A 57,671-nucleotide genomic window follows, 5' to 3' on the forward strand; every position below is an offset into this window, starting at 1 on the left:
GGCGAGTTGAAATGGGTGTATGATCCGGATCCTGCGAAGGTAGATCGCTTTGTGAGTAAATTCCCTGGCGTTCGCGTGGCTAGCTCCTTGGAGGAGATCCTTCAGGACAGCGAAGTCAAGCTGGTTGCCTCAGCAGCGATCCCTAGCGATCGTGGACCGCTTGGTCTGAAGGTGATGGACAGCGGCAAAGATTATTTTACAGACAAAGCGCCGTTCACTACGCTAGAACAGTTGGAAGCGGCACGCGCGAAGGTTGCTGAGACGAATCAGAAGTATGCCGTTTACTACAGCGAACGCCTTCATTCAGAAAGCTCCAACTTTGCGGAGCAGCTTATTAAGCAGGGCGCGATCGGACGCGTGCTGCAGGTAATTGGCCTTGGTCCGCACCGGGTTAATCTGTCGAGCAGACCGGACTGGTTCTTTGAGAAAGAGAAGTTTGGCGGCATTTTGTGTGACATCGGAAGTCATCAGATTGAGCAATTCCTCCAGTTCACAGGCGCGAAGGATGCTAAGGTCGTACATAGTAAAGTAGCGAACTATCACTATCCGCAGTATCCGACATTTGAGGATTTCGGCGACGCGACATTGGTTGGAGATAATGGGGCCACAGGCTATTTCCGAGTGGACTGGTTTACGCCGGATGGCTTAAGCACGTGGGGCGATGGCCGGATGACGATCCTCGGTACGGAAGGTTATATTGAACTTCGCAAATATGTGGATATCGCCAGAGAGCAGACAAGCAATCATGTGTATCTTGTGAATGGGGATGGTGAGCAGCATTTTGCTGTGAGTGGCGAGGTTGGCTACCCTTACTTCGGACAGCTGATCCTGGATTGTTTGCACCGTACAGAGCATGCGATGACGCAGGAGCATGCTTTCAAAGCAGCGGAGCTATGCTTGATTGCGCAGCGGGATGCGATGAGAATTGCACCGGAAGGCAACTGAATAATAGCTGCTGTCACGCAGCATAGATGAATGAGCTGACCTCTGCGGAGGTCGGCTTTTTTCATGAAGGTGGCATTGTCGCTCCGCTGTAGACTATTTTATAATAGGAGAAAGGACAAGGGGGGATGAACGTGGCGGGGGACATGCAACTAGATGAGCAACTCCATTTATGGTACCAGGCTGCAGTAAAAATCCTGGATGTTCGGCATGTGAAAATGACATCCGGCGAAGCTCTGCGCGCCTACCGACTTCCATCGAACGCCTTTATCTTCGCCTTGCAAGGCGGTGCGAGCATTGCGCTCGATGATCGTGACTATGCTGTTCATAAATTTCATCTCCTGCACGGCGGGAAAGGAACCTACTTGGATATCAAGCTCACGGAGGATATTTTCGAGTATTACCTCGTCCTGTATAAGGCTAGCCTTCCGATTCCTACGATGAGAGATAAGCTTAAATATATAGATAAAAGCAATCCATTTTATATGCAGTACAGTTTCTCGCCGAAGCTGCCAATGCTGCTTTATCAGAATCTGGAGCAGCTCGAGCGGGAGTGGAACGACGCCGGTAGATTATCGAAATTGCATGCCAAAACATTGCTGTACAATTTCATCTACGAGCTGATGTGCCAGCTTCATGACCAAAACGTGCCGATGATCCAAGCGGAGCCGGTGACGCAGGCAATTCGCTTCATCCATGAGCATTATGCAGAAGCGATTACGCTGGAGCGATTAGCGGAAGTGCTGGATTGCAGCCCAAGGCAAGTGACGCGGATGTTCAAAAGTCAGATGAGCGCCAGTCCGATTGACTACCTGATTCGTTATCGCATAGAAAAAGCCAAGAAACTCCTGCTGGATACGGATGCTACGCTTCAGCAAATTGCTGCTGGGGTAGGCTATCAGGATGTTTATTTTTTCAGCCGCACATTCAAAAAGCATACAGGCATTGCTCCGGCTCATTTTAAGGAAAATCACCAAACTTCCCTTCACAGTCTCAATAATCCATTCATGATGTCTATATCTTCCATTGCATTGCGTAAGCGGGGAGGGCATACTAGTAATGAGGATAATAATCATTCTCAATACAGGAGTGAAGGGGTATTACCAATGTACAGAAGTTCCAAACCGTCTATTGCTTTAATTTTATTGCTCAGCCTAACCTTATTCGTAACGGCATGCGCCAGTTCATCAAGCCCAGCTGGGGATAACGGGCAAGCGCCGGCTTCCGCGAGCAGCACCAAAGAGCAAGCCGCAAGCGAACGGGTTTTAAAAGATGCATTAGGACATGAAGTGAAGGTTCCAGCCAATCCGCAGCGTGTTATTGCTTCATATTTAGAGGATCACTTGGTAGCTCTAGGCGTTAAGCCTGTTGCGCAATGGTCCATTAATAAAGGGACTACGTCCGTACAAAACTATTTGCAAAAAGATCTGAATGGCATTCCGACGATTCCTTTTGATCTTCCTTTTGAAGCTGTGATGAGCTTTAAACCGGATCTGATCATTATGGACAGCGCGGAAACCGTTGCAGGTGATAAATATGATCAATACTCCAAGATTGCTCCGACATACACGGTTGGCGGCGAGAAAAACAATGACTGGCGCCAAGAACTGCTGACCATCGGTGAAGTTCTGAACAAGAGCAAGGAAGCTAAGCAAGCCCTGGATACATACGACAACAAAGCCAAGGACGCTAAGGAAAAGCTGCAAAAAGCGATTGGCACGCAAAAGGCCGCGGCGCTTTGGGTAACGGCTAAGGCTGTTTATGTGGTAAGCGAGAAACTATCTAGCGGCGATGTGTTGTACAGAGATTTGGGACTTAACGTCCCAAGTGTAGTCCAAGAAGCTTCCAAAACAGGAACAGCTAACTGGCTCTCCCTCTCAATGGAGAAGCTCGCTACACTGGACGCCGACTATTTGTTCATTGTGAACAGCAAAGGCGTGAGTAAAGAAGAAATCCTCAAAGATCCCGTATGGGCAGGGATTCCTGCTGTGAAAAAAGGTCAAGTCTATGACTTTGACAATAACTCCAGCTGGCTATACACCGGCACAATTGCGAACAGCCAAATGATTGATGATGTTCTGAAAAGCGTTGTGAAATAAGCGAAGAAGGTCTTGGGACGGCAGAAGCCGGCTCGAGGCCTTCTTTTGTTTTGAAGGCACTGCGTAGACGGCGGTGTCGCGGCTGCAACAATGGAACCGCCTGCATCGCCCGTCCCGCCGATTAACGTATAAATGAGCACTTATACCGTAGGTTTGCGTATCGATTTGATCAATTTCTTTCGGGTAAGATTATAAGCGTAAGTTCTGTTGGACTAATCTAATGACGAAGGAGTGAGTTTAATGAAATTTATGAAGGTAAGAATGTGGCTGCTGGTGTCCATGGTGATGTCGATTGCATTCTCCGTTAGTATTCCTGCCGCTATTGCTGCAAACGTTTCCATTGCGAACGGCAGCCAGTTTATTGCAACGGATGGGAGTGCCGTGCAAGCTCATGGAGGCGGGATGATTAAAGTGGGCAGTTATTATTACTGGTTAGGTGAAAACCGCGATGGCACTAATTATGTATCTTTGTACCGTTCGACGGATTTGAAAAGTTGGGAATTCCGTGCGCATCTGTTGTCAAAGACGACCAATCCTGCACTCGCTTCCGTGAATATTGAGCGGCCCAAAATCATTTATAATGCTGCAACCAATAAATATGTGTTGTGGGCGCACAAGGAAAATGCGTGGGACTATACGGAAGCTCGTGTTCTAGTCGCTACTGCGTCCAATATTGAAGGTCCTTATACGTATCAGTCCGATTTCCAGCCGCTTGGCAATGAATCCAGAGATATGACGGTATTTAATGACAATGGCACCGCATACTTAATCTCTTCGGCAGCGGGCAATTCAGAGATACACATCTACAGATTGACCTCTGATTTCCTTGGCGTTCAATCTCTGGAGAAAGTATTATGGCCTGGTGAATATCGTGAAGCTCCGGCTGTCTTTAAACGGAATGGTGTGTATTTCATGGTCACATCCGGTGCTTCTTATTGGTGGCCGAATCAAGGAAAGTATGCTACGGCAACCAGCATGAATGGAACGTGGTCTGCGCTTTCTAATCTGGGAGATTCAACAACCTATGATTCGCAGTCCACCTACATTCAGCCGATTGAAGGCACTCAAACATCATACTTATACCTAGGTGACAGATGGGCTGGCGCCAACAATAAGCCTGTCAATGATTCCACGTATGTGTGGCTCCCGCTCGAATTTCCTACGAGCACGACACTTTCAATGAGCTTGTATGGGCAAATTAATGTGGATACGGCAGCAGGCACGATTACCGGCACTTCGAGTGGCACATTCGGAGACGCTTCTGCTATTTACAAAGTGATCAATCGGAATAGCGGAAAATCTCTCAGTCTGACAAACAACTCCTCCCTCAGCGGAGCAGATGCCAATCAGTGGATTGACGGCAATACAGCCGTTCAAATGTGGCGGCTTGAGGCTGTCGATGCCACTTACTTCAAAATTGTCAACGTACAGACAGGTAAGATGTTAGGCGTCGAGAATGGTTCGTCTTCGGATGGGGCCGTCATTGAACAATGGACAGACGGAGGCTGGTGGAGTCAGCACTGGAAATTCATCGGTTCCGGGAACTACTACAAAATTGAAAATCGCGCATCTGGAAAATTAATGGATGTGAACAACACATCCAGCGCTAATGGCGAAGCGGTCATTCAATGGTCAGATAATAACGGATGGAATCAGCAATGGTCTATGATCCGCACGAATTAGTGAATAGAGGGGCTTGCTTCATTGAGGCAGCTCCTTTTTTTGTGATGTGAAGGATAGATAATCTCATTTAAAAACGTTACAATTACTAATCATGTGAATCTTACTTGTGAAGAGAGGGGGAGATAGTACCTGTGAACGGGTTTCATTCCTTCCGATTTCAACTTACCGTTCTTCATCTGCTGACATTAATTGTGCCGACCATCATTATCATCTATTTTATGCCTAATTATTTCAAAGGAGTCATTATTGAAAATGCGACATCGGAAACAGAGCGTAGTGTGGCGGCCATAAGTCGAAATATCGAAACCTATTTGGATGAATTAGAGAAGCTGACGATTACACCTTATTTAAATGACGAATTTATGAAAGCGCTTACCAGTAGAGTTGGTGCCAAAGGAGCCGAACAGGAAGCTGCGACAGCTGCGGTTAATCATTATTTGGACACGAGTCTGCGCAATTATATGAAAATGGCTCGAACGGATATCTTGGGAACGACACTGATATTTAATGACGGAACCTCCTCTGTGAAATCAATGGATTTATCCGATCCCGTTAAACATTATCCATTCGACACTAGAACCTGGTACACCGGGTATCCAAGCATTGTGAAAGCAGATGGCCGAATTGTGTTTATCGGCGCTCATACGGAGGAGTACTGGATGGGGCGTTCCTCGAAAACGGTGTTTTCAGTCGCGCGTGTCATTAAAGATCTTGATAACCAGTTGAGCTTGGCGACTATGATTGCCGATGCTGATACGAGCGTATTTGAGTCTATGTTCGAAGAAACGCATTTTCAAGTAAATTCCGTGGCGGCTATTGTCGACGAAAATCTGAAACCTCTGTATGCCAGCGCCCCAATTGAAGATAGACAATTACAGAGGCTGGACGAGAAAGAATCTGTCATTAGCGGGGATTCAGGATGGCCGTATCTGTTGATTAAAAAGAAGCTTCACCGGACTGACTGGTATGTTGCCGTTTGGTTGCCTTACTCTGAGCTGCAGTCCAAATTTCGTTGGGTTTATGTCGTCGGTATTATGTTCGGAATTGGAGGGTTATTCTTAACGATTCTTGTGTTCTCGATTCAATCCAAGCGGACGATCCAGCCTTTTCAAGAGATGATAGCTGTGATGAGAAGGGTTCAGAGTGGACAATTGGATAAGTATGTGCGCGTACGAGGGAAAGATGAGATTGCTCAACTTGGTGTGGCGATGAATACGATGATCAATCGCTTAAACGAGCTGATTGAACGAGAATACCGAGCACAGCTCGGACTCCGCGAGGCGGAACTGCGTTCTCTGCAAGCGCAGATTAATCCCCATTTTCTATACAATGTGCTGAGTGGATTGCTGGGACTTAATCGTCAGGGACGCAAAAAGGAGATCGAAACGGGTATTCTTTCCTTAAGTCATATGATGCGATATGTACTATCCAAGAAGGATAACATTTGTTTAAGAGAGGAGCTTGATTGGTTAACAAGCTATTGCGAGCTGCAGAAAATGCGCCTTGGCCGAAGGGGCTTTACTTACAGGATTGCGTGCGTCCCTGAGCTGGAAACGCTGTTAATCCCCAAATTGCTGCTGCAACCCTTAGTGGAGAATGCGTTCATACATGGCATTGAGCCTGTATTCCGCCCCTGTGAGTTATCCGTGACAGCCGATGTGGAGAAAGGTGAAGACGACGAATGGACAGCGAAATTACTTGTAATCGATACTGGTGAAGGATTTGAAGAGGGGAAGTCGACTTCGGGAACTCATATTGGGTTGCAGAATGTGAGTGATCGTTTGAAGCTGACTTTTGGCGGCGCGGCGTTTCACATCCGAAGTAAACGGGGAGAAGGCACCGAAATTGAATTAACCATTCCACTCCATGGGACAAATTTTCAACGAGAGGTGAAAGCATGAGAATAGTCATTGCGGATGACGAGTATTGGGCCCAAGAATATTTAATTGATATTATTAACAATTCCGACCCTGTTTGGAACCTTGTTGGTGTGGCTTCCCATGGCAAAGAGCTTGAGAAAATGGTAACGGAGCTACAACCCGATGTGGCGATTATTGATATCCATATGCCAGAAATGAATGGTTTGCAGGTGTATCAAGCTTGTAAAGCAAGGTCACCAGAAACTCACTGGATTATACTTACTGGATATGAAGAGTTTCAATATGCCTTAGAAGCAATAAAACTCGGCGTGCGTGATTATTTAACTAAGCCAGTGGAAGCAAGGAATTTAGAGCAAATCATAAAAAGGCTTGATGCGGAAAGAAAGCAAATGATGGAGGGAATTCAGGAGCAGGTAGAGCTTAGTTTGAGAAATGCTTTCTATGGAGGGCAGATCCATACAGGGACAGGTATAGGTTCGCAGGCGAGCAACTATTGCTATCAAACCACAGTAATTTACGCGGATAGCTACTTGGAAGTGCAAACTCAAGAGCATCTGATGCAGCAATTTGTTGCAAAATTACAGGGGCTTCTCCCAAGCAGGGAGGAGGGTGTCGAATGGCACTGGATGTGCATGCTGCCCAGCGGTGATCTTTGTTCGGTCATGGTTGTTAAAAAAGGAAGCAAGGAAAACGGTCGGTTTCAAAGCTATCCTTGCGAATTGGATAGGGTAATTCGTCAGGCATCCAGAACGGATTGGGCCATCACGGCTATTACCCACGAGCAACCGCTCGAGTATTGTGAGCTTGGGCAGTGGATGTACGAGGCTAAGTTTCACTCTCCGGTGCGAATGCTGCACGGGATTGGCCGGGTTTGGAGGTTGCCTGAGCTGGTCGCTGCTTATCTACCTGGTTATGTCCATTTATTTGAGGTCGTTAATCATATTGTGAACAATTATAAACATCATAAATTATCTGCCTACGTTGCAGAGTGCAACAGACTCCTAGATCTTCTAATTGAAACAAAGATGGATAGGGATCCAAGTTTGCAGTCAATAAAGCAAGGCCTTTACGCCTATTTACTGTTGCATATTCCCGTTCAGCTTCGTGTACATACCCCAATCTTGACGATGATAAGTTCGCTCATTCAGCAAGGTTATATGACAATTGCTGCTGCGGAAGGGGAGGAAAAAAGGGATTTGATTGAGCAAGTGAGACAATATATTGAGCATAATTATATGAACAATCTTAGCATTTCGGGAATTGCTCAGGAGTTTTATATTTCCCCGAACTATCTGAGTACCCTGTTTCATCGCAAGGTCGGAACCCCATTTCTCAAATATGTAACCCATATTCGTATTCAAAAAGCGCAAAGGCTGTTAACAGAAACCGATAAACAAATTCAAGAGGTTGCCTTCTTGGTAGGTTATTATAGCCAGAGCCATTTCATCAAAACATTTCGTGAATATACAGGGTTCTATCCATCCGACTATCCGGGGAGAAGCAGCAAGCGGAGTTTGAAAAGAGAATATCATCGATAGTGATAGGGAGTCATTTCTAACGAATGCGATACTTTCTCGAATGAATAACGAATGACGTATGCAACAATGAGCATTAAAATGAAAGCGCACTCATTTAATTTATATTCGGATTTGTTGAAGAAAGGGGTTCTGATTCATTGGAAAACTTAGAAAATACGATCCGTATTCAGATGGACTCTCGCCATTCCAGACCTTGGGAAGGGTGGGGTACATCCTTGGTTTGATTCGCGCATATCATCGGCGGTTGGTCCGAATTCAATCGACAAAGGATTGCTGATCTTATATTTTGCCCAGAAATTGGTCTAGGACTGAATATTGTCAGGTACAACATTGGCGGCGGGGATCATCGAGCGCATTGGCACATGCGTCCGGGAGGAGACATTCCTGGCTTTCTGTCCGCTGAGGGCGAATGGGATTGGTCGGCAGATGCTAATCAACGCTGGATGCTGCAAGCCGCTAAAGACAGAGGAGCGAATCTGTTTGAAGCCTTTTCGAATTCGCCGCCTTATTGGATGACGAAGAGTGGATGTACGGCTGGCATGCCTGATGGTGCTGATAATTTGAAGGACGGATGCGATGAGATGTTCGCCGATTACCTGACAGAAGTGATACGCGTGGCGGGTGAAGAGTGGGGCATCGTCTTCCAGACGTTGAATCCCCTGAACGAGCCTAGTGAAACTTGGTGGAAGGAAGGAAATATCCAGGAGGGCTGCCGCTTCAGCAACGAAAGGCAGCAAGAAATCATCAGGTTGGTGCACCGCAAGCTGCAAGAGAAAGGCTTAATCCATACAAGGATTAGCGCCTCAGATGAAAACTCAATCGATCAGGCGGTTGAGACCTATTCCTCGTATGAGGATGAAACACGGGCGCTGATTTATCAACTGAACACGCATAGCTATGAAGGAGATCGGCGAGCCGAGCTCAGGGAAGCGGCCCAGCGGGATGGCAAGCGATTATGGATGTCCGAGTACTGCTCAGACGGCGGCGTGCCGCATGATCATGCAGCCATAGAGCCTGCGTTGATCCTTTCCGCTCAAATCCTAGCCGATTCCCTGGGACTATCATGTACGGCGTGGATCTATTGGCAGGCTGTCGAGGATGAGGGGAATGCGGTTCAGGCAGATGGCAACTGGGGATTCATTCATGCCGACTTCTCAGGGGCAACGGAAGACTTTCACTTAACTAAGAAATTTTATGTGATGGCGCAATATAGCAGGTTTTTCAGACCTGGATGCATGGTGCTGGACACAGGGAATTCCAACTTGTTGGCAGCGTGGGATCCGGGCAGGCAAGCAGTTATTGTGCTAGTTCATAACGCGACTCCGCAAGCTGCTGCCTATACGTTCGATTTCGCCTCATTTCCAATTGGCGGAGCCAGCGTTCAATCCTATCGCACCTCTGCATCCGAAAACTTAGCTGCACTGGATACTTTCCAGGCGGATAACAACGTATTGGTCATTACAGCGCCTGCTAAATCCGTCACCACATCTGTTGTTTATTGTTAGCAGTGAGAGTTGAGGACATTATCCTCAACTCATTTTTTTTTGAATCCCCAAAATGATCATTGGAAAAAGCTCAATTTCTATTTACTATCAAAATAAACCTATACATTCTCCATTGTCTGGGTAAGGATTCATGTTTTGCTAGAAGGAGGTAGAGGTATTGAATTGGATGAAAGGGCTTTCTCGAACCGTTCGATTGGGCTTTTCCCGTGTTCGTGTCCAAATCTTAGTAGGAACACTTGTAACGATATGTACCATATTAATCTCTACAGGGATGCTGTCCTATCATTCTATCTCTGATTTAATCCGAGAAAATACAGACCGGTATGTGCAGAATGTGGTCGACCAATCCGTCAATAGTCTGGACGCTCTGTTGAGTCAAGTAGATACGCTATCTTTTCAAATCACGATTGACGGGCGTATTCAAAACACGCTTCTGCAAAGGAAAAAAGACGGTCAAACTTCTATAGAGTCCCGCATGCTGGTCAGACAAATCCTTGATGAATTTATGCTCAACAACACCTCCATCGCAGGCCTGGAGTTATATGCCGAAGATGAGGCGATTTTTCCCGTTTCTGGCCTCTCCTTGCAACTCAGAATAGGTAAAGAGTGGGTAGATCGGGTTAATAACGATAGAGCGAGACTCATTTGGTCCGGGATGAACCCTAACAATTCCAGGCAAATCCTAGTCATTCGAAAAATTTTGCTTGAACAGGATGGCTACGAGCGTGGTGGATATTTGGTCGTGCTTGTCGAGAGGGAGGTACTGAACATCCTGAATTTAACCTTGTCGGGTATTGAGGGAGGATCGGCCTATTTATTTAATCAGTCGGGACAGGTCATTGGAACCGGAGGTCAGATGGATGCTTTGGATCCCAAACGCATCTATGACGCGCAAGGCGTCATCATGTTGGACAAAGGGCGATTTCTTCCGGTTAGGCAGCGATCCAAGGCAACGGATTGGACGATCGTCCTGCTGGTGCCGCTTAACAAAATTTCGGAAGGGCTGCACATCTTGAAGAGAGCTCTGCTATGGTCTGGCATGTTAGGAATTCTGATGGCTGCCCTACTTACACAGGCGCTCTCTTCTATGATCACCCATCCTGTCCGAAAGCTCATGAAGGTGATGCGAAGCAAACAACAGGATATTCCTGTTAAGAATAGCGAGGTCTATTACACGTTTGAAATGAACGAGTTAAATCGAACCTATAACCGAATGGTCGATCGCATCGAAGTTCTGGTGGAAACCGTTTATGAGAAGGAACTGATGAAAAGCCAGGCCGAACTGCGCGCGCTGCAAGCACAAATTAATCCTCATTTTCTATATAACACGCTGGAAGCCTTTTATTGGAACATTCTAGAGAAAGAGGAAGTGTTGGCGGAGAAAGTGATCGCCTTGTCTAATATCTTCCGCTACACCGTAAAAGGCAGCACAAACGGGGAACTTGTTACAGTGGCAGAGGAAGTTAATCACGTAAACCAATACATGCTTCTGATGCTTATGCGGATCGGGCACCGAGTGACGTGGACAATGAACGTTGATGATGAGGCATTAAGCGTTAATATGCCCAAATTAATCTTGCAGCCACTCATAGAGAATGCTATTCATCATGGCATTGATGGCGGTGAAGGAACGGGCTGTGTCATTTTAACCATTGTGTATACACAGCAAGGAGAAGTTCACATCTCCGTTCAAGACGATGGGAAGGGGATGGATCCCCTTTATATCGATCGTGGAGATTCGGCACATGCAAGGAACGGGATCGCTCTTGTTAATATAAATCGGCGATTACAGATCATGTACGGGCAGGAGTACGGCTTGCAAATTGTAAGCGCACCATCCAGAGGGACCAGCATTCTATTCCGTATACCCACAGGAGGGGCATGATGAAGGATTATAAAATATTAGTTGTCGATGACGAAATGCCGACGCTTAAAGGCATTCATCGTATCCTTAACAAATGGAGTCAGGGGCGCTTTCATATTCTAACAGCTGAAAATGGAGAAGAAGCAATGGAGCTCCTCATCATGCATGGTGATTCCATTGTGTTAATGATATCCGATATTCAAATGCCTAAGAAAGATGGACTTTCTCTATTGAAATGGATGAATCGAAGTGGCAGCACGACTTCCACTATTCTTTTAACCGGATATGCGGAGTTTGAATATGCGAGGGAAGCCTTGAGAAGCGGAGCGTCCAACTACTTACTCAAGCCTATCTCGGAGACCATGCTTCTTTCAGAAGTTGAACTGACCTTAGGACGCGTAGAGCAAAAACGGAATGAACGTTTGAAAATCCAAATGGCGGATCAGCATCCTGAATTATTTAAGGAAGAGTTTATCGTCAATAACTCGTTCATTCAGGAGGCAATCAACTATGTTAAGGAGCATTTAAGCACCCCGTTGACAGCTCAGAAGATGGCCGAGACGGTTCATTTGAACAGCAGTTATTTCAGTGTTTTGTTCAAAGAGGAAACGGGTCTTACCTTTACGGATTTCATAACGAAAGAGCGCCTTCGTAAAGCGAAGGAGCTTCTACTGTGTTCGGATATGAAAATGTACGAAATAACCGAACAAATCGGCTACCAAACCTCTAGCCACTTCGTAAAAGTGTTCCAAGAACAAGAGGGCATGACCCCGAAGAAGTTCAGGGAGTGTTATCGATAGGAAAGAGTCTAATGATCGCGACATTTTTCCTAACGAGGGAAGAATGAGATGAAGCTTTAATCGATCTATAATGAAAGCGTAACCAATAGAAATATGAAAGATTGATCGGAGGGTCTTTACATGAAATTTCAACGATTACTTATCAGCTTTGTGCTCGGTTTGACACTGGTCGCCACCGGCTGTTCAAGTAACCCCTCAGCAACATCATCAGTACCGGGCATGAATGACACAGGCAAGACGGATGAACAGAAAAAAGATCATACTTCCATCACAATGAGCTTCTGGGGTTCGGATTTTGATAAAGCTAGAAATGAGAAGATTAAGGCCGAATTTGTCAAAGTGCACCCTGAAATTGACGTTCAGTTGGTTCAAATTAGCAACAGCGCTTATAGTCAAAAAATGTTGGCTACAATGGCAAGCGGAGAACCTTACGATGTCATCCAACTGGCAGAAGCCTTCTATGGTTTTGCGTCAAAAGGAACGTTGGAGGATCTTTCCCCTTATATTCAACGGGATAAAATGGATTTGAACCAGTACTACAAAGCTGCTGTTGACGCTTACAGTTACAAGGGTAAAGTGATGGGAATGCCAATTCGTATGGGTTCCATGATCATGTTCTACAATAAAACGCTTTTTGATAAAGCGGGAGTTGCTTATCCAAACGATAATTGGACCTTTAATGACATGCTGCAAGCAGCTAAAAAAATTAATAATCCAGCGAGCGGTGTTTTCGGTCTTAATGCCCCAAGCAGTTGGGATGCCCACTACGGTTCCTTTATCAAGCCTCGCGGCGGAAGCCTTTTAACTCCGGATCGGTCCGCATTTGCTCTGGATTCGAAGGAGTCTATGGAAGGACTTACGTTCATGCAAGACTTGATCTGGAAAGATCATGTGGCGCCACAACCCAAAGAGGTTCCGCAAGGCGTAAACTTGTGGACCAGCGGCAAACTAGGCATGTTTCTGGATGGACCATGGTGGGTGCTAGACAGTCAGTCGCAGATTAAAGATTTTCAGTGGGACATTGCATTGCCGCCAAAAGATAAGGTGTCTGCCGTCCCGCTTTTCTCCAGCGGGCTTCATATTACAAAAGGGTCAAAACATAAGGATGCCGCTTGGGAAGTTATCAAATTTTGGACAGGCAAGACAGGTCAAAGTATTCTCGCCCAAGAGCATGGAGATGTTCCGCCACTCAAGGAGGTTGCGAACTCTCCCGAATACCTGGATTTGGGCGGTAAGGCCCCGGATAACTTCAAGGCATTGATTGCCGGAGCCGAGCACGCTTATTCTCCAGAGTCTGTTGTCAAATATGAAGAGATTAATAATGCGGTAGGAGTAGGTCTGGATGCGGCGTTTAACCTGAATGAACCTTTGCAGACCGTGATCCCGAAAATCAAAGGGGAAGTTGATAAACTGCTCCAAGAAGGAAAGAAACTGGAGAAATAGAAAGCCAGATCGAATTTCGACGGGGATGACTTTGTACCACGTTATCTCCTTCCTTTCCCAAGGAGGATTGGCCTATGGCACTAACAGGACATTCGCGCAAGACGGTGAGTTCCAAACAGGAAGCTCGTAACTTCTGGTTGTATACCTCTCCATGGATAATCGGATTTATAGGATTAATGGCCATTCCATTCTTTACCTCGCTCCTGCTCAGCTTTACCCAGTGGGACATTCTGACACCATCAGAGTGGGTGGGATTAGCCAATTACAAAACACTGTTTCAGGATGCAGAATTCTGGGCTGTGCTTCGAAATACACTCTATTATACGTTGATTGGGGTTCCTCTCCAACTTACATTCGGCTTGACGATTTCCGTTGTTTTGCTGAAGAGTATTCGGGGTATTTCTTTCTTTCGCACTGCCTTTTATCTCCCTTCTATATTTGGCGGAGTTGCTGTCTTATTGTTATGGAGTTTCATGTTTGCACCGGGTAACGGAGGGACCAATATGGGCTTCATTAATGGCTTCCTCCATTTTCTTGGCATACAAGGGCCAGGATGGTCCCAAGATATACACTGGGCTAAACCTGCCGTTATTATCATTACTCTTTGGAATGTTGTTGGAAAGAGCATGGTGATCTTCATCCCCGCCTTGTCCGGTGTCCCTCAAGACATGTTAGAGGCTGCGGAAATAGATGGAGCCAGTCGGATACGACGGTTTTTCAAGATCGTTTTGCCTTTAATTACGCCGGCAATCTTTTTCCAAATGACTATTGCCATGATCGAAGCCTTCAAAATATTTCTAGAACCGTTAATGATCCCAGGAGCCATGAAGATATGGACGGACAGTATGATGGTATTCCTGTTTAATAATGGTTTTAGATTTTTTAAGATGGGTTATGCTTCATCGATTGCGTGGATCCTATTTGTATTTGTTATGGTTTTTACTTTAATTAATTTTTATGTTTCTAAAAAGTGGGTGCACTATGAATCGAAATAGTTCCCTGTCTTCGGTTTCTTCCATATCTTCCCCAAAAAATCAACGGATGAACTTCCTGCACTATGTGCCTCAAGTGGTAAAGTATGCGGTGCTTATCTGTTGTTCGATGATATTCCTAATGCCTTTGTTTTGGACGTTTTTAAGTTCTTTTAAGCCCGCAGGTGAGCTCTTTACGGTTCCGATCAGGTTCCTGCCCAGTGAATGGCACGTAAAAGGATATATCAAACTGTTAAATGTTATTCCATTTTTGAGATATGTTGCGAATACAACATTCGTCGTTGCACTAAACGTTATTGGTCAAATCTTCATCTCAACGATAGTTGCCTATGGTTTTGCACGCTTTCGTCATCCGCTTAGTCCTGTTTTCTTCATGGTCATGATGGCAACCATGATGATTCCGGAGCAAGTCATGCTGATTCCGCAGTTTTTATTTTTCAAACAATTAGGATGGGTAGACACATATATCCCCTTGGTTATCGCGTCTTTTTTTGGAGGAGCATATCATATCTTTCTGCTTAGGCAGTTTATATGGACACTTTCGAAGGAGTTGGATGAGTCTGCGATGATGGACGGATGCTCTAGCTTCGGTATTCTCGTCCGCATTATCGCTCCACTCTGCAAGCCAATTATTATTACAGTTGCAATTTTGACCTTCAATTATCATTGGAATGATTTCTTAAGTCCATTAATTTATTTAAGCAGTCCTGAGAAATACACCATGCAGGTTGGAATTTATGCCCTGTACGGCGGACCGAAATCAGCGCAAAACGATTTTAATATGTTATTTGCTGCTACGATTTTGGCGCTGTTGCCGACTGTGCTGATTTTTGCGGTGGGACAGAAATATATCATGGCTGGAATTAAAGTATCAGGAGCTTTGAAAGGTTAAGCTGAGTGCAGCATGAAGGATCAGGACGTTATCGTTGGAAGCGCGGATCTTTCATCTTGTATAAAACCAAACGAAAACAGGAAGGGTGAAACATATTATGAAAAATAAAAGTAGAAAGATGGCTATATCCCTTACGGTTCTGGGGCTTCTCTCCAGTGGATGGATTTCCGGAGTATCGTATGGAGCTACTACTGTAGCGGTTGATCCAAATACGCAGTATCAGACTTGGGATGGATGGGGAACGTCATTAGCTTGGTGGAGCAATGTGGTGGGTGGATGGAACAACGCGATGGAGGATGAAATCGTAGACAAGATTTTCGATCCTTCAACTGGAATTGGGTTTAATATGGTCAGATATAACATTGGCGGGGGGGAGAACCCGACACATACCCATATGGACGCTCGCCCTGGTGCGGAGATGCCTGGTTTCAAAGCAACGGAAGCTTCTTCTTATAACTGGTCTGCCGATGAGAATCAAATTAGCGTGCTAAGGGCAGCCAAGGCCAAAGGTGTAAATATCTTTGAGGCATTTGCCAATTCTGCGCCGTATTGGATGACCTATAATTACTGTGCGTCAGGCAATTTCTTTGGCGGAAATAATTTACGGCCAGAGTACTACGACGACTTCGCTACTTACTTGGTGGATACACTTACACATTTTAGAACGACAGAGAATATCACTTTCCAGACAGTAACCCCCTTAAATGAGCCAATTTCCACATGGTGGAACGGAGTTGGGCTTGATGGAACGGGCGGGAACAACCAGGAGGGGATGCACTTTGATCTTGTGAATCAGCAGAAAATTGTGGGCCAACTGTACGATAAACTGGGAACAAGCGGTGAGCTGTCGCATACCAAAATCAGCGGTCCTGAAGAGTACAACATCGATAATACCTACGATACTTTTAACCAATATGATATCCCGACGAAAGCGAAAATATCCCAAATCAACTCGCATAGCTACGGGACGAGGGCGAACGAATTCAAACTGAAAAATCTGGCGGCCCAGCAAGGAAAAAAAGTGTGGATATCCGAGCTAGGAAACGATGGAGCGGGAGACCGTTTTAATATTGATGCCAGCATGAATTTATCCAATACCATTTTGAAAGATATGAAGGATCTGAAAGTAACCGGCTGGCATTACTGGCAAGCCGTCGAAGATGCCTCCGGAGATAATAATTATGGACTAATTAAAGCGAATTTCACAGGAACAAACGGTTACTTCGTGACAAAGAAATATTATGGCATGGGGAATTACAGCAAATACATCAAGCAGGGCTACAAGATTATACAGATTGATAACGGCAAATCCGTGGCTGCCTATGATGCGGCTAGTCAGAAATTGGTCATCGTCACAACGAATGATACGACATCGGCTCAAGATTTTACGTATGATTTGAGTGCTTTTGCGACGGTGGGAACAGGGCAAGCATTCCGGACATCGCAGACAGAAGACCTTGCTTCAGTGGGCATAACAGTAGCGAATAAGCAGTTTACTCACACTGCAGCAGCTAGATCAGTGACAACCTATGTCATTAGCGGCGTAACTTATAATGCTTCTTCCCAAGTATCCTTCAACCCAGCTTCTGACTATAAAATCGTTAATCGTAACAGCGGCAAAGCGCTGACCATTTCAGGGACTGATAAAAATGCTGACGGGGCATTGATTCAGCAATTTGCCGATACGGGAGCGGCTTATCAGAGATGGCAAATTGCTGGTTTAGGCGGCGGCCAGTTTATTATTACAAATCGTCAAAGCACGGATTTCATGGATATCACTAGCGCTTCAAGTGCTGACGGAGCGAGCAACATTCAATGGTCCAATAACGGCGGGACAAACCAACAATGGAAGATCGTAGACCTGGGAACAGGCTATTACAACATTATTAATCAGAATAGCGGTAAATATTTGGATATCTCAGGAGCATCCACGGCAGACGGCGCTCAAAGCCTCCAATGGGCGTCCAATGGCGGGTTGAACCAGCAATGGCAAATTGTTCAATCGGCTGCGACGGACGCCCAAGCTCCTACGACGCCATCTAGCCTTGCGGCAACAGTCGTATCGGATACTCAAATTAACTTAAGCTGGACAGCGTCCACAGATAATATTGGCGTTACGGGTTATAAAATCTATAGGAATGGCGTCGAGATCGGTCAAACAACAACAACGTCCTTCAATGACATGATGTTGAATATGTCCACGGGCTACAGCTACACCGTAAAAGCTTACGATTATGTGCAAAATTTATCATCCGCAAGCAACTCGGCTAGTGGAACCACGTTAGCGGGTGTAATCAGCGGAACCTCTTATAAATTGGTGGCCAGCCATAGTGGCAAGGTAGCCGGCGTGTCGGGGAATTCGACAGCTAATGGTGCGGATATTCTGCAGTTAACGAGCAACGGACAGAGCAGCCAGAAATGGACGATATCCGATTTGGGCAATGGCTATTTCAAAATTATCAATTTGAATAGCGGCAAATCCCTTGACATTAACGGGGCTTCGACGGCTGACGGCGTCAAATCCATACAGTGGGATTTCTCAGGCGGAAACAATCAACAATGGCAAATCAGGGATACGGGAGGAGGCAGCTTCATAATCACAGCGCGTCATAGCTCGAAGGTGCTTGAGGTGAGCGGTCAGTCGCAGTCCGACAATGCACAAATTGGGCAATGGGGAGACAACGGGGGAACTAATCAGCGTTGGCAGCTGGTTCCGTAATTCATAGAGGGGAAAGAGCAGTCACAGGAGGTGTTTAAAACCTTTTGTGATTGTTCTTTTTTTTTGTAGTTTTAAAATGTAATGATTATGTTAACTTTTATTACATTATTTGGGTGTTTCATAAGATTTCTTGATTAAAACTTTATAATAATGTGTCATAATGTGATGTTTTATGACATTTAATCGTTGACACAGGATAAGTCCCATCATATAATTTGAGCATAAAAACAGGATAAAGCAACTTTATTTTATTTAACATAGTTGTTTTTAATTGTTTTGTTGAGCATTAGATGGGGGGATCTTTGATAAAAGTCAACCAATATTATTGTAAACGAAGCTTGTTTAATCCGTTTAATCTCCAAATGCGCCTCTGTACAATCAGCCCATCATATTTACAAAATCACAATATGAAATTAACATTCTACGAACAAAAGACCAATAGAATACAATTAAACACAATATAAAAACAACTAAATAAAATGTTTTGATGTGTTTATTTATTGTTTTTATGTAAAAGGAGGCTAGTTTTCACCAGGTCAGTCAGACGATTTCTTTGAACACATCTAGTGGCAAATCGAAGATATTATAAGGAGGACTCATCATGTTAAATACCAAGAAAATGGTATCCGCATTTATGGCCTGTACGATCGCTTGCTCCGTTGTGTATTCAGCGGGAGCGGGCTTTATCCCAGTGTCCTTTGCGTCGACAGTTGACAGACCAGCACCTTCCGTACCGGCAGGCCGATATGAACACCCTGTTAGCGTGATGCTAACTTCAGCAACTCCGGGGGCAGACATCTATTACACGTTGGACGGCATGATGCCAGACGAAACCAGCCTTAAATTCAATGGGACGCCGATTGACCTCACAGAGTCAGCGAATATTTCCGTTATTGCCTTGAAAGACGGCGTCTGGAGTAAAGCGGGAACGTATGGCTACATAATCAAGACAACCGAACAACCACTGCTGAAATTCGCAGCTATGTCTGACCTCCATATCGGTACAAACGATGCAGATGTTAAAGCTAGTACGAGGGCAAGGTATACGAGTAACTTTGATGTCATGTCTTCCATTTTTAAACCAGATGCCATTGTGATCGGAGGCGATTTGATCAATGACAACGGCGACGGGAAGGGGCCAGATCATACTTTTGTTCGCGACGTTCTTCAGGAGCAAATGGCACGAAAAGGCTGGAACGACATGCCCGTACAGATTGCCATCGGTAACCATGACGCTAGTGTTGCTGACGTGAAAAATGGTTATCCTGCTGAATGGTTCACGGACCAGTCAAACGGATATTATGAAAAGGCGATCAAAGGCTATTCCTTCTTCTTTCTGAACGGGAACAACTACAACGGTGATACGGGCCAAAGAAACTGGTTAAAGGGAAGGCTTGCAGAACTGACAGCCGATCCGGCAAACCTTAACAAGCCGATTTTTATTACGTTGCATCATCCGATTAGTGGTACGGTTATGGACGGGCAGCAATCCACCAATGCGAATTTGTACACGGATTTACAGAATTTCCCGCAAGTCGTTGTTTTATCCGGTCACTCACATCTGAACATTAACGATGATCGTGCCATTTATCAGAAAGACTTTACAGCGGTCAACCTGGGATCTATGTCTTATGTGGAAACAGAGGGCGGCTATGCAGCTGTCACGCATGAAGGTCTAATGGAAGGCCGTGACCAATTCCCGGATAATCAATCCGAATTTATTGAGGTGTACAGCGATCGCATTGAGATTGAGCGAGTGGAGTATAACGGCGATCCAGGCTCCATCATTAATGGAGGTTTATGGCAAGGGATAGGGAAAGAAGGAGCAGGTACCCCGCCTCCTTACTCCAGCGCTGGCGCTTTAGCGGGTAAGAAATGGGTTGTGAAACTACAAGGAAACTCCAACGCAGAAATTAAAAGCAACTTCACCTACACAACAAGCAACCGCAACAAGATTGCTCCCCAATTTCCAGTCAACAATGCTCTTCAGGTATTACCCGTAGCAAATAGTGTACCGCTACTTTCTTTCAGACAAGCCAAAGACGATCAGTCCATGCATCACTACGAAATTAAATTGTATGACCAAAGAACGGCTGATGTCGTGAAATCATACAATGTTTTATCGGATTATTACTTTTCGCCGATTCCGAACAAAATGAATATTCCGTTGGCTGGCTTGGCTCCAGCAACCTCCTACGTCATTTCGGTAACAGCGGTGGATTCTTACGGCAATAAAAGCGCTCCTATCCAGACATCCTACCGGACGGCTGGAACGGCACCTGGATCGACGCCGATTGACCCGGCAACGATGTGGAACCAGCTCGTCGCGGATATGGAATTTAACGGCAATCTGAACGAGGATGCTTCCGGCGCAACCGGTTTGGCTTCTCAAACCGGTACTGTCACCTTCGTCGAAGGTAAGTCCGGACAAGCTGTTAATATTGCAGCAGGTAGTGGCAACTATGTCGATCTTGGCGCCAGAGACGACTTAAAGTTCGGAAGTGGCGATTTCACACTTTCGTTCTGGCATAAGGGCAATCTGGCAGCAGATCAGACGATTCTCTCTAATAAAAACTGGACTTCCGGCGGAAATCCAGGCTGGTATGTCGGCCCTGCTACTGCGAATAACATGACGCTTAACATGGCTGCTGATGGCAAACGAGTTGATTATTCAGCATCAAACGTTGGTCAGGAGTGGCACTACTTTACGATATCCGTAGATCGGGCACATAATTCAGCTGCAACCTATGTGGATGGCGTTGTGAAAATGACCAAAGACATCTCGGTGCTAGGTGCTCTCAGTATGGATACTTCTTTTAACATTATTCTCGGGGCAGACGGCAATAAAGGCAATGGCGGAGCGAACGTTACGCTAGACGATTTGAAAATATGGAAACGCGCTTTGTCCGCAACAGAAGCCAAGGCGTTATCCGACTCCTATAAGGAAGGGTCATCAGACTCTCTATACAATTTCAGTCAGTTGGCCTCAAAAATTCAAGAGTCCGAGCAATTCATTGCCCATGTTACGGGAACAAAGGGATTATCGCTTCCTGTGCAGGTGCAAAATGCGCTCGCAGCCCAGATTTCGGCAGCAAAATCCCTAACTTCTGGCTCTGGAGCAACGGTAATTGATCAGGCGTATCTAGATTTGATTTGGGCTTTGCGAGCAGCCCAGAACGGCATTACTTACACATTCATTCCGAAAACCAATTTCTCGATTGATTCTTACAGCTCTTACGCAGACAATGAGGGTGCTCTTCCGGAAAATATTCTGGACGGTCAGGAAACATCCATTTGGCATTCCAGATGGCAATCACCAGTTGCTCCTTTCCCGCATTGGGTCGTTATCGATATGAAGAGCACATATGAACTGAGCGGCATTCAGAGAAAGAGCCGTCCAAATCAAAGTAAGATGGAATTCCCTAAGACATTTGAATTGTACGCTTCGGATAATGCGGCCGATTTAAATGATCCAACATTCTTGGCGAATGCGGCTAATAAGGCTACCGGTACATTTGGCCAAACCTGGACGGGTACCGTTTATACTGATTTTGTTTCATTGGACAAAATTGTGCAGGGACGGTATGTGAAATTCGTCGTTACTGGAACTTATGACTCCGGCGCAGCTTATACCAGTATGAGTGAAATTGATTTTACGGGTGAAAAAGTTTCAAGCGTCAATGCGAGTTATTTGACGGATTTGAAAGTGAATGGCACTTCATTAAACGGTTTCGTCCCGAGTCATCTCGACTATACGTATTCGGTATCTTATGGGACAACCGTGGCAACTGTGACCTATGAGAAAGCGAATCCAACTGCAACCGTAGTGGTTAATGGCGGTGAGAATTTGGTCGTTGGTGCTAATCCGGTCACCGTTACGGTAACGGCGCAAGGCGCGACTAGTGTTTATAACATTGTGGTAACCCGGCAACCGGAGTCGCAGGCATCTATTCCGATAGCCACTATGACGGGGACATCTCCTGTTCTCGCAGGGCAAAGCTTTAGTGTAAATTATGGATTAAGCAACGTATCAAGCAGTGTATATGGAGCTGTATATGCCCAGGACTTGACGTTCCAGTTTGATCCGAATTTGTTGGAGTTTGTTTCTGTAACATCTTTGAAGAATGGCTTAGTACAGGTGTCTGTTGATATGAGTACTGCGGGCCAAGTTCGACTTATGTTTATAAGCCAAGGAGCTGGCAGCGGCATTTCTACTGATGGAGATTTGTTGAAGTTAGATTGGAAAGCCAAAGCCATTGGTCAGGCTGCAAACGCGAGTATTACACTCTCCCAAGGTTTGCTTAGTAATGCAATAGGGCAGTTGACTTCTTTGGCTCCTGTTACGAATAACGTGCAAATTACCGTTTTGAACAAATCGGCGTTAATCTCACTCATCGCGCAAGCACAGGCTGCGTTGAATGCGGCGGTGGAAGGCAATGCGGTTGGGCAATATCCAAACGGTTCCAAAGCGGCATTGCAGACAGCGATAAATGCGGCTAGTACGGCGGCTGCGAACGCAGAGAATCAGCAGGTCATAGATCTTGCAGTAAGCAGCTTAAATCAATCCTTGCTAGCATTTAGTCAATCGGTCATTGTTTCGATACCTGAGGATGTATCTGGAGATGGGAAAGTCAACGTGGGCGATCTTGGTATCGTAGCTTTTAACTATGGTAAAAGTTCAACCAGTCCGGATTGGAATTCGATCTCAAAAGCAGATATCAATCACGACGGTGTCATTGATATTATTGACCTCGTTGCAATTGCTAATGCAATATTGCATTAATTAATGAAGTATTCGGGAGAAAAGCTGAATGCTTTTCTCCCTATAAAGGAGAGATCCTCATGTTAAATACGAAGAAATTCATATCCACATTCCTGGCATGCACTATCGCTTGTTCGGCTGTTTATTCGGGAGTAGCGAGCTTGGTCCCAACAGCATTTGCCGCCGAGACGGTTGAAAAGCCGATGTCCTCAGTACCAGCAGGCCGATATGAGCATTCCGTTAGTGTTACGCTTACGACCGCAACGCCCGGTGCGGACATCTATTATACGCTCGACGGCACATTGCCTGATGAAACTAGCCTCAAGTTTACTGGCACGCCGATCGCTGTGACGGAATCGACGAATATTTCTGTTATTGCTTTGAAGAGCGGCGTCTGGAGCAAACCTGCGACGTACGGCTATATAATTAAGACGGCTGAACAACCGCTGCTGAAATTCGTTGCCATGTCGGACGTTCATCTTAGCCCTGGTTTTGAAGATGAATCGGTAGCTCAAATTAAAGCAAGGTATGCCAGCAATTTTGATGTCATTTCATCTATCTTTTCAAAACCGGACGCCATTGTTATTGCAGGCGATCTGATTAACGATAATTTCGATGGTAAAGGACCTGATCATGCGTTTGTAAGCGAAGTCTTCCAAGAACAGATGACTCGCAAAAACTGGTCGGATATGCCTGTTCAGATTGCCATCGGTAATCATGACGCCTCCGCCACCTATGTTAAAAATGGTTATCCTGCCGGATGGTTTACGGATCAGGCGAACGGCTATTACGAGAAAACGATTGGCGGCTACTCTTTCTTTTTCTTGAACGGGAACAGCTACAAAAACGATACGACACAAAGAAACTGGTTGAAAGGACGGCTCGCAGCAATAACAGGAAACCCGGCGAATCGCAACAAGCCGATCTTCATAACGCTGCACCATCCGATTACCGGTACAGTCATGGACGGCATGCAAGCAGATAATGCGAACCTGTATACAGATTTACAGGATTATCCGCAAGTCATGGTTTTGTCAGGGCATTCGCATTTGAACATTAACGATGATCGGGCCATTTACCAGAAAGATTTCACCGAGGTTAATGTCGGATCGATGTCTTACGTTGAGAACGAGTGGGGATATTCTGCTGCAGGGAAAGACGGGTTGTCGGACGATGCGTTCGGTCACAAGCGGATAAATCAATCCCAATTTATTGAAGTATATCAGGATCGCATCGAGATTGAGCGAGTGGAGTATAACGGCGATCCGAATTATTTGTTCGTTGGAGGAGCCTGGCAAGAAATTAATAAAGATGGACGGGCTGCATTCAACAGCGCTGGCGCATTAGCGGGCAAGAAATGGGTTGTGAGATTAAATGGCAATACCAATGAAGAAATCAAAAGCAATTTCACGTACACGCCAAGCAATCGTAACAAAACGGCACCTCAGTTCCCAGCTAACCACGAAATGAAAGTGGTCAAGGGTGCAGATAACGTACCGGTGCTCTCATTCAGACAGGCCAAAGATGATCAGTCCATGCATCATTATGAAGTTAAATTATATGATCAGAGGACGGTGAAAGTAGCAAAATCATACAACGTTTTGTCGGACTTTTACTATTCACCGATTCCGAACAGAATGAATATCCCAATGGTTGGACTCGATCCAGCGACGAACTACATTCTTACCCTTCAGGCCGTGGATGCTTATGGCAACAAAAGCGCTGCTTTGCAGACCACCTACAGGACTGAAGGAACCAAGCCTGAATTAACGCCGATTGACCCTGCAACGATGTGGAATCAACTTGTTTCCGATATGAAATTCGACGGCAATCTGAACGAGGATGCTTCCGGTGCAGCCGGTTTTGCTGGCCAAACGGGTACTGTCACCTTCGTCGAGGGCAAATCGGGACAAGCTGTTAATATTGCAGCAGGTAATGGCAACTATGTCGATCTTGGCGATAGATCCGACTTAAAGTTCGGAAGTGGCGACTTCACAGTTTCGTTCTGGCACAAGGGCGATTTGGCAGGCGATCAGACGGTTCTCTCTAATAAAAACTGGACCTCAGGTGCAAATGCTGGTTGGTACATCGGACCTGTAGCTACAGAGTATATGTCACTTAACATGGCAACCTCCGGATCCAATCGAATTGATTACTCAGCGACAAACGTAGGAACGGATTGGCACTACTTTACGATTTCAGTAGACCGGATCAACAAGACGGCCTCCACGTATGTGGACGGCATCATGAAAGCAACGAAGGACATCTCCTTGTTAGGCACAGCCAACCTGGATACGTCTTATCACGTTATTCTCGGGGCAGATGGGAATAAAGGTAATGGCGGGGCGAATGTCACTTTGGACGATTTGAAAATATGGAAACGCGCCTTGTCCGCAACAGAAGCGAAGGCACTCTCCGACTCATATCACATGGAAGATCCAACGGAAGGTTTATACAACTTCGCTCAGTTGACAGTTAAGATTCAGGAAGCTGATCAATTCACTGCGTATTTGGATGGAACTGTTGGATTGTCTATTCCTGAAGAATTGAAGCATGAATTGACAGATAAGCTTGCTGCCGCAAAGGTCTTGACGGCGGGTTCAGATGAGTTGGCAATCGATCAAGCATTTATGGATTTGAACTGGGCTTTGCAAAATGCTCAGAACAATCTCATTTACACCTTTATCCCGAAAAAGGATTTTGTGATCAATTCCTACAGTTCTTATGCAGACAATGAGAATGCTGTAGCAAGCAATATCCTGGATGGCGAAGAAGCAACCATATGGCATTCCCGATGGGAACCCCCGGCTGCCCCATTCCCTCATTGGGTCATCATGGATATGAAAGATACTTATAAACTGAGCGGTATACAGAGAAAGAGCCGTACGAATTCAGGTAAAATGGAGTTTCCAAAAGCATTTGAACTATACGCTTCCGATAATCTGGCGGATTTAAAGGATTCTGCCTACTTGGGCAATCCGGCAAACAAGGTTACCGGAACGTTTGGCAAGACCTGGACAGGGTCGGTTTATAAGGACTTCGTCTCTTTCAATAGAGCGATAGAGGGCCGGTATGTGAAATTCGTCGTTACTGGAACGTATGACCCTGCCGCAACATACACCAGCATGAGTGAGATTGATTTTACGGGTAAAAAAGCCTCCAGCGGCGATGCAACTTTGACAGACTTGAAAGTCAATGGTGCTTCGTTGAGCGGTTTTGCAACGGATAAATTAAGTTATACGCTGACTGTTCCGAATGAAGTTACGGTTGCAACCGTAACCTACACGACAGCAGATCCTACTGCTTCAGTAGTAGTGACTGGAGTCCAGAATTTAAACGTTGGTGCTAATACTGTCGATGTAAAGGTTACAGCGCTAGATGGCACGGCAAATGTTTATACCATTGTGGTAACACGGCAACCGGGTTCGCAGACAGGGCTTCCAATTGCAACGATAACAGGGTTGCCTTCGATTCTCGCCGGGCAAAGTTTCAGCATAAAATATGGATTAAGCAACGTATTGAGCCGTGTAGACGGAGCTGTATTTGCCCAGGATTTGACATTCCAGTTTGATCCAGATGTATTGGATTTTGTTTCAGCAACATCCTTGAAGTCTGGCCTGGAAAAGTTGCAAGTTAAAACAGATATTGCAGGCCAAGTTAGAATTTTGCTTGCAAGCCTAGGAACAGATAACAGTATTACTTCCGACGGAGAGTTGTTGGAACTTCAATGGAAGTCCAAAGAAATTAGTAAGGCGACAAGCGCAAGTGTAACGCTCTCTCAAGTGCAGCTTGGGCATGCATCAGGGGAGTCGACTTCGCTGGATGCTGTTACATTTAACGTACAAATTAACGTATTGGATAAATCAACATTGATTTCACTCATCGCTAAAGGACAGGATGCGGTAAATACCGCAGTAGAAGGTTCCGAGGATGGGCAATATCCAATCGGCTCCATTTCTAACTTGCAAAGAGCAATCAATGAGGCCAATACAGTGGTTGCAAATGCAGTGAGTCAGCAAGGAATAGACGAGGCGGAAATCGCCTTGACGCAAGCTTTGAACAAATTTAAAAGCTTAGTTATCCATATTGATCCTAATCCTGAAGATCCTAATCCAGAAGATTCAAATCCAAATGGAACACCATCAACAACGACGGACCAAGAAATAACACAAACAACTAGTATTAACGGGGTTCAACTGGTTAATTCATCGCCAGAAGTTGTGAAAGATGAAAACGGACAAACAACGTCCAGATGGAATGTGGATGCAGCAACGATCCAAAAAGCCATCAATGCTCTGAGCTCATCAGAAAATAAAAATGAAATTCAATTGGAAGTAAAAGGTACTACAGATGCGGCGCAAGTCCAACTTCCGGCAGAGGTAGTCAAAGATACCCAGTCGAAGGTTCCAAATGCTGTCATCTCCGTAAAATTTGATAACGTGACATATGATTTGCCAGTCAAAGCGATTGACGTGCAAGGTTTGGCGAACGCACTTGGCACCGATGTGAAAAATGTAAAAATCAGCGTCACTCTCGAGAAATTGAACGGAACGGTCGCCAGTCAACTGGATGCAAAGATTCAACAATCCGGTTACAAATCTTTGTCCCAAGCCGTAGATTTTACTGTAACTGCTGAAGCGAACGGCAAGTCTGTTACAGTAAATGATTTTGGCAAAACGTATGTGCATAGAACACTTGCTCTTACTAAGGTAATTAATGCAGCAAACGTAACAGCCATCATGTACAATCCAACTACCGGTGAAATGGACTTTGTACCGGCAATCTTTACAACATCAGACGGTAGCATGCAAGCAACGATCAAACGTCTGGGCAACAGCATTTATACCGTTGTAGAATCGTCAAAGTCGTTTAATGATTTGAACGGTCATTGGGCTAAGGCGGATATTGAGCTTCTGGCTTCCAAGCTAGTGATCAAGGGAATGACAGAGACGAACTTTATCCCAGAAAATCAAATTACGCGTGCGGAATTTGCAGCACTTTTGGTACGTGGACTTGGATTGACTGAGGCGAAACTTGGAAAGTTTACGGATGTGAAGGAATCCGATTGGTATTCCGGAGCGGTAGGGGCAGCTGTTAAAGCTGGTCTGGTAGAAGGTTTTGAAGATGGGACGTTCAGCCCTAATGCCAATATTACACGTGAACAAATGGCGGTAATGATTACGCGAGCGATGGCGCTCGCAGGTAACAGTGCTGAAGCGAATACCAAGGCACTTCAGACATTTGAAGATGAGAAATCAATAAATGGATGGGCCAAAGACGCGGTTGCCCGAACAATTAACGCTGGCATTATGAACGGAGTAAGCAATTCCAGTTTCATGCCAGGAGATAAGGCAACACGTGCTCAAGCAGCGGTCATTATGAAACGACTGCTACAATTTGAGACATTCATGAATTAATTGAGCGGAATTAGGCAAAAGCAGAGAGATTTTTCTCTGCTTTTGTTTATTTTTTTACAGGCGAGGCAGGTTGAAATATTCCAAGTCAAGCTGAATGTAAAGACGAGTGTAAAAAACAGCCCGCACAAGTGTGCGGGCTGTTTCTCTAACTTCCAAAGTAGGGATTTTGATAGACATAAGGGCTTGAGGGTGCATCTTGGGTGTCCACTGTTTTTGCAACGATTACTAATACGTCTTTACCGTCAAATTGACGTTTCTCAATGGTGCCGAGAGCGACTGCATACATATCGGTTTTCCATTGTTCCGGGGAATCGGTTTCCACCAGGATAGCAAGCGGGACAGAGTCTGCGACACAGCACCTCATGGAGAATCTTCCTAAGGCAAATTGATTTTTGTTCATGCTATCTAAGCGGTAAATATAACCGCTAATCTGTACCTTTTTACCTACAAATTGATCTTGATACAAGTCCAGCGACGTCAGCGATTCGATATAGAAATCATCGTTAATTACAATGAGAGGCTCCTTGTACATGTCCACAGCCCGCTTGGCGTAAGGCTTGGTGTATTCATTAAACGGAAAGGCCTGTCCCGTATCTACTTGCAGTTTATCATTCGGAATTAAGTTCGGACTTGCATCGCCGTAATTGTTATTAACTAGGATGCCCGATGGGGTGAAATTTAATCCTTTTTTGGCTGCCATCTGACTGCCTAATACCGCACTAGGGAATGAGAAAGCAAGAACAAGTGGGATAATTAAAGCTACATACATGATAATAACGCCGGGTTTCCAGTGATCGTGGCTATGCGCTGAACATGAACAGGTGGTCGCCGCTGTTTTATTCTTGGCGCGGATGTCACGAACCGCCAAATAAAGCTGATGCATGGCCAACACATACATGCCAACGGCAAGGCTTTTCACCCAGATATCCATTGTCGGAGCGACATAATATATCAAAGCATCGGAGCGGCTAATCTGTACAATGAAAATAACGAATGCTAGTAAGACGGCGGTTCGAATCATTCGATGCGCAAACGTGGACCATTTTTGCATAATTACCTTGCCTCCATTTTATTAGTAAGAATACAGTTGATCGAATGCGACGGACCCTAATAGAACAACTACAGCTGAAATGAGCATAACCGTCACGACGGTTTTGACTCGAAACACTTTAAGCAGCATCATCGTGCTTTTGATATCGAGCATAGCGCCAAAAACGAGAAAGGCGAGTACGGAGCCAAGGCTGAAACCCGGAATGAACGTTGCGCCGACGAAAGCGTCTGCGGTGGAGCAGATGGAAAGGATGTAGGAGAGCCCCATCATAAACAAATGCGGAGTGAAGTCTCCATCGCTTAATGTAAGAAGCCATTTCTTGCTTACAACCGTTTGCAGTAAAGCAGTTACAGTGGCGCCTAATACTAGAAATTTACCTACATCAAACATTTCGATGGCGGCGTGTTCCAGTGTTTCGTGCCATTTATTTTTCAATTCAACTGCTTTTGGTTTTTGAGTCGGGAGAGGTCGTTTGAGGCTTTTTTTGATCGGAGTAACATGCTCAATCGTATTGTTCACTGGCGTGCGAAGCGCTGAATCGCGTACGCCTCGTGCAGCCCACAGCCCAATAATAGCCGCTGTGACAAACGCAAGCACCATGCGGGCAATCGCCATCTCCGGATGAGCGCGAAATGCAACGAAAGTGGACGTAAACACGACAGGATTAATAATCGGTCCGGCCATCATAAAGACAAGGCCGATATAAGGCGGCATGCCTTTGCGGATCAGCCGGTGTACAACAGGGATAATTCCGCATTCGCAAAGCGGGAAGACGATGCCCAGCAAGCATCCAAAAAGGATGCCGGGAATTGTTTTTTTCGGTATCCATCGCTGTAGTGTTTGATCGCTAATGAATGTTTGCAGCAATGCAGAAATCACGACGCCTAGCAGAATAAACGGAAACGACTCTAGTAAAATACCGAGAACCATGGTGCGAAAATCACTTAGAAAACTCATTGAGCCGCTGCCTCCCTAACAAATAATGGATAAAAGAAGTAACTGATAACAACAATTAAAATGTGTTTTTAATTTGTTTATTGTGTGTTTTGTATTGATTTTAACAGGCAACTATTATTTCTACAACATTATTTCGTTAAGAAATTGTTAAAGAACGGGGGGGTGGTGGTCAATTCTTCATGTTCCCACAAAAATGAAAGACACCTAACATCAAAAGGATGTCAGGTGTCTTGATTTTATTAGGCCATGAGCTCATTAAACATTGCTGCTGGTACCAAAATACTCGCGAGTAGCTTTGCGGGATTGAGGGGTTAATATGCGATCAAGCTCCTCATTAAGCCAAGTAAGCGACTTGTTACGCAGAACATTGCGCATACTATCTTCAGCCTCGAGCATAGTCATGTTAATCAGACAAGGAGAAGCTTTGGTGCATGCTGCAAACTCTTCGTCATTATTACATAAATAAGTATTGTCTTTGATATTTTTACATTGAAATATAGGCGTAACCCCTTCAACAGCTTCAACGACATCCCAAAAAGAAATATCCTCAGGAGACTTGGCTAATTTATAGCCACCTTTAACCCCAGGGACAGAGCTTACGATACCAGCTTTGGTTAATTTACTGAATATTTTCGAAAGATAAGTCTCGGAAATACCTTGAAAAGCGGAAAGCTCTTTAATCCCAATCGTAGAATCAGGAGGAATATCAATCAAATATACTAAGCAATGCAGTCCATATTCAACGCCAATACTATACTGCATGCAAACACCTGCTTTCAGATTAAAAAAAGTTATTATAAATCATCTTAGGTGGATTTAAGACCCTTGTCAAATAGGGGATTTGGCATTTTTAGCTAATGAGTCGTATTCGCTTTTTGTTGTTGACAGCCAGTAACGAAAGAGATATATTATAGATATATTTAATCGACGATTAATGTTGTCGATGATAAACGAGAGTTCAGCCCGAAATTGTAAGTTCAGCGCAATAAAATATGAATTTCATTAACAATAAAAAACGAAGGAGTGTGTCATACACATGCAAATCAGATTGGATTATACGAAAGTGCAGCCGGAGTCTTTACAAACACTTTTAAAATTGGAAGGGTACGTGAAAAAGAGCGGTCTTGACGGCAACTTAGTGGAGTTAATTAAAATTCGCGCTTCGCAAATTAATGGCTGTGCTTACTGCATTGATATGCATACGAAAGACGCGCGTGCAATGGGCGAGACGGAGCAACGTTTGTATTTGCTCAACGCATGGAGAGAAGCTCCATTCTATACACCATCAGAGCGTGCCGCATTAGCATTAACAGAAGCTGTGACCAGAATTTCGGATGCCGGCGTGCCAGAGGAATTATATGACCAAGTCCGTAGACATTTTGACGAGGAACAATTTGTTGATTTAATCATGGCGATTAATGCCATTAACTGCTGGAATCGCATCGCGATTTCAACGGGCATGGTGCCTGGAGATTATCAGCCTCCTGCAAGTAAGTAATCTATTTGTACAAGTGAGGCGAGATCCCCGTACATGAACTATGTAGGGGGATCTCTTTTGCGAATAAACCTTGATACATAATTCCCGTAATCTAAGATTGGGGAGTTGCTTTTACTTTTAAGGATCCTTTACGTTTCCTTATCCATCCCAAGATCAGCACTAAGAACGGTACTAGCAATGCAACGGGCAGTGCAATCGGTGGCCAATAAGATTCAAGGAATTCGAATGCGCGCATATGATCCATTACGATCCAATACCCGAACGCTGAGAGGGACAGTGTCACAGGGATAATCATCTTTCGATCGTTATTGACCCCAAAAGAATGGGCCGCTGCTCTGCATGCACAATACAGACATAATATAAGTTGGGTAAACAAAGGAATAACGAACATGGCTACCATAATCATCTCGTATCGCTGCATGAATACACCCAATCTAGCTGTTCTTGCCATTTGCATGCAAGAAACGAAATACTGAGCCGTAACCTCCGGTGAAATCACGGCTACTTCCATAATTGGCCACTGCAGTATGATGATACCGCTGAACAGGACTCCCACAACCGCAGACTTATTCCAAAGTTTATTCTTTTTTACTTGCGGCAAAATCAGAGCGGCTCCCATTGTTGCCATTGCCCAATCTGTATCTAAATAACGGCTTGCCCAGAAAGTAGGTCCTACTCCGCTCTGAAACAACGGCAGCATTTCTCGGACGTCCAGTTGTTGGACAGTGCCCATAATCATTAAGATATTTAGGTTCACCATTGTCAGAATTCCAATAAAAGCCGTTCGGCTGATGACTTCAAGCCCGCTGAAGAGCCCGAACAAACAGACACATACTTGCGCAATTACAAAAGTATAGACAGGTGCATCAGGAAGAAAATAATCCATGATATGGTACGTGTACGTAATTAATACAGAGCTAAAAGCCCCTATGAAGAAAATAAATACGACAAACCCAAGCACCCGTTCCAACCATTTGCCTGCAAAATCTCCTGCTTGCTCCAAGAGATTCCGCTCGGGCGAGCGCCTTGCTGCCATAACGGTAACAGCCATAACCACAGCTCCCGTTATTATCGCAATTATGGTGGAAATCCAAATGTCGCCTTCGACTGCTCTCGCCATTTTCCCCTGAGTTACGCCAAGAGCCTTCGAGTACATGAGTGTCATGACGACGGCCATGAGCATACTGTTGGAAATTTGTATACGCTTCATTTGCATCCCTGCACTTCTCCCTTTATCCTATTTGTTTTCTCCAATCGGCCGGGTCGGTAAACGCAGTAATACAGGATTATTAATATGTGCCTTAACTTCTACACTCGTGCTTGCTTCAGCGAATGTTTGATTCCACTTCTTTTGGAGTTGTTTCCATTGAATGGGATATTTGTTCTGAAATACTTTGCCCATATTGAGATAGTCCACTTTGTGCTTATGCTGTGCTTTATCCAACAACTCAGAGATTCCATCTTCTAGTTGCTTTGCTGTCTGATCCTCCAAGGCACTCATCAATTCTGTCGTGCTCAAATCGGTACGAGGAGCTTCGACTAGATTCATATGAATATCGAGGTGAATATCGAAGGATACCTTCCCGTTTTCGTAACGCGGATTAACTTCAAATTTACTTTTGCGACTTTCCAAACTTACGGAATATTCCGGATAGTCTGGACTTGGCAGCGCCATTATGAAAGAAGTCTTCTTCTCAACAAACCACAGCAAGCTTCGACTCTCATGGGACGTTAACGTTCCGATCATTTTTTCCTTCTTAAAGACCGCTGTTCCTCCCAACTCAACTTGGGATACTTCACCTTGATTCGTTGGTACTTTCTCCGACAAAAGTCTGTTCTTTATGTGCACCATAGCAATAATAGGAGTTGAGGTTTCACTTAGGTATCCTGAAAGGACCGACTTCAAATCTGTTTTAGGCGCCTCGGAGATAATACGACTGTAATTGAACAAGCTATCCAAGGTGTCGGCAGGGACTACCTCTAAGCCAGTCTTTGTTGCCACATACTTGGCAGCATTTCCTTGGGTAACAACGACCCACGAGTTCATTCTGAGCTCATGATTGCGAGTAAAGAAATCAAATATCTCTGTAATACTGTCTCTTGCCAAATCTTCTCCAATTAGGATAATTTTATTGTGTGCCCAGTACACTCTACGGGAGCTAAACCGGGCAATATTGCGGATCGCTTCAAAAATTGATTTCCCTTGCGCAGTGGCGCTCCAAATTGGATCCCCTGTGCCTCCAGCCGGTGCCCCCGTCTGTCCGCGAGAGTCTGCAGGACGAACGATTTGTGCGGACACTTGAAACATGCCGGTACCCTTGTCTTTATCAATTCCTATTGCCATCACGAGTGCCATATGGTTAATATCCCTAACCCCGCAACCTGTCATCAAAAGCAAGATGAGGATAAAAGAGACCATAATCAATTTCGAAGAAGGAATGGTCATGTTTTATCCTCCTGAGGAGCCTGCTTAGGCGCGGGACGATTTGTTGTGTTTTCAGATGTAGACCCAGACGCCTGTCCTTGCAGCGGCGATATGACCTTCGAGGAATCACTAGGAGTAGGAGCTGTATTCTGTGCTTGTCTGGTTCTGTTTCCCTGGGCAGCCGTCCCGGGTCTTTTCTTCATGGCAAACCAGGGCGCACGGAACCAAATATCCTTATGTTCATTCGGACGGAACGGAGATAAGGGGGCCAAATAGGGTTCCCCGAAAGAGCGTATGCTGAGCATATGCATAACCATTATCATTAAGATGGAGCCGAAGCCTAGCAATCCAAGTGTTCCTGAAAAAATCAATAGAGGAAAACGGATCATCCGCAAAGAATAAGAGGCCGCATAATTCGGAATGGCGAAGGACGTGATGCCGGTCATGGCAACGATGATAACGGCGAAAGGGCCGACCATACCTGCCTGCACAGCAGCTTGACCGATAACAAGAGAGCCGACAATGCTGACAGCCTGTCCCATCGGTCTAGGCATTCGAAGACCTGCTTCTCGAATCAAGTCAAAAGCGAGCTCCAGAACGATGATTTCCAGCAATACAGGAAGAGGGACTACTTCTCTACCTGAGGCAATCGTTAGTGCAAGGGAAGTGGGAACCATCTCTTGATGAAAATTTTCAACCATCACGTACAAAGAAGGCAAAGTTAACGTGATTGTAACGCCAAGCAACCTTATCAGTCGCAAGAATGTAGCAACGTAGTAACTCATATAATAGTCCAAAATAAAGGATACAGAAGACTCAAGTGATCGTGATGGTTCTGCCATGAATGTGAGGCCGTGAATGGCTGACACGTTCACTTTTCAAACACAGAACCAACTTTCTGCGTAGCAAAATGGCAGTTAGGGAGCTTGGTAACAGGCCTCAACTGCCATTCATGTTTTTATTAAACGCATAAAGAATGGAGCTCGCTGCTGATATTGGTTAGGAATTATTGAAAATTCTTGCCGTTAGACATCTCCGCCGGTTTTTAAAAGTCTAACGACATGAAAATATCAATTAAGAAGCCTTGATTTATCATGGCTTCTTTCTGTTTGTGGGATTTTCTGAGAAGAATAACTAGAGTCTGAGAGGCGGAATAATGGACGGGGAAAAATGGCGAACAGGTCAAAAAGTGTTTGTTGTCTACTTATAGGACTATCTTTAATATAAAAATTATAACTGGCCCGTTTAACCTATATATCAATTCTGAAAGGAGCCCTCATTCCAGAAAATATTCAACTTTACCTAATCATTCTTCCAGTGCTGCTGCATATCTTCGTGTTCAGCTATAAATGAGCGGCCAAGAAAATGTAACGGTTGGTTTCGAAAAGCTTGATTATACAAATTTGGAGGTTTCAACGATGAAGCGTAAATTAACCTTTCGCGAGGACAGCGTCTTGACGATCACGGATGAAAGCGGAGAACCGGCTGCAGCGCTTTATTTTCTCGATAGCGGAGATTATGCTGCCCCTATCAGCCGAGTCGGAGGTTATGCTTGGATTGGGCGCGACCAGATTGATTGGTATACAAAACAGTCACGGGAGTTAAAGATGCGCAGTGGCGGCAAGCCATTGCCAGCGCTTGCTTTCTTTCATATTCCGCTGCCGGAGTATAACGAAGTGTGGGATTTCCACGTTTGCCACGGGTACCGGTATGACGGTTATAGTTCGAGTCCGCAGATGAATTCGGGCTTTTTCTCGGCGATGGTGGAAATGGGTGATGTGATGGGGACATTCGTCGGCCACGACCATGGCAATGACTTCGTTGGAGAGCTGCACGGAATCAATCTTTGTTACGGACGATCCACCCGGTATGTGAGCTTTATTGATGGGGTAAGAAACGACCGTATGCCCGTTGGTGCTCGCGTTATTCAACTGATGGCGGGCGAGCGGAAGTTCGATACTTGGATTCGCGATCATTTATTTTACTCTTTTATTATGTACTTATTCATTTATTATGTATTTTTAATTCTTCATTTAAGAATTTATAGACGGTTAATTCGTTGATAATGATTGTTACTTTTAGGATAGCATTTTATTTTTTTTCGGTACCCCTGGAATAGGATTGAAATTGCTAACCGTTTAACCTATAATCAACAATAAGTATTACTAGTAATACTAGTTATATTATTTTATTGAAGCTATGACTGATGATTATAAGGGGAAGGAGACCTGTGTGCGGGGAGTGTTGATCGTATCCAAATGCCAAAAGTATTTTGGGGGAGTGATTCGAGGTGCGTAAAGCAAGCTTTAAAGGAGTCATGTGTTTCAGCCTATGTCTTTCTTTGGTTTTAGGATGGCTGCCTATACCTGAGGTCAAAGCGGCAACATCCATTAGCGTGGTTGATTGGGATAACGAGAAGCAGGTTATGGATGGACTTGGAGGTGCTTTCGCTTTTAATAAAGCTGCCGGCATCAAACAAATTTATGATAAAGACCCAGTTGCCGGCCGTGAGCTTTTGGATCTCATATTTAGCCATGATAAAGGAATAGGTCTTAACATTGTCCGTACGAATCTTGGAGATGGCGGAATTGTAAACGCTGCCACGAAAGCGGAGTGGGGGAATCGCTTTTACGATGGCCCAACGGATACGATTTGGCCAGAGAAGAATGAAGGTTTCGTCTGGGATCAACCGGACTGGGCTTCCCGCAAGGCACACTTTGATGAGGCGCAAGTCTGGATTATGAAGGAAGCGATGTCTTACGGTGTGAAGACTTTCTATGCCGATGCATGGTCTCCTCCCTATTGGATGAAGACGAATAGCAGTGTTTTGGGTCAAAGTGGTGCCAAATTAAAAGCAGATAGCTATCAAGATTACGCAGATTACCTTGTTCAGTATGCTATTGGGTATAAGCGTGAGTTCGGTATTCCGATTACCCATATCGGACCAGCGAACGAGTCAGAAGCGGCGCATGGCTCCTACTCGGGATTTGTGATAACAGCAGCGGAGTATAAAGATTTTATGCAGAATTATTTAGGTCCAACGCTTCAAAAGGCCATTGATGAAGGGAAATTTGCCGAGCTGGGCATGAACCCTCCCCTAATCGTGGCTCCCGAAGGCACGAACTTGAACGCTTCGTTGAATCTCGGACGCCCAATGCTCGAGGATCCTGCATCTAGTACATACATCGATGTATTCTCAACGCACTTGTATGGGACATCAAGTTTCAATAATGGTCCATTAACATCTACAGGAATAACAGGTGCTTATCCTGATTTTTTGCGTAACTTCAAGTTATGGCAAACAGAGTTCATGACGCAGAATACAGCGAACTCTTCTGCTGCTGCAAATACGCAGCTTTATGCGAATCAGACGATTACGGATGGTGTCAAGTGGGCAAACCTGCTGACGAATATGTTTACGAGCGAACCTGGCTTCAACTCCTTTTTGTGGTGGTGGCCGATTGGGAATAATGGCGCTGATGGTTCTGACCTGATTCGATTAGCGACGACGGGCTCACCCCAAGGGAACGCCTCTACAGTTACTGGCTTATATCGAACATTTAAACGGTTATATACATTTGGGAATTTCTCTCGTTTTATTAACCCAGGCGATATTCGGATCGATGCTACCCGTGTCCCTGTGGAAGGCGTGAATATTTCAGCTTATAAAAATCCTGCAAACAACGAATTTAGTATCATAGCTGTCAACAGCGGAGCAGTGAATCAAGTGGTCAACTTCAAACTGGATCATTTTCCGGCAGGTGCGGCTTCGGTTGTCGGTTATCGCACATCAGCCAGTGAAAATCAAAAGCTGATTGAACCGGTAGTCATGACTGACGGATCTTTTGAGGTAAACATTCCTGCAAACTCAGTCATTACTTTTGTACCCCAAACAGATCACAATCTTCCCGGATTGACTGCGAAGCGCGACATTTTCTCTACACTTGAAGCTGAAGACAATGACGGGGCGTCCGGCCAATTAAACATCATCCAAGGTGGTGCCAATAGAGCTTTATCCGATGTGTCGAACGGCAGCTATATTAAATTTGCTAACGTAAACTTCGGCGACGGCTCAGCCAACGGCGGTATTGTCAGACGGCATATTTTAAGCATGAACGCGATAGTGGCTTCTATACAAGGCGGATTCATAGAAGTACGAATCGATGATCCTGCAACAGGTAGAGTGGTAGGCACGTTCAACATTCCGGGCAAAGGCAGCGGAGATGCCTATTCGTCCTATCCGATCCAGATCGATACGGGAGACAAGGCGGCTAATGGTTACCATGATGTATATATGGTGTTTCACGGTAATGGAAATGCGTTATTTCATATCGACCGCTTTGAGTTCGACCAATCGGTTCTTCCTTCCGGAAGTATCTTGAAAAATGGAAGTTTTGAAGATTCGCCGGCAGCTGCATGGGAAAGAGCGTATGGTGCAACAGGCACGACATTTGATCGTACCACAGGTCAGAGTTATTCCGCCCCTCCGACAGCAGCCAGCTCGACAACGGCCTATTCGGCATTGATCTCGAATCGGGAAGAAGCTGCGAACGGCATAGCCCAAGTGATTACGGATAAAGTCACGACAAACAAGAAGTACAAGGTCAATGGCTTCTTTATGCCTTCCGAAGAAGGGACAACGGGGAAAATCAACTTGATTGCTCTGGATACGGTTGGAAAGGTTGTTTATACCAAGACCATAGCGGAAAGAAGTAATCTTGAGGCCATGGTTTGGTCACAAATCGATTCCATCTTTACGTACGAATCCCCAAACATGGATTATGAGACGCTAAAGATCGTATTTACGAATACGGGGACGGATGCTCTATATGTAGACGAAGCTGCTTTGGTTCCTTATACAGAAAATGTTTGGTCTATCCGGCCTGTACAAGTATCTACAAATGTTGGAGCGGCACCTGTTCTGCCTAACGTTGTAACAGCCGTTTACAGTTCGGGTTCTGAGTCACAGTTACCAGTCATCTGGGAGCTCATCGATCCTTCCAGTTACGCGAAAGAAGGGAGTTTTACCGTAACAGGTACAGTAGAGGGAGTTTCACTGACAGCAATTGCTACTGTGACCGTTCTAACTCCATCAGGTAATCTTGACCCAAGCTATCTGACTGGACCTGAAAAGGTGTCAACAGGCGAAGTGTTTGATTTGACTTTTGGATTAAACGGGTACAGTCACGAAGCACTTGCTCAAGATATGACCGTGACCTTCAATACGTATAAGCTGGATTTTATTGCACCAGTGTCGCTCAGTAACGATTTTAAAGTGGTTGATTATAAAATGATAGAACCCGGCAAAATCCGGTTTCTTAACGTGTTTTTCGGTGATTTGCAAACAGATCCGAATGGAGCCCTGATGAAGCTGCAATTCAAAGCAAAATCGAATGCAGAACCGGGGGATGTCGATGTTACGGTTTTGGGTGTAGTGATGGCAGACCAAGATGATGTTGAACATGAAATTGCAGGATCTTCGCATCGCATTCACATTGCTGCTATTGAGAAGCAGGATTTAACCGAGCTGATTACAGAAGCAAAAGACGTATATGCGAATGCAACCGAAGGAAGGCTTATCGGACAATACCCTGCCGGGTCGAAAGCAGCACTGAATACGGCTATTAGTGCAGCAGTTCAAATTGCAAGTGATGCTTCGGCAACGCAAAGTGAAGTAGATCAAGCGAAAACTGCGTTAACCCAGTCGCTGCAATTGTTCCGAAGCTTGGTTATTGTAACTATACCTGGCGATATCAACCACGATAATCGAGTAAGTGTCGGCGATTTGTCGAAAATGGTAAAAGCCTATGGCAAGAAGTCATCTGATCCAGACTGGAATTCTGTGATGAGCTTAGATCTCAATCAAGACGGCTTCATTGATATCGTAGATTTAGCCCAAACGGCCCAAATGATTCTCAATTGGTAAAATTTCTCTTATTTAATGAATTAAAAGCAGTTCTGTTGTTGCACTAAACAGGACTGCTTTTTTTTTCGGATCTGGGATCTTATGGACAACGATGGAACGGTTTGAACTTGGGAGTGCAGCCTCTGGGGTTGTGATATATTCAATTTGATGCGCTCCAACAATCCTCTTAGCATCTTGTCGTCGGGTCAAGGAGCCTACCCCGACGACACTCTCTTTGTTTTTTTGATTGACAGCCAATATGCCCCCCCCTATAATTTAAACAAACGTTTAATTAAAATGATCGTTTGAATTTAAATAGGAGTGGTAATTTTGAAACAAGCACTAGGCGCATTTTTTAAGCAAGGCACAACGAAGGTAGGCATCATCACAGCCATTATGTTTCAGCTGTTATTCAGTTTGATTTGGATGACTGGGTATGCAGGTGTATCAGATAACACCAAGAATTTGAAGATCGGTATTGTGAACGAGGATCCAGGCATGGGGAACACAGTGGCAAGCAATTTGAAAGCGAATCTGCCTTTTCATACAGAGCAAATAGACTCAAATGATAAAGCACAGGAAATGCTTAACAATCGCCAAGTGCAAATGGTTATACACATCTCAGCCGATTTTACAAAGAAACTGCAAACACCGGGGCAAACGGCTCCAATTTCGTACACAATTAATGAGTCCAATCCGTCCATGATGAAGCCCGTGATGCAGGCGGTAGCAGGCAATGTAACGGCAACTGTGAACAAGGAAGCTGTAGCCGCAGGGGCATCTGCCGTGCTTACTCAAATGAGTCCGAACCTGCCGGCTGAACAAGCGGGGCAAATCGCGCAAGGACTGGCTAATAAGGTAACCTCCGATATTCAGAGTACAAATAAAGTTAAAGATATGCCGAATCAAATGCTTCCTATGATGCTTGTACTTGCTTCTATTGTAGGAACTATGATCATGGGCATGAACTTCAGCGTTTCCACGAATATTCTCGGTGCATCGGTAAGTAAAATGGGCAAATTTGCCGCACGCTTCATACTGACCGTAATTGCTGCAGTAGTTGTTGGACTCATTAGCGCAACAATGGTTGTTGCTTTGGGAGGACATGTAGAGAAAGGGTTTATGGCATTATGGTCGTTTGAATCTTTATTCTTGCTTACGTTTGCTTTGGTTGCACAAATGTTTTTGACATTGTTTGGGAACGCAGGTATGCTATTTAACATCGCGATGTTATCCTTGCAATTGGTATCTTCTGGGGCCATCGTGCCAAGGGAGCTTTTGTCGAGCTTTTATCATTCTTTGAGCAATTCTTTCCCGGCCACTTATGCCGTTAACGGTCTGATGAATATTTTGTTCGGCGGCCCTGGTGTGGGTAAAGAAGTAAGTTCTTTGCTTCTCATTGCAGTTATTGCACTAGCTGTTGATTGTGCGGTTGTTTCTATAAAAAAAGTAAAGGCTGCACCTGCTACGAGTCATCGCTCGCAAACCGCTTAACTTTTCATTATAAGGAGGGCGCTAAAGAATGGCATACCAAGAGTCAGACATGAAGATGAAAATTGTACTTGCTGCAAAAAAGTTATTCGCTGAGCATGGTTATGATGCTACAAGCGTTCGTCAAATTTGTGAGGAAGCTGGGGCCAATGTGGCTCTGGTTTCCTATTACTTTGGTGGAAAAGAGAGCGTTTTCTATGAAATTTTTCATCAGTTTTTTCCTTCTCATAAGCTCTCCGGCCTCTTAGACATTGAAGATCCCGTAGAAGGAATTAAGGCGCTTATTGCAGAAATTATTTTGATCCGGAATAAAGATCCTCAAATGATTAGTCTGATTCAAATGGAAATTATCACGGTGTCCCCGCGTATTGAAAAGATACGATCTCTTGTTTTTCCGGCATGGGAAAAGGTGAGATACCTGCTCGAAAAGGGCAGGAATGAGGGGCATTTTCACTTTGGGTCTCTGGATAGTACGCTTATGTTTGTATTAGGCTCGATATTTTTCTATAAGCAGCGAGACTTTTTCGAGCCGCTCTTTACGGACCCGCGGCCAGATATGGAAACGCTTATTCAGCAAACAACCACCTATGTGTTGAACGCACTAGGCTATCAGAGTAAAGGGGAGTAAGGACTTATGAGTAAAACCTATATTGTGTGTTTGGGTGAGCTTCTAATCGACTTCGTACCCGAAGTAAACGGACAAGCCTTGGCCGACGTAACGAGCTTTCAGCGGGCGGCGGGCGGAGCACCGGCCAATGTGGCTGCGGCGGTCGCCAAACTAGGCGGCGACGCAAGGTTTATCGGCAAAATCGGCCGAGACCCCTTCGGCGATTTCCTCGTGCGTACGCTTGACGAAGTCGGCGTGCAAACGGCCGTTGTCCAGACCGATGAGGCGAAGACGGGTCTGGCTTTTGTGTCGCTGCGCACGGACGGTGAGCGCGATTTCTTGTTTTTCCGCGACCCGGCGGCGGACATGCTCCTGCGCGCAGACGAAGTCCAGTCGCAGTGGCTGGAAGACGCAGCGGTCTATCATTTCGGCTCGGTATCCTTGATCGCCGAGCCTTGCCGCACCGCGACGCTGGACGCAGCGCACAGGGCGAAAGATCTTGGCGCATTGGTGTCGTACGACCCCAATGTGCGCCTTGCGCTGTGGCCGAGCGCAGATAGCGCTCGGGCAGAGATCCTTGCGCAGCTTCCGCTTGCGGATGTGGTCAAGGTCAGCGAGGAGGAAATCGAATTCCTCCTCGGCGTGGACGCGACCACTGGGGCGCAGCAGCTGCTGCAGCGAGGACCTAAAGTGATTATCATCACTTTAGGTCCTGAGGGCTGCCGCGTTGTGAGCGCGCGGCAGGATGTGGTCATTCCCGGCACGCCAGCGGCAGCCGTGGACACAACAGGCGCCGGCGACAGCTTCGTCGGCGGCATGCTCTTTCAGCTGGCGTCGCTTGGCGTGACGCCTGCGAACATGGTTGACGCGCTAGCTGAAGCTGGCGTCGCCGAGCGCGTTTTTGGCTTTGCCAACCGCGTGGGCGCCATCACTACAACGCGCCGCGGTGCAATTCCTGCGCTTCCAACGCTCGCGGAAGTGCAATAATGTAAGTGAGTTAAACAGGAACGAGCTTTTTTCGTAATTTATGTTGAAATATGGAAGATTCTATGATATTTTTAATGAGCGAAGAACGCAGATTTCGGATGAATGTCCGAGAGCTGCGTTTTTTTGTTTTTAAGTCGATGGAGGTGAGATTTTGAATCGCAGGAGAAGCCTGCTTATTGCTGTGGTGGCTGCGGTTATGGCGGCAATGCTCGTGTATGGCGTATATGTGCTGCAAGTTAATCAGGTGGAGATGCAGCAGACGGTTCCGGTCGTTGTTCCAAAAGATTTTATTCGTGCAGGCGTCTTGATACGTGAGGAAATGGTGGAACTTCGACCTGTTCAAAAGGGAAGCTACACGCCAGGTATGCTGACTAGCCTGAACGAGATTATTGGGCAGGAAACGTTGATACCGCTAGGGACGAAGGAGCCTATTTTAAAATGGAAGGTAAATCGTTATCATATGCTTCCGAATGAGCGGCAGGCAACTTTCCAAATGCCCAAAGAATATTTGCTGTCGGTATCTAACGGTATTCGGGCCGGAGATCGTGTTCGTGTGTATGTCTCGGGTACTGATAACGGCGGTTCACGCAGGCTATTTGAAGAAAAAGAAATTACGGTTGCTTCTGTCAAATCATCGGCGAATGTGGAAGTCGACAATCCCAAGAATCCAAATCTGATATCCAAGGTGGAAGGTGATAAGGAGAAAATGTACGCTTCCCGCTTGGAAGCTAACGGGGCTATTGACCAAATCAACTTGAATTTAACCGAAAATGAGTGGCTGGAGATTGATCGTTTATGCAGTTCGAAGAAAGCAAAGCTGGTTATTGCTTTCAGTTCCTCTTCGATTTTGACTGGAGATTGAGATAAGGAGGGATGAGGAATGAATATCGGATTACTTTCAACAGATCAAAGATTAATAGACGAAATTATTCATGTCGTTTATAGAAAACCATTGAACTGGATGATTTCATCAACAGCGATAGATTTGATCAGCAATTTAACGGAATTAACTTTTTCACATGTAATTATTTCTGATCGAGAGCTTGATTTTGGCGATTTGGAGGAGTTCCTTGAAGGGTTGCAGCAAGTAAACCCAGACTTGAAAATCATTGTTTTGCTTTCCAACTATCATGATGTGACGATCAACGAGAAGTATGTGAAAATGTGCAAGCTCATGAGGTTGGATTACATCCAGCCGGGGCGCAGTACCGCAGTCATTGCCGATGACATTCGGGCTTGGGTGGACGGGTTCGGGGGAGATCTAAGGTACCAACAGCCTGTAGGTAAATTAGTTGCATTTATTGGATCCACTCCAAATATAGGGACGACCTTGGCCTCTTTTGGTGTGGCTTATTCGCTGGCTGCGGAGACGTCACAGAAGGTGGGATACGTATGCTTGAATCTAAAGAGCTCTAAGCTCCACCGCTATTTAGGGAGAGACGAGAACGGGTTTACGCTCGATGGCTTGCGCGCAGAGCTCAAAGCTCAAAGTTTGACGCCGGAAAGGCTGCTGCTCGTTTGTGATAAACCGAAGGAAGCCCACGGTCTGTATGTCCTGTATGGGAACATGCTTCGTGAGCAAGCGGAGTTCTTTTCGCCATCGGAAATCATACATTTGCTGCGTGTGGCCCGGAGGGCTTTTGACATTTGCATCATAGAGGTTAATGCCTATTGGGATAATGCGGCGACTGTTTGTGGGCTATTGGAGTCTGACAGCAAGGTTGTCGTTACGACAGCGGATATTGCTCATTTTCAAGAAGATTTTTCACGGTGGATTAGGCAGGTTGGTTCGGTTTTTGGTTTGCAGCCGGATGGTTTTGAGTTAATGGCCGTTCAGACAGAACGTCATTCGAGACATAACGAGTTTACGATTAAAGATATTCGCAAGGAAACTCAGCTGCATTTGATCGGACAGATTGCTAAGCATGGGGACGCGCTTTCTCGTTGTAATCAAGGCAAGCTGCTCGATATGCTGACCCCGAGTCATCCGATGTATGAGGAGGTTAAGGGAGTTGCGGCCAAATTAGCCGACTTGTATAAGCTGCCCAGGAAGGAGACGGTACGACAAATTACATGGCTGCAGAAGCTGATGGCAGGGAGAAAAACGGCAAGTTAACGACACGGAGGCGGGGTGAAAGGAGTGAATGAGGAAAGGTTTTCGATTATTACTTATATGCATGAACGAAAACTGAAGGAAAAGGTCGTAGGAGCAGGTTTTGATACGGGAACATATGGGGAAAGCAGCCTCAACACAGAGAAAATGGTTAGATTAGAGACAGGAACTAGAGATAGTTACAGCGATTTAGGAGAGGAGGCTGGTGCGCAGCCCGCACAGGAAGATGTGATTTTTGATCAGTGGGTACAGGATATACGCAGTGAGCTTGTGATGATGAAAGGCAGGACTGAGGCAGAAAAACAACTGTATAATGAGACGCTGAATCGCGCCATTCTTGGTTATGAAGAGGATCGAGGGAAGCTGCTTGCCGTTATTCATGACCTCGTTGCCAAAAGAAGGCTTACCGGTATACCTCCTCGGACCAGCGGATATACGACTTTGCCGGAGGCGATTTTTGCAGAAATTATCGGAATGAATGTACTGGAGCTGGTATTGAAGCATAAGGAGGGACTTGAAGAGATTCAGGTTGTGGGGAGGCAGATCTTTGAGGTGCGTGGCGGGAATGCGATCCCATCCGCTTACGTGCTTCCTTCTGTACGTGAATTAGAAAGAATTCAACAAAATTTGGTGCTTTTTAACAATGATACGCTGAATCCTAGAAAGCGCTGGGCTGAGGTCGTGCTGCGGGATGGATCGCGAGTGACGATGACCGGCTTCGGATTTACGGCAGAGCCGACTTTGACGATTCGTTTTTACACGGTACAGAGGTTTGATTTGGCGATTCTGGCTTCCGCGGAGCTTGCCACGATGAATCATCGAATGGAGCAATTGATTCGGTGTTTGATCCGTTCTTATTTTAACATAGTTGTTATTGGTCCCACGAACTCGGGTAAAACGAATCTTATTAAAGCGATTATTGCTGAAATGGATCATAACGAAAGGATTATTACAATCGAATCGCGGTTTGAATTAAATTTGAAGCGCGATTTTCCTTACAAAAATATCGTCGAATACGAAATTGACGAGGAAGATCCGAGGCATTCCGGTTTGCAGGCTTTTAAGCTGGCATTGCGGCAATCACCGAAACGGATTTGTCACGCTGAAATTCGAGATGAGGATGCGAATCTTTATGTCAGAGCTTGTACGCGAGGTCATGAAGGCAGCATCACTTCCGTTCACGTAAGTGAGCTAGAGGATGTGCCCGATGCGATTACGGATATGTGCATGCTGGATGGTAGGGGAATGGACCCTTTGCGTTTGACGAAAAGAATCACGGCATTTGTGACACAAATCGGGATGGAGATGGCCGTTGTCCACGGGAAAAGAAAGATTGTGCGGATCGTCGAATATCGGTACGAAAATGAGGAGGTTTGCGTAACGGAACTCGCAACTTATGACAAGTCGACAGAGGAATGGAAATTTCCCGGGAAATTGTCGCAACCTGCATCGCGGAAAATCAGTAAGGCTGACCCTGAGGGGTATGCTTTGTTGATGAAGCTCGGTTTTATTGAGAAAGAAGGCGGGTAATGCATGATTTTCGCTACATATGCCTTTCTGGTGTTGCTGTTTATCGTCGTATTTCTGGCTGTGCGATCCGTTTTACACGTACTAATCCGACAGCGCAAAGCCAGATTTAGGCTGCATTATGTCAAAATGTCTTCGTTCGGCAATCGTTTCAGCGAATATTTGGGCAACAGAAGTCGATTGATTAAGCATGTAAAGGAGATGATGGAATCCGTCGAATTAGGCATGAGTTTACAAACGATGCTAGTGGTAACTTTTGTCTTATTTTTAGTCGGTGTTTTGGCGGGAAGCTTGTATTTTCAATCGGTAAAAGGGGTTTTGATTTTGACCTGCATCTGCGTGTCGCTGCCCTATGTGCTGCTTCGACTTAAACTGGTCAGTGTCAGGCTGCAAACCCGACTCGAGTTTCTTCCAGCTGTAGAAGTATTTTATCAATACTATATGGTAGATCCTCATAAAAATATAAAAATGGCACTGAAATATTGTTTGGAGGAAAACCGGATTTTGTATCCGATTAAGCCTGTATTTGAACAGCTGTATCGTAATCTGATGACACAAAGAGATAAGGAGGAAAGCCTGCGCATTTTTTCACTCACATTGGGTCATGCATGGGCTGAGTATTTCATTGGTATTATGCGTGTGGCTTTGACGGAAGGAAGTTTTGTAGGTGATAGTTTCAAAGAGCTAATCATCGACATGCGAAAGGCGCAGCGATTCGATCAAATAGAACGAAATCGACTTTTGGAGATTCGTATTGCCAATTTTACGCCGATTTTGTTTCTTGCCTTATTTTTGTTCATTAATTTCAAAGTAAACGCTGACAATGCCTATTTATACTATATTTTGGACCCTGGCGGACGAAATATGATCTTGGATGCGCTTTTGCTCATATTCGTCTCTTTTATCATGGGGATTTATCTTTCAATGCGAAGAATGTGAGGGTCTATTGAAATGATTCAGATTGCATCCAATGTGCTCCTATTTGGGCTTATCATGACGGTAGTTTATCACGGGATTATGCTTGTGCCTGTTCGGGCTAATAGGTGGAGGACGTCTCAAGTTTTGAGCGTGCTTCGAGAGAGGAAGCTTCCTGAATGGTTGTTCAAATGCTTAGGGCTAAAGGCAAAGGTGCTGGAAGAGAAGCGTCAGCTGCTGTTAGGCTGTGGCATTCGGTTGAATGCCGGTCTCTACGAAGGAGGTAGAAGAATGCTGCTAGGGGCAGCTTTTCTTATGGGGACTTTAGGGTATGCTGGCTTACAGCATCCAGTGCTAACTTTGTATATTGAGCCTATCTATGTGTTAACCGGGGCGTTCTGTATGTTGCTGTTCTTGTTTTTCGATAAAAAAGTGTTGGCACAGTTGAAGGAAAAGAGAGCAAATCGCATTGTGCGGGAAATTTACGTCATTAGTCATCATTTGCTTTATTACAATGATTCGCATATGAGTTTGCACGCTAAGCTATCATTATGCGCCGCTCAAACTCGTTCTATTCGGACGCAGTTCGGGCTTCTGCTCAATGAATGGTATCAAGGCTCGGAAGCGGCGATTGCCCAGTTCAAAATCAGGTTGGGAACGGACGAAGCGCATAGCTTCGGGGAGACCTTGAATGTACTCAGATTGAATGAGCACGCCAGTTATTATGAGCTGCTCAAGCAAAGGATTCAGGACTATAAAGAGAAGATGGACTTGGTTCGAGAAAGTAAAAAAGAAGCGGTTTCTTACGTGCTGTTTGTGCTTGCCGGACTACCAATCTTGAATACGTTTCGGGTATTTATGTACCCTTGGGTTGCCGAAGGTCAACGATTATTTCATGCAATTAACTAAAGGAGTGGCGCGTTATGAGAAATATTTTAGTTACCGTTATGATGTTGATTGTGGTTGCATTCCTCTTTACATCAATTGTTAATGATGGTTCGACAGGATTAAGGCGGAATATTTCGACGCATGGTACGCAAGCGAATACGGATATTACGGCATTAAGGCCTTAATCTTCATGCAGGGGGCAGGCAGTGAGGTCGATTTTAGTGACAGTGATGTTAATTATGGTTGTAATTGTTATTTATAACAATGTGGTTGGAGGAAGTACGGGAACACGCAAGCAGGTGAATAACGGCGGTGCCAGAATTAATGGAACGATAGAACGGATTGATCCATGAAGCAGCTATTGGTGTTCGTTCTACTTGTGACTATGCTCTGTTGGTTCATGTTCGCACCAGTGTATAAGCATGTCGTTATTGTTCGCCAGGCTGTGTTGCAAAAAGAAGTTGATTATCTACTGGAAATCGGCGCTAACGGCAGGCATGGGTACATCGATAACTTGATGATTCAAGAGTCCAGGGACCGTATGGAGGAAAGAGGATTTATGCCAGGGGATCTCGTCTATACGATCGAAACCACAACAGGGACGGGGGGAACGAATGCGAGTGCTCCTGTTTGGAGGGGAGCGGGGTTACGTTTGAAGCTGACTTACCCGTATCATCGGCTTTTTGTTATTGATCAATTGGTGGGGATAACTGTTCCTGCGGAAACTGACCGTATGGGGGCCAGCGGCATGAAGATGAGTGAGTATGTGCCTTGAAGGTTGAGGGGATGTTGTGTATAAGCTGCTATTCATGGCGCTGATGAGTGTTGTGTTTATGTCGATGTATGCGCTGCAAACGGATGAAGAGCTTGCCATGCACACGGTTTTTCATGGGAAGCATGCGCTTAACCGTGCAGTGCATGCGGCCGCTCAGCAAAGTGATCAAGTGAAGCTGGCTGAGGGTATCCATGCTATAGATGAGAGCAGGGCAAAGACTGTGGCACTGCAATATTTACAGGCAAATTTAAGACTGGATGCGGCTAATCATCCGCTGCCGGACACTTTTTTACAAGACGAGGTGGTGGTGGAACTCTTTAAGATCGTTAATGAAGGGGAGGTGTTTCCTTATACCTATACGAACTCCGCCTACGGTTACTCGGTTACGCTGGATCGACCAGGGGTGATTATGTTCATTCGGTTGGATTTCCCGAGAACGTATACCGTTTTGCAGCCGATTACTTGGAGGATTAAGTGTTCGGCAGAAATGGTATTTTGAATGTATAATAGCAGATGAGGTGTACATTCTTGGAGTTTGTGAGGAGAGGTACGAATGACGATTTTCCAGCAAAGGCAGCTGTGGCTTCAGGGTGAGATGATCAAGCGAGGATGGTCCGGCTTCCTGGTCACCCATCATGTGGATATATATTATTACTGCGGCTCGATGCAGACGGGGTATTTGTTCATCCCCGCGGAGGGCGAGGCGTTGTACCTCGTTCGCCGCAGTTTGATCCGCGCGGAGGAGGAAGCGTCAGCGGACGTGGAAGCGCTGGGATCTTGGAAGACGCTGGCTGAGCGTCTTCGCGCGCGCTGCGCGAGCGGGTCCGCGGCGGATGCGCCGCTGCGGATCGCGACCGAGCTGGACGTGTTACCCGTCCAGCTGTATGGGAAGCTCCAGGCGGCGCTGCCCGGCGCTGCCTGGGAGGATGGCTCGCTGCTCGTGCGCGAGCAGCGAATGATCAAATCGCCGGACGAAGTCGCGGCGATTCGGGGGGCGGCGCGCGTTGTCGACGCGGCGCTGGAAGCGGTCATCCCTCACATTCGTGAGGGGATGGCGGAGTTTGAGCTGATGGCGCTCATCGAGCATCAGCTCCGGCTGCGCGGGCACCAAGGGCTGATGCGCATGCGCGCGTACAATTCCGAGTTAATCACCGGAATGGTCGCGACAGGCGCGGCGGCAGCGGTGCCCACCTATTTCGACGGGCCGGCCGGGGGCACGGGGCTCCACCCGTCCAGCCCGCAAAGCTCAGGCCGCGCGCTGCTTATGCGCGGCGAACCGATCCTCGTCGACATTGGCTGCATGGTCGACGGGTATTTGATCGATCAGACGCGCACGCTTGTGATCGGCGATTTGGACCCTGAGCTGCAGCAGGCTTACGACGTGGCGGAGCAGGTGCTCCGCGCCACAGAGGCTAAGCTGCAGCCGGGCATGATTGCCGAGCATCTGTATCTGCTCGCGCTGGATCAAGTGCAGGAAGCGGGGCTGAGCGCCCATTTCATGGGGTACGGCGCCGACCAAGTGAAGTTCCTTGGTCACGGCATCGGGCTCGAGATCGACGAATTGCCGGTTCTCGCCAAGGGTTTTAAATACCCGCTGGCGCCTGGCATGGTCATCGCGATCGAGCCGAAGTTTACCTTCCCGGGACGCGGAGTGGTTGGTGTTGAGGACACGTACCTGATTACGGACAACGGCTGGGAGAAGTTGACGATTTCGAGGGAAGGTCTTATCCGAGTTTAGATTTAAATTTAGCTTTAAGTTTAAGTGTTAAGTTAAAGTAGCCATATAACACAGCGAGGCTGTCCCGAAAGTAGAATTTCCTACTTATGAGACAGCCTCTTCTTTTTGTCGATCTATCAGGTAATCCGTATTATTCATGTGCGTGAGGAAACTACAGTACGGCTAAATCGGCTAATTTCAGTTCCCTGCAGAACTACAGGGTCTTATTTGCCCCGGGGTGGCCTCATCTCACTTAAAACCGCGCGAATAGCGGATCACAGTTCCCTTTGCTTTATCAGGACTATAGTTCCCAGTATCCTAAACTCTTGGACGCGAGGTTAGATCTTCTCGATGACTTTGTCAATCAGACCATAAGTCTTAGCATCCGCGGCATCCAAAAAGTAATCGCGGTCCGTATCCAGCTCAATTTTCTCAATCGGCTGTTTCGTCGTTTCTGCAAGAATACGGTTAAGTGTATGGCGAGTTTTGAGAATATGCTGAGCGCGAATATGAATGTCGCTGGCTTGCCCTTGAGCACCGCCCCAAGGTTGATGAATCATGACTTCGGCATTTGGAAGGGCAAAACGCTTGCCTGGCGCACCGGCTGTAAGAAGAATCGCGCCCATGGATGCCGCCATTCCCACACAAATAGTAGATACATCAGGTTTGATGAAATTCATCGTATCATAGATTGCCAATCCGGCCGATGTTGATCCTCCGGGGGAGTTAATGTAGAGTGAGATATCTTTCTCTGGATCTTCAGCGGAAAGAAACAATAGCTGGGCAATAATCGCATTGGCTACTTGATCATTCACTTCTGTTCCTAAGAAGACAATTCTGTCTTTCAGCAAACGGGAATAAATATCGTAAGAGCGCTCTCCTCGCGCGGTTTGTTCAACGACCATAGGTATGAAGCTCATAGGATTCATCCTTTCTATTTTGAGAGTAACTTATTCCTGTTAACATGCGGCTCTGCTTTGTACAGTATGACGGTAAACAGGCTGTTTTTGGCCAAAACCTGAGGAAATGATGAGAAGACGGACAGGTTCCTCACCCTGAGAATGGAATTCACGGACAGTGAAGGTAGCTTCTGACTCAGATATGCTCTGGCGGCGATAGTCGTCGATGGAGATCACTTGGCTATCTGATTTGTTAGGAACTACGCGCTCTGCAGGGCGCTCCCATGTGATAACAGGTGTTCCTGGCGTTGTGTTCTTCTGTTCTCTTTTTGATTCTTGCTCTTGCTCATGTTCTTGACTCATCGCAGGTGTCCTCCTCATTCTTTCGGTTTCGGATACACGGCTAATAATACTTGATAGGCTTCATTCTTGTCTTTGCCGGCAGGGTAGCGTTCCACTAACTGCTGTACCATGGCAGCATATTCCTCAATGAAGGCCTGTCGCTGCTGCTCATTGGACAAATGAACCTGCAGCTGCAGCGTAGCACTGGGAATTTCTTCTCCAACATCAGATTGCTCCATGAGCAGCATGGCGTCACGCCTTATTCTCTCTGAGGTTGTGACTAGATGGGCGAGCGAACTTTGGTCCTTCAGCTTTTGCACAGTTTCGGGCTTCATGCTGAGGCAATCAGCAAGCACAAAGGTCTTGGCAATGGATCTGTACAGCACCTCGACCAGATTGCGTACTTGACGCGTGCCGACTCGCTGCACTAAACCTGCTTTTTCCAAAGCCTTCAAGTGATAGTTGATCCGCTGCGCGGTCTCGCCAAGCGTTCGAGCTACTTCAGCTGCAGAGCCTGGTTCCAGAAGCTGTGCGATAATCTCCCCACGTATGGGGTTAAGCAGTACAGTAGCTTGCTCGGGCGATTCGATGTAATACCTGTCTTGAATATCGTTTAGCATGGAGAGGATGCCTCCAGTACAATGATTATGTTACGTAAAAATATTTTATTACGTGGGAGAGGGAAAGTCAATGGGCGGTTAAGCAGCCAGCAGCTATTAGTTGACAAATAAGTTTTGAAGTAACAAATAATGTTTGAAGTAAACTAGTAAGCGTAGGAAGAGGTGCTTGTATGATTGCGTGCAGCTCCCTGTGATTACTCGATGTATAGGATTTATGTTTATATTTATTGCGTTTATAAGCTTTAAACTAACGAAATAAGCTAGTTCAGCGATCAAGGAGCAGTAGCCTCGGTGGCAACTGCTCCTTATTGCATTAAGCTATCGGACAGTTATGCTCAATAATTCATACTACCTATATGGAAATAATACTATTTTAGTTGACTTATCAACTACTTTGGTATATTCTTTCATGGGATGTGATTACAAAATGGATTTACTCGATAATATTGCTGTCTTAATTCATGATGCCAAATTAGATATAGCTATGCACATGACTAAAAGTTTAGCTCCGTATGATATTACGCCTGAACAAGCTTTTATAATTGTTTTGCTCAATGAACGGGATGGGTTGTCTCAAGGTGAGATTGCTTTCGCTTTAAGAAAAGATAAATCAAGCATCACTCGGATGATTGTGAGCCTTGAAACTAAAGGTCTAATGCACAGAATTACTAATAGTTATGACCGTCGTTACTTTAAAGTATCATTAACAGATAAAGGTAAGAGCTTAGCTGCAAATGTAATACCTTGTATTTCAGGAACTATTGATGTACTTGAAACAGGTTTTTCACTTGAAGAAATGAGTGAATTACGAAGGCTTCTAATTAAGATGCGAGATAATATGAAAAAATGATTTACGTACACCCAATAGTTGATATATCAACTATTGGGAAAGGAGGAGTATCATGTTTGAGCATATCAATCAAAATTATGAAGGAATAGACTTTTGTAATCAAGATTTGAGGTATGGCGAGCTAATTAGTTGCACTTTTCATCGTTGCACATTTGCTAACGGATCGTTAGAGGAAATTACAACGAGAAACTGTCGTTTCGTTGAATGTAATTTTCGGGGTGCCTCGCTAAATAGCTCCGTTCATAAAGAATCTGCGTTTGAGAATTGTAACTTTGCCGAAGCCAATCTATTTGTTTCGAAGTTTGAAAACTGCAAAATGACGGGTTCAGATTTTTCCAGTGCCAATATGGATGGAATCACCATATTCCAAGGGGATTGGTCTTATACGAATTTGAGAAATGCCAGACTGGTTAAGCAAGATTTGCGTGGAATTAAATTTTATGAATCTGACTTAACTGAAGCAAATTTAGAAAAAGCTGACTTAAGAAATTGTGATCTTACGAGAACAATGCTAGCTAGAGCGAAATTACAGGGAGCCGATGTAAGGGGAGCTAAAATGGATGGTGTGGATTTCAAATCCCTCACACTCAAGGGGTTACGAATGGATACAGAGCAAGCAGTGTTGTTTACACTTTCGCATGGTGCAAAAATGAATTAAATGACTATCTTCTAAACTTATTTGCAATTCAGCTTTTTCCGCTCTGAATACAACTTCAAAACTTAATTGTCACCGAACACCAGCCATTTTCGTAACTCAGTGAATACTCACTAACTATCTTCCACGCCAAACAAATCCCGAGATTTATTCAAGAGCTTTTTGGCTTCGTGGCGATCTGCAACTTGGAGTTTGTTTAAGATATTTGTGACATGATTGGCGACAGTTTTCGAACTCAATGAAAGACGTGAGGCAATTTGTAGGTTCGTATATCCATCAGATATAAGATCCAATATTTCTCTTTCACGCCCGGTTAGTTCGGAGAGAGCGGGGTTGGCAGGTTGTGATTGTTGCGGCATCATAAAATAATGCATCATGCGTGCCGCGATGTCCGAACTAAACACGGCTCCGCCACTTTCAACCATACGAATGGACTGCAATAGCTCCATTTCTCCTGCGTCCTTTAGGACATAGCCTCTTGCTCCCATTTGCATAGCAGTAAAGACAGATTTGTCGTTCTTCAGCATGGTTACAATTAATATTTTCATATCGGGGAGCTTTTCTCTAATGATTCTTGTAGCTTCAATCCCGTTGATACCGGGCATCCTAACATCCATAACAATAACATCCGGATGCAGGGAAACAGCCATCTCAACGGCCTCTTCCCCTGTAGCTGCTTCCCCGATTACCTGCAAATCATCCGTTGTCTGAATTAAGTTTCTTACGCCGCTGCGAAATAACGGATGGTCGTCCGCTAGTAGGATCTTCAAACCTATTCCTCCTTATGTGAGAATGGCAGATGTGCGATTACGCGTGTTCCGCCAGACTCCAATCGTTCAAAGACACATTGACCGCCTAACTCTTGTGCACGCTCGCGAATGGATGTTAAACCGATACCTCCATTGCTTGCTGGCTTGATGTGGATGGGAATACCAATCCCGTTATCTATGACTTCTATTCGCAATTCATTCGCCGAATTCATCTGTAAATAGATGTCGCAAATTGTAGCGTTCGCATGTTTTACGATGTTTACGAGTGACTCTGTTACTATGCGATAGGCTGCCACTTCTACCGCTGCCGGTAAATCGGGAAGCTCTTGAGGAATATGCAATTTTGCACGCAAAGAGGAAATATGCAGGGATGCAGACACTTGTTCCGATGTTTTGATCGTGTCTTCAATACGTGCCTGAATTGAGCCTATCAAGCCAAACTCATCAAGTGTCGGTGGACGAAAGTCGTGAACCATGGTTCGAATATCATCAACCGTCGAGCGGATCGTCACCCGTAATTCTCCAAGCAACTCGACAGCCTTATTGGGGTTCTTCCCAATATATTGCTCTGCCGCTGCCACATTAAAGGCTAAAGACATCAAACGGGGGGCAAGGTCGTCATGAAGATTTCTGCGAATTTGTCGCCGTTCCTCTTCCCTGGCATGGATGAGACGAGAGCGGGAGTCTTGCAGGTCTCTGGCAAGAAGCTTCATATCGCTGGTCATGTTCACGCTGTGAACAATCTGTCCTGCTTGCCGCACAAGGACATCCAGTAACTTGCGATCCTCCGATGTTAAGACTTCTCCGGGAGAACGGCTGGAAAGAAGCAGTTTGCCGAGCTCCTCTCCGCCATGAATGATCGGGATACCCTGAACATCAAACACTGTCTTTCCTGCTGCAGACATAAGTTTCTCTTGTCCGTTGATCCTGATTGAAATGCCGACGTAGGGGAGTCGAAGGGCATCTTGAATTGTTTTGACCATAATATCGAGCAATGTGTCGTGATCAATCGGTTTGACCAGGTGATCCCCCAGTTCGGCAAGAACGGCAAACGGGTCATCGTGCTTGCCCTTCATCATCCTATTAACGATGCGCTGCAGTCTTTGTTTTAGAGGCATGAATAAAAAAGCAACGATAGATGTCGCTATCAGTGAAATGATGATGTTCCCGTTAGTCTGAAACATACGACTTAAGTACAAGACGGATAGAGAGTAAATAAGGACAATAGAAAGATATAAGGCAATGTACACAATCGTTCGGTTAACAAGCGGATCAATGTCCCATAACCGGTGCCGCAGAATCGCAAATGTAAGTGTTAATGGGATGAGGGCAACAAATACATGAAGAGATGCATTCAAATAAATATATGATATAGGATTGTCGGCAAATACCTGATAAACGATCAAACTGCTTACCCCGATAAATCCTAGAAAAGAAATCGAAACGCCATATACTACCCATTTTGTCTGTTGCCGCTCTTCTGACGAGGATATTTTTATGTATCGGTAAAACTGAGAATAAATCATCGTACCAATAGCTGATAAATAGTAGATAATTCTCGCCATACCCGACCAATTTTCTAAATCGAATACGGTACCGGGGAATACGAAACTAACGATTTGCACTATGGAAAAGGGGATAAAAACGTAATAAGTTCTGGACGGTGAAAACCGACCCGTCGGAAAAAGCTGAAATAGCAAGAAAAGAGAAATCCAGCCAATCCCCCTGACGGCATCATACCATCGTTCCCATAATGGAATTCCCTCAGAAGCTATATCGACTAATGAGGGGAAGGTTGTTCCGTATGCCACGAGGGCAAGCAGAGCAATGGAACCCATAACCCCTCTCTTGCATTTCCAAATAATAACAGCCGAGGCTATATAAAAGAGAACTGGAAGCACACAATCGATAACGACGAAGGTAAGCGCATAGGTATCGGGCGTAAAATGATAGCGGTTTAGAGCTTCTATTGTTGTAGGTGGTGCTGGAGACATGGGGCCGCATAATTGCAAAACACATTTAGTGCGTAGAGTTTCGTAGTATTTGGAAATAGCACTAATAAAGAAAATAAAGGTTACGATACTAAAAATGACAGAAAAAAATTGCAAAAGCCATATAGGACCTATCTTTTCTACTTTGAACG

General features: G+C 45.4%; 44 protein-coding genes (1 of these 44 running past the window's edge). 32 read left to right on the plus strand and 12 right to left on the minus strand.

Going from position 1 to position 57,671, the window contains the following annotated elements; all coding sequences use genetic code 11:
• The 14 genes from AC58UW_RS26075 to AC58UW_RS26140 all read left to right on the plus strand — a co-directional run.
• A protein-coding gene (locus AC58UW_RS26075) for a Gfo/Idh/MocA family protein (protein WP_497423477.1) crosses the window boundary here: on the plus strand, window positions 1–945 show its 3' portion. Its footprint begins 141 nt before the window's first position; 945 of the gene's 1,086 nt are visible here — the last part of the coding sequence; its start codon lies beyond the left edge, outside the window; the stop codon is at window positions 943–945.
• A 125-nt stretch (window positions 946–1,070) separates the two neighbouring features.
• Window positions 1,071–3,041, plus strand: coding sequence for an AraC family transcriptional regulator (locus tag AC58UW_RS26080; RefSeq protein WP_497423478.1), 1,971 nt, complete (start codon window positions 1,071–1,073; stop codon window positions 3,039–3,041).
• Between the two features lie 240 nt (window positions 3,042–3,281).
• Window positions 3,282–4,724 (plus strand): RICIN domain-containing protein, encoded by a 1,443-nt coding sequence (locus AC58UW_RS26085; protein ID WP_497423479.1) that lies wholly within the window; start codon window positions 3,282–3,284, stop codon window positions 4,722–4,724.
• A gap of 131 nt (window positions 4,725–4,855) precedes the next feature.
• Window positions 4,856–6,625 (plus strand): sensor histidine kinase, encoded by a 1,770-nt coding sequence (locus AC58UW_RS26090; protein WP_497423480.1) that lies wholly within the window; start codon window positions 4,856–4,858, stop codon window positions 6,623–6,625.
• Complete coding sequence (locus AC58UW_RS26095) at window positions 6,622–8,142, plus strand: response regulator (RefSeq protein WP_497423481.1); 1,521 nt, start codon at window positions 6,622–6,624, stop codon at window positions 8,140–8,142. The genes AC58UW_RS26090 and AC58UW_RS26095 overlap by 4 nt, the downstream gene beginning before the upstream one ends.
• A gap of 236 nt (window positions 8,143–8,378) precedes the next feature.
• Window positions 8,379–9,647 carry a glycoside hydrolase family 30 protein gene (locus AC58UW_RS26100; RefSeq protein WP_497423530.1) on the plus strand — a complete coding sequence of 423 codons (1,269 nt, stop codon included), beginning with the start codon at window positions 8,379–8,381 and terminating at the stop codon, window positions 9,645–9,647.
• Window positions 9,648–9,813: 166 nt separating this feature from the next.
• The gene (locus AC58UW_RS26105; protein WP_497423531.1) at window positions 9,814–11,532 is read left to right on the plus strand and encodes a sensor histidine kinase; all 1,719 of its coding nucleotides are present in this window, start codon (window positions 9,814–9,816) and stop codon (window positions 11,530–11,532) included.
• Complete coding sequence (locus AC58UW_RS26110; protein WP_497423482.1) at window positions 11,532–12,311, plus strand: response regulator transcription factor; 780 nt, start codon at window positions 11,532–11,534, stop codon at window positions 12,309–12,311. The genes AC58UW_RS26105 and AC58UW_RS26110 overlap by 1 nt, the downstream gene beginning before the upstream one ends.
• A 120-nt stretch (window positions 12,312–12,431) precedes the next feature.
• Window positions 12,432–13,754 carry an ABC transporter substrate-binding protein gene (locus AC58UW_RS26115; protein WP_497423483.1) on the plus strand — a complete coding sequence of 441 codons (1,323 nt, stop codon included), beginning with the start codon at window positions 12,432–12,434 and terminating at the stop codon, window positions 13,752–13,754.
• 74 nt (window positions 13,755–13,828) lie between these two features.
• Window positions 13,829–14,749, plus strand: a complete 921-nt coding sequence (locus AC58UW_RS26120) for a carbohydrate ABC transporter permease (protein ID WP_497423484.1) — start codon at window positions 13,829–13,831, stop codon at window positions 14,747–14,749.
• A gap of 106 nt (window positions 14,750–14,855) precedes the next feature.
• The gene (locus tag AC58UW_RS26125) at window positions 14,856–15,638 is read left to right on the plus strand and encodes a carbohydrate ABC transporter permease (RefSeq protein WP_497423485.1); all 783 of its coding nucleotides are present in this window, start codon (window positions 14,856–14,858) and stop codon (window positions 15,636–15,638) included.
• Window positions 15,639–15,735: 97 nt separating this feature from the next.
• Window positions 15,736–18,357: an RICIN domain-containing protein gene (locus AC58UW_RS26130; protein ID WP_497423486.1), complete on the plus strand. Its 2,622-nt coding sequence runs from the start codon at window positions 15,736–15,738 to the stop codon at window positions 18,355–18,357.
• 601 nt (window positions 18,358–18,958) lie between these two features.
• Entirely contained in the window at window positions 18,959–23,140 is a 4,182-nt protein-coding gene (locus tag AC58UW_RS26135) for a LamG-like jellyroll fold domain-containing protein (RefSeq protein WP_497423487.1), read from the plus strand.
• 59 nt (window positions 23,141–23,199) lie between these two features.
• Window positions 23,200–28,536 carry an S-layer homology domain-containing protein gene (locus AC58UW_RS26140; RefSeq protein ID WP_497423488.1) on the plus strand — a complete coding sequence of 1,779 codons (5,337 nt, stop codon included), beginning with the start codon at window positions 23,200–23,202 and terminating at the stop codon, window positions 28,534–28,536.
• A 145-nt stretch (window positions 28,537–28,681) separates the two neighbouring features.
• Here AC58UW_RS26140 and AC58UW_RS26145 read toward each other — a convergent pair whose 3' ends face one another.
• The 3 genes from AC58UW_RS26145 to AC58UW_RS26155 form a co-directional block, all read right to left on the minus strand.
• Entirely contained in the window at window positions 28,682–29,587 is a 906-nt protein-coding gene (locus tag AC58UW_RS26145; RefSeq protein WP_497423489.1) for a TIGR03943 family putative permease subunit, read from the minus strand.
• A 21-nt stretch (window positions 29,588–29,608) separates the two neighbouring features.
• Window positions 29,609–30,544, minus strand: coding sequence for a permease (locus AC58UW_RS26150; RefSeq protein WP_497423490.1), 936 nt, complete (start codon window positions 30,542–30,544; stop codon window positions 29,609–29,611).
• A 255-nt stretch (window positions 30,545–30,799) separates the two neighbouring features.
• The gene (locus tag AC58UW_RS26155; RefSeq protein WP_497423491.1) at window positions 30,800–31,306 is read right to left on the minus strand and encodes an RrF2 family transcriptional regulator; all 507 of its coding nucleotides are present in this window, start codon (window positions 31,304–31,306) and stop codon (window positions 30,800–30,802) included.
• A gap of 274 nt (window positions 31,307–31,580) precedes the next feature.
• Between AC58UW_RS26155 and AC58UW_RS26160 the strand changes: the two genes are divergently transcribed.
• Window positions 31,581–32,042: a carboxymuconolactone decarboxylase family protein gene (locus AC58UW_RS26160; RefSeq protein ID WP_497423492.1), complete on the plus strand. Its 462-nt coding sequence runs from the start codon at window positions 31,581–31,583 to the stop codon at window positions 32,040–32,042.
• 91 nt (window positions 32,043–32,133) lie between these two features.
• Here AC58UW_RS26160 and AC58UW_RS26165 read toward each other — a convergent pair whose 3' ends face one another.
• Genes AC58UW_RS26165 through AC58UW_RS26175 form a run of 3 tightly spaced genes read right to left on the minus strand, consistent with a single transcriptional unit; the run spans window position 32,134 to window position 35,309 of the window.
• On the minus strand, window positions 32,134–33,258 hold the full coding sequence (locus tag AC58UW_RS26165) for a GerAB/ArcD/ProY family transporter (RefSeq protein WP_497423493.1): 1,125 nt from the start codon (window positions 33,256–33,258) through the stop codon (window positions 32,134–32,136).
• A 21-nt stretch (window positions 33,259–33,279) separates the two neighbouring features.
• Window positions 33,280–34,488 carry a Ger(x)C family spore germination protein gene (locus tag AC58UW_RS26170; RefSeq protein WP_497423494.1) on the minus strand — a complete coding sequence of 403 codons (1,209 nt, stop codon included), beginning with the start codon at window positions 34,486–34,488 and terminating at the stop codon, window positions 33,280–33,282.
• Complete coding sequence (locus tag AC58UW_RS26175) at window positions 34,485–35,309, minus strand: spore germination protein (RefSeq protein ID WP_497423495.1); 825 nt, start codon at window positions 35,307–35,309, stop codon at window positions 34,485–34,487. Before AC58UW_RS26175 ends, AC58UW_RS26170 begins: the two co-directional genes overlap by 4 nt.
• A gap of 576 nt (window positions 35,310–35,885) precedes the next feature.
• Between AC58UW_RS26175 and AC58UW_RS26180 the strand changes: the two genes are divergently transcribed.
• Together AC58UW_RS26180 and AC58UW_RS26185 are read left to right on the plus strand one after the other, a co-directional pair.
• Entirely contained in the window at window positions 35,886–36,530 is a 645-nt protein-coding gene (locus AC58UW_RS26180) for a metallophosphoesterase family protein (protein ID WP_497423496.1), read from the plus strand.
• Window positions 36,531–36,757: 227 nt separating this feature from the next.
• Window positions 36,758–40,393 (plus strand): Ig-like domain-containing protein, encoded by a 3,636-nt coding sequence (locus AC58UW_RS26185; protein WP_497423497.1) that lies wholly within the window; start codon window positions 36,758–36,760, stop codon window positions 40,391–40,393.
• Window positions 40,394–40,405: 12 nt separating this feature from the next.
• On the opposite strand, the gene AC58UW_RS26190 is transcribed toward AC58UW_RS26185, so the two are convergent.
• Window positions 40,406–40,630 carry a hypothetical protein gene (locus AC58UW_RS26190; protein ID WP_497423498.1) on the minus strand — a complete coding sequence of 75 codons (225 nt, stop codon included), beginning with the start codon at window positions 40,628–40,630 and terminating at the stop codon, window positions 40,406–40,408.
• A gap of 72 nt (window positions 40,631–40,702) precedes the next feature.
• On the opposite strand from AC58UW_RS26190, the gene AC58UW_RS26195 reads away from it, so the two are divergent.
• The 13 genes from AC58UW_RS26195 to AC58UW_RS26255 all read left to right on the plus strand — a co-directional run bounded on the left by AC58UW_RS26195 (window position 40,703) and on the right by AC58UW_RS26255 (window position 51,413).
• Window positions 40,703–41,866: a YhgE/Pip domain-containing protein gene (locus tag AC58UW_RS26195; RefSeq protein ID WP_497423499.1), complete on the plus strand. Its 1,164-nt coding sequence runs from the start codon at window positions 40,703–40,705 to the stop codon at window positions 41,864–41,866.
• 28 nt (window positions 41,867–41,894) lie between these two features.
• Window positions 41,895–42,491 carry a TetR/AcrR family transcriptional regulator gene (locus tag AC58UW_RS26200; RefSeq protein WP_497423500.1) on the plus strand — a complete coding sequence of 199 codons (597 nt, stop codon included), beginning with the start codon at window positions 41,895–41,897 and terminating at the stop codon, window positions 42,489–42,491.
• Window positions 42,492–42,497: 6 nt separating this feature from the next.
• Entirely contained in the window at window positions 42,498–43,457 is a 960-nt protein-coding gene (locus AC58UW_RS26205; protein WP_497423501.1) for a PfkB family carbohydrate kinase, read from the plus strand.
• 151 nt (window positions 43,458–43,608) lie between these two features.
• Window positions 43,609–44,319 carry a CpaB family protein gene (locus AC58UW_RS26210; RefSeq protein WP_497423502.1) on the plus strand — a complete coding sequence of 237 codons (711 nt, stop codon included), beginning with the start codon at window positions 43,609–43,611 and terminating at the stop codon, window positions 44,317–44,319.
• A gap of 18 nt (window positions 44,320–44,337) precedes the next feature.
• Window positions 44,338–45,573, plus strand: coding sequence for a CpaE/TadZ family protein (locus AC58UW_RS26215; RefSeq protein WP_497423503.1), 1,236 nt, complete (start codon window positions 44,338–44,340; stop codon window positions 45,571–45,573).
• Window positions 45,574–45,630: 57 nt separating this feature from the next.
• Entirely contained in the window at window positions 45,631–47,100 is a 1,470-nt protein-coding gene (locus AC58UW_RS26220; RefSeq protein ID WP_497423504.1) for an ATPase, T2SS/T4P/T4SS family, read from the plus strand.
• Window positions 47,101–47,103: 3 nt separating this feature from the next.
• On the plus strand, window positions 47,104–48,036 hold the full coding sequence (locus AC58UW_RS26225) for a hypothetical protein (RefSeq protein ID WP_497423505.1): 933 nt from the start codon (window positions 47,104–47,106) through the stop codon (window positions 48,034–48,036).
• Window positions 48,037–48,048: 12 nt separating this feature from the next.
• A complete protein-coding gene (locus AC58UW_RS26230) occupies window positions 48,049–48,921 on the plus strand; it encodes a hypothetical protein (RefSeq protein ID WP_497423506.1) in 873 nt (290 codons plus the stop codon).
• 14 nt (window positions 48,922–48,935) lie between these two features.
• Window positions 48,936–49,085, plus strand: coding sequence for a hypothetical protein (locus AC58UW_RS26235; RefSeq protein ID WP_164819826.1), 150 nt, complete (start codon window positions 48,936–48,938; stop codon window positions 49,083–49,085).
• Window positions 49,086–49,106: 21 nt separating this feature from the next.
• On the plus strand, window positions 49,107–49,253 hold the full coding sequence (locus tag AC58UW_RS26240; protein WP_497423507.1) for a hypothetical protein: 147 nt from the start codon (window positions 49,107–49,109) through the stop codon (window positions 49,251–49,253).
• Window positions 49,250–49,675 carry a hypothetical protein gene (locus AC58UW_RS26245; protein WP_497423508.1) on the plus strand — a complete coding sequence of 142 codons (426 nt, stop codon included), beginning with the start codon at window positions 49,250–49,252 and terminating at the stop codon, window positions 49,673–49,675. Before AC58UW_RS26240 ends, AC58UW_RS26245 begins: the two co-directional genes overlap by 4 nt.
• A gap of 16 nt (window positions 49,676–49,691) precedes the next feature.
• Complete coding sequence (locus AC58UW_RS26250; RefSeq protein ID WP_497423509.1) at window positions 49,692–50,174, plus strand: hypothetical protein; 483 nt, start codon at window positions 49,692–49,694, stop codon at window positions 50,172–50,174.
• A gap of 54 nt (window positions 50,175–50,228) precedes the next feature.
• The gene (locus tag AC58UW_RS26255) at window positions 50,229–51,413 is read left to right on the plus strand and encodes a M24 family metallopeptidase (protein ID WP_497423510.1); all 1,185 of its coding nucleotides are present in this window, start codon (window positions 50,229–50,231) and stop codon (window positions 51,411–51,413) included.
• Window positions 51,414–51,730: 317 nt separating this feature from the next.
• Here the strand turns inward: AC58UW_RS26255 and clpP are convergent, their stop codons facing one another.
• Genes clpP through AC58UW_RS26270 form a run of 3 tightly spaced genes read right to left on the minus strand, consistent with a single transcriptional unit; the run spans window position 51,731 to window position 53,253 of the window.
• Window positions 51,731–52,312 (minus strand): ATP-dependent Clp endopeptidase proteolytic subunit ClpP, encoded by a 582-nt coding sequence (clpP, locus tag AC58UW_RS26260; protein WP_497423511.1) that lies wholly within the window; start codon window positions 52,310–52,312, stop codon window positions 51,731–51,733.
• A 39-nt stretch (window positions 52,313–52,351) separates the two neighbouring features.
• Complete coding sequence (locus tag AC58UW_RS26265) at window positions 52,352–52,654, minus strand: hypothetical protein (RefSeq protein ID WP_497423512.1); 303 nt, start codon at window positions 52,652–52,654, stop codon at window positions 52,352–52,354.
• Window positions 52,655–52,668: 14 nt separating this feature from the next.
• Window positions 52,669–53,253, minus strand: coding sequence for an ArsR/SmtB family transcription factor (locus AC58UW_RS26270; RefSeq protein WP_497423513.1), 585 nt, complete (start codon window positions 53,251–53,253; stop codon window positions 52,669–52,671).
• 427 nt (window positions 53,254–53,680) lie between these two features.
• On the opposite strand from AC58UW_RS26270, the gene AC58UW_RS26275 reads away from it, so the two are divergent.
• The gene (locus tag AC58UW_RS26275) at window positions 53,681–54,103 is read left to right on the plus strand and encodes a MarR family winged helix-turn-helix transcriptional regulator (protein ID WP_497423514.1); all 423 of its coding nucleotides are present in this window, start codon (window positions 53,681–53,683) and stop codon (window positions 54,101–54,103) included.
• A 52-nt stretch (window positions 54,104–54,155) separates the two neighbouring features.
• Window positions 54,156–54,761 carry a pentapeptide repeat-containing protein gene (locus tag AC58UW_RS26280; protein WP_090823728.1) on the plus strand — a complete coding sequence of 202 codons (606 nt, stop codon included), beginning with the start codon at window positions 54,156–54,158 and terminating at the stop codon, window positions 54,759–54,761.
• 110 nt (window positions 54,762–54,871) lie between these two features.
• Here AC58UW_RS26280 and AC58UW_RS26285 read toward each other — a convergent pair whose 3' ends face one another.
• Window positions 54,872–55,528 carry a response regulator gene (locus tag AC58UW_RS26285; RefSeq protein ID WP_497423515.1) on the minus strand — a complete coding sequence of 219 codons (657 nt, stop codon included), beginning with the start codon at window positions 55,526–55,528 and terminating at the stop codon, window positions 54,872–54,874.
• 2 nt (window positions 55,529–55,530) lie between these two features.
• Window positions 55,531–57,522 (minus strand): ATP-binding protein, encoded by a 1,992-nt coding sequence (locus AC58UW_RS26290; RefSeq protein ID WP_497423516.1) that lies wholly within the window; start codon window positions 57,520–57,522, stop codon window positions 55,531–55,533.
• Window positions 57,523–57,671 lie beyond the last annotated feature (149 nt).

It is taken from the genome of Paenibacillus sp. J22R160 (assembly GCF_059692135.1).

Coding starts and splice junctions, on each gene's coding strand:
- AC58UW_RS26085 (WP_497423479.1), top strand. CDS start 3,282: ATGAAATTTATGAAGGTAAGAATGTGGCTGCTGGTGTCCATGGTGATG.
- AC58UW_RS26150 (WP_497423490.1), bottom strand. CDS start 30,544: ATGAGTTTTCTAAGTGATTTTCGCACCATGGTTCTCGGTATTTTACTA.
- AC58UW_RS26230 (WP_497423506.1), top strand. CDS start 48,049: ATGATTCAGATTGCATCCAATGTGCTCCTATTTGGGCTTATCATGACG.
- AC58UW_RS26170 (WP_497423494.1), bottom strand. CDS start 34,488: ATGACCATTCCTTCTTCGAAATTGATTATGGTCTCTTTTATCCTCATC.
- AC58UW_RS26270 (WP_497423513.1), bottom strand. CDS start 53,253: ATGCTAAACGATATTCAAGACAGGTATTACATCGAATCGCCCGAGCAA.
- AC58UW_RS26115 (WP_497423483.1), top strand. CDS start 12,432: ATGAAATTTCAACGATTACTTATCAGCTTTGTGCTCGGTTTGACACTG.
- AC58UW_RS26235 (WP_164819826.1), top strand. CDS start 48,936: ATGAGAAATATTTTAGTTACCGTTATGATGTTGATTGTGGTTGCATTC.
- AC58UW_RS26125 (WP_497423485.1), top strand. CDS start 14,856: ATGATATTCCTAATGCCTTTGTTTTGGACGTTTTTAAGTTCTTTTAAG.
- AC58UW_RS26275 (WP_497423514.1), top strand. CDS start 53,681: ATGGATTTACTCGATAATATTGCTGTCTTAATTCATGATGCCAAATTA.
- AC58UW_RS26225 (WP_497423505.1), top strand. CDS start 47,104: ATGATTTTCGCTACATATGCCTTTCTGGTGTTGCTGTTTATCGTCGTA.
- AC58UW_RS26145 (WP_497423489.1), bottom strand. CDS start 29,587: ATGCAAAAATGGTCCACGTTTGCGCATCGAATGATTCGAACCGCCGTC.
- AC58UW_RS26165 (WP_497423493.1), bottom strand. CDS start 33,258: ATGCAAATGAAGCGTATACAAATTTCCAACAGTATGCTCATGGCCGTC.
- clpP (WP_497423511.1), bottom strand. CDS start 52,312: ATGAGCTTCATACCTATGGTCGTTGAACAAACCGCGCGAGGAGAGCGC.
- AC58UW_RS26175 (WP_497423495.1), bottom strand. CDS start 35,309: ATGGCAGAACCATCACGATCACTTGAGTCTTCTGTATCCTTTATTTTG.
- AC58UW_RS26265 (WP_497423512.1), bottom strand. CDS start 52,654: ATGAGTCAAGAACATGAGCAAGAGCAAGAATCAAAAAGAGAACAGAAG.
- AC58UW_RS26140 (WP_497423488.1), top strand. CDS start 23,200: ATGTTAAATACGAAGAAATTCATATCCACATTCCTGGCATGCACTATC.
- AC58UW_RS26220 (WP_497423504.1), top strand. CDS start 45,631: ATGCATGAACGAAAACTGAAGGAAAAGGTCGTAGGAGCAGGTTTTGAT.
- AC58UW_RS26280 (WP_090823728.1), top strand. CDS start 54,156: ATGTTTGAGCATATCAATCAAAATTATGAAGGAATAGACTTTTGTAAT.
- AC58UW_RS26160 (WP_497423492.1), top strand. CDS start 31,581: ATGCAAATCAGATTGGATTATACGAAAGTGCAGCCGGAGTCTTTACAA.
- AC58UW_RS26245 (WP_497423508.1), top strand. CDS start 49,250: ATGAAGCAGCTATTGGTGTTCGTTCTACTTGTGACTATGCTCTGTTGG.
- AC58UW_RS26155 (WP_497423491.1), bottom strand. CDS start 31,306: ATGCAGTATAGTATTGGCGTTGAATATGGACTGCATTGCTTAGTATAT.
- AC58UW_RS26130 (WP_497423486.1), top strand. CDS start 15,736: ATGAAAAATAAAAGTAGAAAGATGGCTATATCCCTTACGGTTCTGGGG.
- AC58UW_RS26120 (WP_497423484.1), top strand. CDS start 13,829: ATGGCACTAACAGGACATTCGCGCAAGACGGTGAGTTCCAAACAGGAA.
- AC58UW_RS26205 (WP_497423501.1), top strand. CDS start 42,498: ATGAGTAAAACCTATATTGTGTGTTTGGGTGAGCTTCTAATCGACTTC.
- AC58UW_RS26200 (WP_497423500.1), top strand. CDS start 41,895: ATGGCATACCAAGAGTCAGACATGAAGATGAAAATTGTACTTGCTGCA.
- AC58UW_RS26215 (WP_497423503.1), top strand. CDS start 44,338: ATGAATATCGGATTACTTTCAACAGATCAAAGATTAATAGACGAAATT.
- AC58UW_RS26290 (WP_497423516.1), bottom strand. CDS start 57,522: ATGTCTCCAGCACCACCTACAACAATAGAAGCTCTAAACCGCTATCAT.
- AC58UW_RS26080 (WP_497423478.1), top strand. CDS start 1,071: ATGAACGTGGCGGGGGACATGCAACTAGATGAGCAACTCCATTTATGG.
- AC58UW_RS26105 (WP_497423531.1), top strand. CDS start 9,814: ATGAAAGGGCTTTCTCGAACCGTTCGATTGGGCTTTTCCCGTGTTCGT.
- AC58UW_RS26180 (WP_497423496.1), top strand. CDS start 35,886: ATGAAGCGTAAATTAACCTTTCGCGAGGACAGCGTCTTGACGATCACG.
- AC58UW_RS26110 (WP_497423482.1), top strand. CDS start 11,532: ATGAAGGATTATAAAATATTAGTTGTCGATGACGAAATGCCGACGCTT.
- AC58UW_RS26095 (WP_497423481.1), top strand. CDS start 6,622: ATGAGAATAGTCATTGCGGATGACGAGTATTGGGCCCAAGAATATTTA.
- AC58UW_RS26255 (WP_497423510.1), top strand. CDS start 50,229: ATGACGATTTTCCAGCAAAGGCAGCTGTGGCTTCAGGGTGAGATGATC.
- AC58UW_RS26135 (WP_497423487.1), top strand. CDS start 18,959: ATGTTAAATACCAAGAAAATGGTATCCGCATTTATGGCCTGTACGATC.